At 71.2% G+C, this 57,536-nt stretch carries 46 protein-coding genes and 6 tRNA genes (1 of these 52 running past the window's edge); 15 read left to right on the top strand and 37 right to left on the bottom strand.

Going from position 1 to position 57,536, the window contains the following annotated elements; all coding sequences use genetic code 11:
* Nucleotides 1-1,604: the 3' portion of a DEAD/DEAH box helicase gene (locus ACFQS2_RS11385; protein WP_377793849.1), read on the top strand. It extends 370 nt beyond the left edge of the window; the window shows 1,604 of its 1,974 coding nt (coding positions 371-1,974); its start codon lies beyond the left edge, outside the window; it ends in the stop codon at nucleotides 1,602-1,604.
* Nucleotides 1,605-1,808: 204 nt separating this feature from the next.
* Here the strand turns inward: ACFQS2_RS11385 and trxA are convergent, their stop codons facing one another.
* Together trxA and hisS are read right to left on the bottom strand one after the other, a co-directional pair.
* A complete protein-coding gene (trxA, locus tag ACFQS2_RS11380; RefSeq protein WP_377020082.1) occupies nucleotides 1,809-2,177 on the bottom strand; it encodes a thioredoxin in 369 nt (122 codons plus the stop codon).
* A 90-nt stretch (nucleotides 2,178-2,267) separates the two neighbouring features.
* A complete protein-coding gene (gene hisS, locus ACFQS2_RS11375; RefSeq protein WP_377793848.1) occupies nucleotides 2,268-3,689 on the bottom strand; it encodes a histidine--tRNA ligase in 1,422 nt (473 codons plus the stop codon).
* Nucleotides 3,690-3,915: 226 nt separating this feature from the next.
* Between hisS and ACFQS2_RS11370 the strand changes: the two genes are divergently transcribed.
* Nucleotides 3,916-5,799 (top strand): DUF349 domain-containing protein, encoded by a 1,884-nt coding sequence (locus ACFQS2_RS11370; RefSeq protein ID WP_377793847.1) that lies wholly within the window; start codon nucleotides 3,916-3,918, stop codon nucleotides 5,797-5,799.
* A gap of 92 nt (nucleotides 5,800-5,891) precedes the next feature.
* Entirely contained in the window at nucleotides 5,892-6,572 is a 681-nt protein-coding gene (locus ACFQS2_RS11365; RefSeq protein ID WP_377793846.1) for a hypothetical protein, read from the top strand.
* 2 nt (nucleotides 6,573-6,574) lie between these two features.
* Here ACFQS2_RS11365 and ACFQS2_RS11360 read toward each other — a convergent pair whose 3' ends face one another.
* From ACFQS2_RS11360 to ACFQS2_RS11285, 16 genes are all read right to left on the bottom strand, one after another.
* A complete protein-coding gene (locus ACFQS2_RS11360) occupies nucleotides 6,575-9,013 on the bottom strand; it encodes a RelA/SpoT family protein (RefSeq protein ID WP_377020086.1) in 2,439 nt (812 codons plus the stop codon).
* A 110-nt stretch (nucleotides 9,014-9,123) separates the two neighbouring features.
* A complete protein-coding gene (locus ACFQS2_RS11355; RefSeq protein WP_377793845.1) occupies nucleotides 9,124-9,675 on the bottom strand; it encodes an adenine phosphoribosyltransferase in 552 nt (183 codons plus the stop codon).
* Complete coding sequence (gene secF, locus ACFQS2_RS11350; protein WP_377020088.1) at nucleotides 9,672-10,976, bottom strand: protein translocase subunit SecF; 1,305 nt, start codon at nucleotides 10,974-10,976, stop codon at nucleotides 9,672-9,674. The genes ACFQS2_RS11355 and secF overlap by 4 nt, the downstream gene beginning before the upstream one ends.
* A complete protein-coding gene (gene secD / locus ACFQS2_RS11345; RefSeq protein ID WP_377793844.1) occupies nucleotides 10,973-12,907 on the bottom strand; it encodes a protein translocase subunit SecD in 1,935 nt (644 codons plus the stop codon). The genes secF and secD overlap by 4 nt, the downstream gene beginning before the upstream one ends.
* A gap of 53 nt (nucleotides 12,908-12,960) precedes the next feature.
* On the bottom strand, nucleotides 12,961-13,359 hold the full coding sequence (gene yajC / locus ACFQS2_RS11340) for a preprotein translocase subunit YajC (RefSeq protein WP_377793843.1): 399 nt from the start codon (nucleotides 13,357-13,359) through the stop codon (nucleotides 12,961-12,963).
* A gap of 164 nt (nucleotides 13,360-13,523) precedes the next feature.
* Complete coding sequence (ruvB, locus tag ACFQS2_RS11335; RefSeq protein ID WP_377020091.1) at nucleotides 13,524-14,621, bottom strand: Holliday junction branch migration DNA helicase RuvB; 1,098 nt, start codon at nucleotides 14,619-14,621, stop codon at nucleotides 13,524-13,526.
* Entirely contained in the window at nucleotides 14,618-15,244 is a 627-nt protein-coding gene (gene ruvA, locus ACFQS2_RS11330; RefSeq protein ID WP_377793842.1) for a Holliday junction branch migration protein RuvA, read from the bottom strand. The genes ruvB and ruvA overlap by 4 nt, the downstream gene beginning before the upstream one ends.
* A gap of 26 nt (nucleotides 15,245-15,270) precedes the next feature.
* Nucleotides 15,271-15,861 carry a crossover junction endodeoxyribonuclease RuvC gene (gene ruvC / locus ACFQS2_RS11325; RefSeq protein ID WP_377793841.1) on the bottom strand — a complete coding sequence of 197 codons (591 nt, stop codon included), beginning with the start codon at nucleotides 15,859-15,861 and terminating at the stop codon, nucleotides 15,271-15,273.
* A gap of 82 nt (nucleotides 15,862-15,943) precedes the next feature.
* Complete coding sequence (locus ACFQS2_RS11320; protein WP_377020094.1) at nucleotides 15,944-16,702, bottom strand: YebC/PmpR family DNA-binding transcriptional regulator; 759 nt, start codon at nucleotides 16,700-16,702, stop codon at nucleotides 15,944-15,946.
* 154 nt (nucleotides 16,703-16,856) lie between these two features.
* A complete protein-coding gene (locus tag ACFQS2_RS11315; RefSeq protein WP_377793840.1) occupies nucleotides 16,857-18,149 on the bottom strand; it encodes a PrsW family intramembrane metalloprotease in 1,293 nt (430 codons plus the stop codon).
* Nucleotides 18,150-18,244: 95 nt separating this feature from the next.
* Complete coding sequence (locus ACFQS2_RS11310; protein WP_377793839.1) at nucleotides 18,245-18,784, bottom strand: HIT family protein; 540 nt, start codon at nucleotides 18,782-18,784, stop codon at nucleotides 18,245-18,247.
* A complete protein-coding gene (gene thrS / locus ACFQS2_RS11305) occupies nucleotides 18,781-20,781 on the bottom strand; it encodes a threonine--tRNA ligase (RefSeq protein ID WP_377793838.1) in 2,001 nt (666 codons plus the stop codon). The genes ACFQS2_RS11310 and thrS overlap by 4 nt, the downstream gene beginning before the upstream one ends.
* 487 nt (nucleotides 20,782-21,268) lie before the next feature.
* Nucleotides 21,269-21,343: transfer RNA gene (locus ACFQS2_RS11300), tRNA-Val, on the bottom strand.
* A 23-nt stretch (nucleotides 21,344-21,366) separates the two neighbouring features.
* A tRNA-Cys gene (locus ACFQS2_RS11295) sits at nucleotides 21,367-21,440 on the bottom strand.
* 63 nt (nucleotides 21,441-21,503) lie between these two features.
* Nucleotides 21,504-21,576: transfer RNA gene (locus ACFQS2_RS11290), tRNA-Gly, on the bottom strand.
* A gap of 26 nt (nucleotides 21,577-21,602) precedes the next feature.
* Nucleotides 21,603-21,674 (bottom strand) — tRNA-Val (locus ACFQS2_RS11285).
* 383 nt (nucleotides 21,675-22,057) lie between these two features.
* On the opposite strand from ACFQS2_RS11285, the gene ACFQS2_RS11280 reads away from it, so the two are divergent.
* The 6 genes from ACFQS2_RS11280 to ACFQS2_RS11255 all read left to right on the top strand — a co-directional run bounded on the left by ACFQS2_RS11280 (nucleotide 22,058) and on the right by ACFQS2_RS11255 (nucleotide 30,066).
* Nucleotides 22,058-22,133 (top strand) — tRNA-Gly (locus ACFQS2_RS11280).
* Between the two features lie 25 nt (nucleotides 22,134-22,158).
* Nucleotides 22,159-22,233: transfer RNA gene (locus ACFQS2_RS11275), tRNA-Val, on the top strand.
* Between the two features lie 195 nt (nucleotides 22,234-22,428).
* Nucleotides 22,429-24,594 (top strand): glycogen debranching protein GlgX, encoded by a 2,166-nt coding sequence (gene glgX / locus ACFQS2_RS11270; protein WP_377793837.1) that lies wholly within the window; start codon nucleotides 22,429-22,431, stop codon nucleotides 24,592-24,594.
* A gap of 52 nt (nucleotides 24,595-24,646) precedes the next feature.
* On the top strand, nucleotides 24,647-27,229 hold the full coding sequence (gene treY / locus ACFQS2_RS11265; protein WP_377793836.1) for a malto-oligosyltrehalose synthase: 2,583 nt from the start codon (nucleotides 24,647-24,649) through the stop codon (nucleotides 27,227-27,229).
* A complete protein-coding gene (treZ, locus tag ACFQS2_RS11260) occupies nucleotides 27,226-29,016 on the top strand; it encodes a malto-oligosyltrehalose trehalohydrolase (protein ID WP_377793835.1) in 1,791 nt (596 codons plus the stop codon). The genes treY and treZ overlap by 4 nt, the downstream gene beginning before the upstream one ends.
* Before the next feature lie 69 nt (nucleotides 29,017-29,085).
* Nucleotides 29,086-30,066, top strand: a complete 981-nt coding sequence (locus ACFQS2_RS11255; RefSeq protein WP_377020101.1) for a C-terminal binding protein — start codon at nucleotides 29,086-29,088, stop codon at nucleotides 30,064-30,066.
* A gap of 24 nt (nucleotides 30,067-30,090) precedes the next feature.
* Here the strand turns inward: ACFQS2_RS11255 and ACFQS2_RS11250 are convergent, their stop codons facing one another.
* The 3 genes from ACFQS2_RS11250 to ACFQS2_RS11240 form a co-directional block, all read right to left on the bottom strand.
* Nucleotides 30,091-31,500, bottom strand: coding sequence for a GntP family permease (locus tag ACFQS2_RS11250; RefSeq protein WP_377793834.1), 1,410 nt, complete (start codon nucleotides 31,498-31,500; stop codon nucleotides 30,091-30,093).
* 254 nt (nucleotides 31,501-31,754) lie between these two features.
* Nucleotides 31,755-32,495: an SDR family oxidoreductase gene (locus ACFQS2_RS11245; protein WP_377793833.1), complete on the bottom strand. Its 741-nt coding sequence runs from the start codon at nucleotides 32,493-32,495 to the stop codon at nucleotides 31,755-31,757.
* Between the two features lie 79 nt (nucleotides 32,496-32,574).
* Nucleotides 32,575-33,363, bottom strand: a complete 789-nt coding sequence (locus tag ACFQS2_RS11240; protein ID WP_377793832.1) for an SDR family NAD(P)-dependent oxidoreductase — start codon at nucleotides 33,361-33,363, stop codon at nucleotides 32,575-32,577.
* Nucleotides 33,364-33,455: 92 nt separating this feature from the next.
* Here ACFQS2_RS11240 and ACFQS2_RS11235 point away from each other — a divergent pair, with 92 nt between their 5' ends.
* A complete protein-coding gene (locus ACFQS2_RS11235) occupies nucleotides 33,456-34,328 on the top strand; it encodes an NAD(P)-dependent oxidoreductase (RefSeq protein ID WP_377793831.1) in 873 nt (290 codons plus the stop codon).
* Between the two features lie 6 nt (nucleotides 34,329-34,334).
* Here ACFQS2_RS11235 and ACFQS2_RS11230 read toward each other — a convergent pair whose 3' ends face one another.
* The 3 genes from ACFQS2_RS11230 to ACFQS2_RS11220 are packed head-to-tail and all read right to left on the bottom strand — an operon-like array spanning nucleotide 34,335 to nucleotide 37,456.
* Nucleotides 34,335-35,030, bottom strand: coding sequence for a GntR family transcriptional regulator (locus tag ACFQS2_RS11230; protein WP_377793830.1), 696 nt, complete (start codon nucleotides 35,028-35,030; stop codon nucleotides 34,335-34,337).
* Entirely contained in the window at nucleotides 35,027-36,175 is a 1,149-nt protein-coding gene (gene zapE, locus ACFQS2_RS11225; protein WP_377793829.1) for a cell division protein ZapE, read from the bottom strand. The genes ACFQS2_RS11230 and zapE overlap by 4 nt, the downstream gene beginning before the upstream one ends.
* A 54-nt stretch (nucleotides 36,176-36,229) precedes the next feature.
* A complete protein-coding gene (locus ACFQS2_RS11220; protein WP_377793828.1) occupies nucleotides 36,230-37,456 on the bottom strand; it encodes an alpha/beta hydrolase family protein in 1,227 nt (408 codons plus the stop codon).
* A gap of 254 nt (nucleotides 37,457-37,710) precedes the next feature.
* Here ACFQS2_RS11220 and msrB point away from each other — a divergent pair, with 254 nt between their 5' ends.
* The 3 genes from msrB to ACFQS2_RS11205 all read left to right on the top strand — a co-directional run bounded on the left by msrB (nucleotide 37,711) and on the right by ACFQS2_RS11205 (nucleotide 40,239).
* Complete coding sequence (msrB, locus tag ACFQS2_RS11215) at nucleotides 37,711-38,163, top strand: peptide-methionine (R)-S-oxide reductase MsrB (RefSeq protein ID WP_377793827.1); 453 nt, start codon at nucleotides 37,711-37,713, stop codon at nucleotides 38,161-38,163.
* 154 nt (nucleotides 38,164-38,317) lie between these two features.
* Nucleotides 38,318-39,010: a DUF3000 domain-containing protein gene (locus ACFQS2_RS11210; RefSeq protein WP_377793826.1), complete on the top strand. Its 693-nt coding sequence runs from the start codon at nucleotides 38,318-38,320 to the stop codon at nucleotides 39,008-39,010.
* The gene (locus tag ACFQS2_RS11205; RefSeq protein ID WP_377793825.1) at nucleotides 39,007-40,239 is read left to right on the top strand and encodes a ribonuclease D; all 1,233 of its coding nucleotides are present in this window, start codon (nucleotides 39,007-39,009) and stop codon (nucleotides 40,237-40,239) included. Before ACFQS2_RS11210 ends, ACFQS2_RS11205 begins: the two co-directional genes overlap by 4 nt.
* A gap of 37 nt (nucleotides 40,240-40,276) precedes the next feature.
* On the opposite strand, the gene ACFQS2_RS11200 is transcribed toward ACFQS2_RS11205, so the two are convergent.
* Nucleotides 40,277-40,663, bottom strand: a complete 387-nt coding sequence (locus ACFQS2_RS11200; RefSeq protein ID WP_377020112.1) for a winged helix-turn-helix transcriptional regulator — start codon at nucleotides 40,661-40,663, stop codon at nucleotides 40,277-40,279.
* Between the two features lie 71 nt (nucleotides 40,664-40,734).
* Between ACFQS2_RS11200 and ACFQS2_RS11195 the strand changes: the two genes are divergently transcribed.
* Together ACFQS2_RS11195 and ACFQS2_RS11190 are read left to right on the top strand one after the other, a co-directional pair.
* The gene (locus ACFQS2_RS11195) at nucleotides 40,735-41,676 is read left to right on the top strand and encodes an NAD(P)H-dependent oxidoreductase (RefSeq protein WP_377020113.1); all 942 of its coding nucleotides are present in this window, start codon (nucleotides 40,735-40,737) and stop codon (nucleotides 41,674-41,676) included.
* Between the two features lie 75 nt (nucleotides 41,677-41,751).
* Nucleotides 41,752-42,156: a VOC family protein gene (locus ACFQS2_RS11190; RefSeq protein WP_377793824.1), complete on the top strand. Its 405-nt coding sequence runs from the start codon at nucleotides 41,752-41,754 to the stop codon at nucleotides 42,154-42,156.
* A gap of 21 nt (nucleotides 42,157-42,177) precedes the next feature.
* Here the strand turns inward: ACFQS2_RS11190 and ACFQS2_RS11185 are convergent, their stop codons facing one another.
* The 12 genes from ACFQS2_RS11185 to ACFQS2_RS11130 are packed head-to-tail and all read right to left on the bottom strand — an operon-like array spanning nucleotide 42,178 to nucleotide 56,297.
* Nucleotides 42,178-42,819, bottom strand: a complete 642-nt coding sequence (locus ACFQS2_RS11185) for an NUDIX domain-containing protein (RefSeq protein WP_377793823.1) — start codon at nucleotides 42,817-42,819, stop codon at nucleotides 42,178-42,180.
* Between the two features lie 4 nt (nucleotides 42,820-42,823).
* Complete coding sequence (locus ACFQS2_RS11180) at nucleotides 42,824-44,650, bottom strand: CTP synthase (RefSeq protein ID WP_377020116.1); 1,827 nt, start codon at nucleotides 44,648-44,650, stop codon at nucleotides 42,824-42,826.
* Nucleotides 44,644-45,780 (bottom strand): glycosyltransferase, encoded by a 1,137-nt coding sequence (locus ACFQS2_RS11175; RefSeq protein ID WP_377793822.1) that lies wholly within the window; start codon nucleotides 45,778-45,780, stop codon nucleotides 44,644-44,646. The genes ACFQS2_RS11180 and ACFQS2_RS11175 overlap by 7 nt, the downstream gene beginning before the upstream one ends.
* The gene (gene murJ / locus ACFQS2_RS11170; protein ID WP_377793821.1) at nucleotides 45,777-47,651 is read right to left on the bottom strand and encodes a murein biosynthesis integral membrane protein MurJ; all 1,875 of its coding nucleotides are present in this window, start codon (nucleotides 47,649-47,651) and stop codon (nucleotides 45,777-45,779) included. The genes ACFQS2_RS11175 and murJ overlap by 4 nt, the downstream gene beginning before the upstream one ends.
* Entirely contained in the window at nucleotides 47,648-48,484 is an 837-nt protein-coding gene (locus ACFQS2_RS11165) for a hypothetical protein (RefSeq protein WP_377793820.1), read from the bottom strand. The genes murJ and ACFQS2_RS11165 overlap by 4 nt, the downstream gene beginning before the upstream one ends.
* A gap of 47 nt (nucleotides 48,485-48,531) precedes the next feature.
* Nucleotides 48,532-49,569 (bottom strand): copper transporter, encoded by a 1,038-nt coding sequence (locus ACFQS2_RS11160; RefSeq protein WP_377793819.1) that lies wholly within the window; start codon nucleotides 49,567-49,569, stop codon nucleotides 48,532-48,534.
* A gap of 15 nt (nucleotides 49,570-49,584) precedes the next feature.
* Nucleotides 49,585-50,757, bottom strand: a complete 1,173-nt coding sequence (gene steA, locus ACFQS2_RS11155) for a putative cytokinetic ring protein SteA (RefSeq protein WP_377020121.1) — start codon at nucleotides 50,755-50,757, stop codon at nucleotides 49,585-49,587.
* Nucleotides 50,754-52,499 carry a DNA repair protein RecN gene (recN, locus tag ACFQS2_RS11150; RefSeq protein ID WP_377793818.1) on the bottom strand — a complete coding sequence of 582 codons (1,746 nt, stop codon included), beginning with the start codon at nucleotides 52,497-52,499 and terminating at the stop codon, nucleotides 50,754-50,756. The genes steA and recN overlap by 4 nt, the downstream gene beginning before the upstream one ends.
* A gap of 17 nt (nucleotides 52,500-52,516) precedes the next feature.
* Complete coding sequence (locus ACFQS2_RS11145) at nucleotides 52,517-53,461, bottom strand: NAD kinase (RefSeq protein ID WP_377020123.1); 945 nt, start codon at nucleotides 53,459-53,461, stop codon at nucleotides 52,517-52,519.
* Between the two features lie 6 nt (nucleotides 53,462-53,467).
* Entirely contained in the window at nucleotides 53,468-54,313 is an 846-nt protein-coding gene (locus ACFQS2_RS11140; protein WP_377020124.1) for a TlyA family RNA methyltransferase, read from the bottom strand.
* Nucleotides 54,310-55,320, bottom strand: coding sequence for an HAD-IIA family hydrolase (locus tag ACFQS2_RS11135; RefSeq protein WP_377794171.1), 1,011 nt, complete (start codon nucleotides 55,318-55,320; stop codon nucleotides 54,310-54,312). The genes ACFQS2_RS11140 and ACFQS2_RS11135 overlap by 4 nt, the downstream gene beginning before the upstream one ends.
* A gap of 5 nt (nucleotides 55,321-55,325) precedes the next feature.
* Nucleotides 55,326-56,297 (bottom strand): hypothetical protein, encoded by a 972-nt coding sequence (locus ACFQS2_RS11130; protein WP_377020125.1) that lies wholly within the window; start codon nucleotides 56,295-56,297, stop codon nucleotides 55,326-55,328.
* Nucleotides 56,298-57,536 lie beyond the last annotated feature (1,239 nt).

Below are 57,536 nucleotides of genomic sequence, written 5' to 3'. Positions count from 1 at the left end.
CCGAGCTGCGCGAGGTCCAGGGCCTCGTGCTCGCTCCCACCCGTGAGCTGGCCATGCAGGTCGCCGACGCGATCTCCTCCTTCGCCACCGCCATCGGCGGTCTGGACGTGGTCGCCGTCTACGGTGGCTCGCCCTACAGCCCTCAGGAGCGCGCTCTGCGCCGCGGTGCGCAGGTCGTCGTCGGTACCCCCGGCCGAGTCATGGACCACATGCGGCGCAACACGCTGCGGCTGGAGACCATCCGTTTCGCCGTGCTGGACGAGGCCGACGAGATGCTGCGCATGGGCTTCGCGGAGGACGTCGAGGAGATCCTCTCCCACTCCCCCGCCAGCCGGCAGCTCGCCCTGTTCTCGGCGACCATGCCGTCGGCCATCCAGCGCGTCGCCCAGAACCACATGAAGGACCCGGTCCGCGTCAGCGTGAGCCCGCAGTCCTCCACGGTCAAGAGCGTTCGTCAGACCTACGCCGTGGTCCCGTTCAAGCACCGCACCGGCGCCCTGGCCAGGGTGCTCGCGACCTCCGACGCCGAAGCGGCCATCGTCTTCGTGCGCACCCGCGCCGCCGCGGAGGAGGTGGGCACGGCCCTCGTCTCGCGAGGGGTGATCGCCGCCTCCATCAGCGGTGACGTGCCCCAGAAGGAGCGCGAGAAGATCGTCGAGCGGCTGCGCGAGGGCTCCCTGCAGGTCCTGGTCGCGACCGACGTCGCCGCCCGCGGCCTGGATGTCGAGCGCATCGGCCTGGTCGTCAACTTCGACGTCCCGCGCGAGCCGGAGGCCTACGTCCACCGCATCGGCCGCACCGGCCGTGCGGGTCGTTCCGGCGAGGCTCTGACCCTGATCGGTCCCCATGAGCGTCGCGCGCTGAAGAACATCGAGCGCGCCACCAAGCAGACCCTCGAGGAAGCCGTGATCCCGTCGCCGCGCGACGTGTCCCGTCACCGCCTGGCCTCGCTGCTGACCAAGGTGCCCGAGCGCATCGAGCGCGGACGGCTCGCGCTGTACCGCGAGCTGATCGGCGACTACGTCGCCGAGAACGACATCGACCCGCTGGAGCTCGCTGCCGTGCTGGGCGCCATGACCGTCGGCGACGACGGGCCCGGAGCCACCACGGAGGACGAGGAGTTCACCTCCGCGACGCTCTCCGGCGGTGACGACCGTTCCCGCGGTGACCGCGGCGACCGCGGACCCCGTGGTGAGGGCGGTGCCCACACCGAGAAGGGATACACCTCCTACCGGATCGGCGTGGGCCACACCCACGGCGCCCGGCCGCCGGCCATCGTCGGCGCCATCACCGGCGAGGGCGGCCTCAACGGCAAGGACGTCGGCAAGATCCAGATCTTCGGCACGTTCGCCCTGGTGCAGATCCGCGGTTCGCTGGACGATGCGCAGATGGCCCGCATCAGCAAGGCCCGCGTCGGCGGACGATCCCTGCGGATCGCCCCGGACAACGGCCCCCGCTCCTCCAAGGGCGGCCACGGCGGCGATAGGGGCGGACGTCACGACAACGCCGGCCCGCGGCGCCGCCACGACGACCGCCCGCGGCGCGAGGACGCCGGTCGGCACGACGCGAAGCGCACGAGCTACCGCCGCCCCACGGACGGCTGATCGACCGGCCTCGCCCCTGCGAGAAGGCCCCGCCTCCGAGTGATCGGAGACGGGGCCTTCTGCGGTTGCGGGGTCTGCGGTGAGCGATGCCTGGGAACGTCCCAGCTGTGTCGGCCGGTCAGCTGTGCCGACCAGCCGGCTCACGGCCGGTGGGTGCCGACGGCGATACGTGTGCCGTCGGCCCGCAGCCGCACCTCATGGCGATCAGCTCTGCTGTTCCTGGGCCTCCGCATAGGCCTTGCGGACCTCGTCCATGTCCAGGTTCTTGACCTGGCCGATGAGGTCCTCCAGAGCGGACTGCGGCAGGGCGCCGGCCTGCGAGAACACCGGGATGCCCTCGCGGTAGGCGACCAGGGTCGGGATCGAGGTGACGCCGTAGCGCATGGCCAGCTGCTGCTGGTCCTCGGTATCGACCTTCGTGAACGTGACGTCCTCATGCTTCTCCGAGGACTCCTCGAAGATGGGGGCGAAACGCTGGCACGGCACGCACCAGCCCGCCCAGAAGTCGATCAGGACGATGCCGTCCTCGACGGTCTTGTCGTGGTTCTCTTCGGTCAGCGTGACGGTAGCCATGCTCGGGCAACGCCTCGGGAGCGCCGATCATTCCCGAGACGGCGAGCCGTGAGTCAGCTCACGCCGAGCGACCCGACGCTGCCCCAGCACTCATCCGGCATCGGCATCGGCATCGGCATCGGCATCGGCATCGGCATCGGCATCGGCATCGGCGGCGAGGATGCGCACCGTGCGGTCCTGGGCCGGTGGCTCCCACGTGCTCGAGGCGGCCGGCGACTGCTCACCGGAGCGGATGTCCTTGACCTCATCGGCCTCGCCCTCGGTCCCGGGGAACCAGACGAACGGGATGCCGCGCCGGTCGGCGTAGCGGATCTGCTTGCCGAACTTGGCGGCCGTCGGGGCGACCTCGCACGAGATACCGCGGGCGCGGAGGTCACGGGCGACAGCTTCGCTGACCTGTCGGGAGTCCTCGTCCGTGACGGAGACCAGCACGCAGGTCGGCACAGCGCGCGATGGCCGGGCGAGACCCGCCGAGAGCATCCGGGAGACCAGGCGGGAGAGCCCGATCGACAACCCGACGCCGGGGTAGGTGTGGCGGTTGTCGGAGGCCAGCGAGTCGTAGCGTCCCCCGGAGCAGACGGAGCCGAGGCCCTCGTGACCGGCGACGAAGGTCTCGAACACGGTGCCGGTGTAGTAGTCCAGACCGCGTGCGATGGAGAGGTCGGCGAGGATCACGCCGGGCACGGACGCCTCGACCCGCTCCATGACGGCGGTGAGCTCGGCGATGCCTTCCTCGACCATCTCGCCGCTGCCCCCGAGATCTCGCACACGCTGCGCGAACGACGAGTCGCGGGTGCGGATGGCGGCGAAGTCCAGGCACGCCTGGGCCTGCTCCGCGCTCGCCCCGGCCTCGGAGATCAGCTGCTCCCGCACCGTGTCCGCCCCGAGCTTGGGCAGCTTGTCGAGGATGCGCAGCACGGCGGGGTGGTCCTCGAGGCCGAGGGAACGGAAGAAGCCCTCGGACAGCCGCCGTGTGTTGGCGTGGATCGTGACACTGGGCAGCGGCAGCCGGTCGAGGATCTCGGCCATCACCACGGCGACCTCGGCCTCGATGTGCCCGGGCAGTGTGTCCTGGCCGACGACATCGAGATCGGCCTGGTAGAACTCACGGAACCTGCCGTCCTGGGGCCGCTCCCCGCGCCACACCTTCTGGATCTGGAAACGGCGCAGCGGGAAGGTCAGATCGTTCTGGTGCTCCAGGACGTATCGGGCCAGCGGCACCGTGAGATCGAAGTGCAGCCCGAGAGTGCGGGAGGGATCGGCTCCGGAATCATCTCCCCCGCCGTCGGAGTCCTCGGCGTGCAGCCGCCGCAGCACGTAGACCTCCTTGTCGATCTCCCCCTTGCGCAGAAGCTGCTCGAGCGGCTCGACCGCGCGCGTCTCGATGCCGGAGAATCCGTGCAGCTCGGCGACCTCGCGGAACTCGTCGATCACATGCTGTTCGACGAGACGCTCGGCGGGGAGCCATTCCGGAAATCCGGACAGACGAGAGGTCTTCGGGGTCTTCGCCATGCGGGGCACATCCTTATCGGGTCGTCGGCAGGGGCGGCGAGCGTCCATTATCTCCCGCGTGCGGCGGCCCGTGCTGACGCCGGACGGTGACAAAGAGCTGGGGTGCTCGCTGTAGAGTTCCGTGAAGTGGTTCGTCCCTTCCCGGGGCGTTCCGCGAGCCAGCCCGGCCGCCGCACGAGGCGGCAGTGTCCCGCCCTGCAGCGGATCCCTTCGAAGGAGCTCAATCGTGAGCGAGTCCGAGACCCCCGTCCCCGCGTCGAACCCTGCCGGTCAGGAACCCGGACCGACCGCCGATCAGGTCAGCGACCAGTCCCCCGCGTCCGACTCCCCCGAATCGGCGCAGCCCGCGGAGGCCAGCAGCGCCCCCGGCGACGTCCCCGACGAGGGCGCTCCGGCCCCTGCCGCGGACGCGCCCGAGGCGGTTGCGGACCCCGAGGCGGTGCCGGAGCCCGGCGCCGAGTCTGATGCCGACGCCCCGGCAGAGCCCGGCGCGGAGACCGGTGCCGACGCACCGGCGCAGGCCGGCGCCGAGTCTGATGCCGACGCGCAAGCAGACGTCCAGCCGGACGCCGACACGGAGGTCCATGCCGAGTCCGAATCCGCGACCGACGCCGCCCCGGAAGCGGACGCCCAGACCGAGACCGGTTCGGAAGCCCCCGCCGAGCCGGAGCACGACACCGAGGCCCCATCCGCTGAGCAGACCGAGCCGGCACCCGACCCCGCGCCGCGACCGACACCGCGTCCGGCTCCCGGTCCCAAGCCCGGCGTTCCCTCGCCGGCGGCCCTGGCGGGGAAGAAGCCCACCGCTCCCCTGGTGCCGGTCGCCCCGCCCGTCACCGAGTACGACGCGGAGCAGCTGGCCGCGGCGAAGGCCTTCGGGTCCGTCGATGAAGAGGGCACGGTGACCGTCCAGGACGGCACGCAGGTGCGCACCATCGGCACGACCACCGAGACGGACCACGACAAGGCCCTCGATCCCTATGCTCGCGGCTATCTCGACCTGGTCGCCTTCCTGGACCTGACCCAGAAGACCCTCAACGCTCCGGAGCACACGCAGAACGAGCTGAACCGCCTGCTCGAGAACCTGCGCAAGAAGATGAAGGAGCCGCAGGTCGTCGGCGACATCCCGGCTCTGAGGACGCGAGCGAACGAGCTGCGCGAGAACGCCAAGTCGAAGATCCAGGCCCTCGAGGCGAAGCGCGCCGACGAGCGGGCCGAGGCCACCCGGCGCCGCACCGAGTTCGTCGAGTCGATCGAGGCGCTGGTCGCGACCGATCCTGAGCAGATCTCCTGGAAGAAGGCCGGGGACACCATGCGGCAGATGGTCCCGCGCTGGAAGCAGATGCAGACGGAGGACGTCTCGCTGGACCGTCCCACCGAGGAGAGCCTGTGGAAGCGGCTCTCCGCCGCCCGGGCCACCTTCGACCGGATGCGCAAGCAGTTCTTCTCCCAGCTCGATGAGAAGCACACCGAGGCGGCGGCGATCAAGGAGGACCTCATCGCCCGCGCCGAGGCGATGCAGGACTCCACCGACTGGGGACCGACCGTCCGCGCCTTCAAGGACCTGATGGAGCAGTGGCGCAGTGCCCCGCGCGGCAGTCGCAAGAAGGATGACGCGCAGTGGAAGCGGTTCAAGGCGGCCCAGGACCGCTTCTTCGACGCTCGGAACGCGGATCTCCAGCAGATCGAGGCCGAGCAGCGCAAGAACCTCGAGGTCAAGGAGGCGCTGCTCGTCGAGGCCGAGGAGATCGACCCGACGGCGGACGTCGATGCGGCGAAGGCGAAGCTGCGCTCGATCCAGGATCGCTGGGAGGAAGCGGGCAAGGTGCCCCGCTCCGACATGCGACGGATCGACGAGCGTCTGCGCAAGGTCGAACGGAGCGTCAAGAACGCCGAGCAGGAGGAGTGGCGTCGCACCGATCCCCGCACCCGCGCCCGGGTCGAGGGCGTCTCCTCCCAGCTGCACTCGGCGATCGCCTCGTACGAGGAGGCGCTGGAGAAGGCCCGTGCCACCGGTGACCCTCAGAAGATCGCCGAGGCGGAGTCCGCGCTCGAGGCCCGCAAGGAGTGGCTGGCAGTGATCGAGCGCTCCGCCCAGGATCTCGGCTGACCGGTCCGCCACGGTTCCTCCCCGCGCCCCGCCCGTCCACATCGACGGGCGGGGCGTTTGCCGTCGGGGGCCCCGCGGGTCAGAGTCGGTGCATGAGATCGACGGAGCCGGCGAACAACGCGCGCCAGCGTATGGTCCCCGGCCCGAGAGCGGTCGGGCCCCCTCCGCTGCCGACGGGGCTCTGCGCCGCCTGGTCGCATCATGCTGCCGAGCTGGCGGTCCCCCTGGGCGCCGGCCTGGAGCGCTGGGCGGAATCGCCCTCGGTCCAGACCATGGTGGAGGACGGGCTGCTGGCGCGGCTGCTGCCGGGCATCTTCCTGCCTCCCGACGCGATGCGCTCTGCCATCGACCGTGCTCTCGCGCTGGGGTGCGCTCTGGGCGGTCGCCTCCAGTCGTACCACGTGATCGCGGGGCCGTCGGCAGCCTGGGTCCTGCTCGGCGGGGAGCCTCCCGCGCCGGCCGAGCTGATCTCACCGGCCCATCGCGGTCCCGTCGCCGGCACGACGGTGCGCCATTGCCGGTTGCGTCCGCTCGAGGTGGAGACGATCGGCGGGGCCCCGGTCACCGAGCCGGTCCGCACCGCCGTCGACCTGCTGCGGTTCAGCCCCGACCACGTGGCGCAGCCGGCGCTGACCCGGCTGATCGCCAGCGGGCACGTCCCGGAGCGGGCGGTCGAACAGCGATTACGGGAGATGGAGCGCTATCCCGGAGCGCGCGAGGCACGGCACCGGCTGCGCCGGATGATGCTGGAGCCAGCAGAGACGGCGGCCTGAGATCAGCTCACGGTCAGAGGGGCTTCCGAGCCGACCGGTTTGCCGTCCCCGGTGACCCGGTAGACGTCATAAACGCCCTCGACACGACGCACCTGTGCCAGGACCGACTGCAGATGGGAGGGATCGGCCAGTTCGAAGGAGAAGTACGTCGAGGCCAGTCGGTCCGAGTTGGACTGTGCGGAGGCCGACTGCAGATTCACCTGCTGCTCGGAGATCACCAGGGCGAGGTCCGTCAGGAGCCGCGGACGGTCCAAGGCCTCGACCTTGATGTGGACCAGGTAGGCCGTGCTGTGCCTGCCGGACCACGCCACATCCACGATCCGGTCCGCCTGCCTCTCCTGCAGCTGGATCGCGTTCGAACACCGCGAATGGTGCACCGAGATGCCGGAGCCGCGCGTGACGAAGCCGATGATGGGGTCACCGGGGACTGGGGCGCAGCACTTGGCGAGCTTGACCCAGAGATCGGTCTGGCCGTCGACGATCACGCCCTGGTCGGTCTCCGCGGTGTGCCGTTCGGAGCGGCTGGGCCGTGAGCGCGCCCGGGAGGGCAGCGTCATCTCCGCCAGGTCCTCCTCGGCGCCGTCCGACCCGCCGAAGACGGCCCGAAGCTTCTCCACCACGTGCTGCGCGCCGGTGTGGCCCTCGCCGATAGAGGTGTAGAGCGAGTCGACCGAGGGAAGGTTGAGATCGGTGGCGACCGTGGCGAGCGTGTCGTGGGTCAGCAGCCGCCGCATCGGCATGTCCTGGCGCCGCAGCGCCTTGGCCAGTTCGTCCTTCCCCCGCTCGAGCGCTTCGCCGCGGCGTTCCTTGGAGAACCAGTGGCGGATCTTGCTGCGGGCACGGGGAGACTTGACGAAGCCGAGCCAGTCCCGGCTGGGCCCCGCGTCCGGCGACTTGGAGGTGAACACCTCGACCACGTCGCCCGTGGACAGCGCGGATTCGAGCGAGACCAGGCGCCCGTTGACCCGGGCACCGATGGTGCGGTGCCCGACCTCCGTGTGCACCGTGTAGGCGAAGTCGACCGGTGTCGATCCCTGCGGGAGCGCGAGCACGTCCCCCTTCGGGGTGAAGACGTACACCTCCTGCGTGTTGATCTCGAAACGCAGCGAATCCAGGAACTCGCCGGAGTCGGTGGTCTCCTTCTGCCAGTCCATGAGCTGACGCAGCCAGGCGGCCTCGTTGGCGATGGGCTTCGACGCCGCGTCGCCGCCGTGGCCGGCCATCGCCTTGTACTTCCAGTGCGCCGCGACGCCGTACTCGGCGCGCCGGTGCATCTCGCGCGTACGGATCTGGACCTCCACGGGCTTTCCGGTGGGGCCGATGACCGTCGTATGCAGAGACTGGTACAGGTTGAACTTGGGCAGAGCGATGTAGTCCTTGAACCGGCCCTGGACCGGTGACCAGCGCGCGTGCAGCGTGCCGAGAACCCCATAGCAGTCGCGCACGGTGTCCACCAGCACCCGGACCCCGACCAGGTCGTAGATGTCGGTGAAGTCCCGGCCGCGCACGATCATCTTCTGGTAGATCGAGTAGTAGTGCTTGGGTCGACCGGTGACCTCGGCCTTGATCTTCGCCTTCTTCAGGTCCTCGAGGATCTGGGAGGAGACCGTCCTGAGATACTGGTCCCGGGCCGGTGCGTGCTGGGCGACCAGGCTGACGATCTCCTCGTACACCTTGGGGTAGAGCACCTGGAACGAGCGGTCCTCGAGTTCCCACTTCATGGTGTTCAGACCGAGGCGGTGCGCGAGCGGCGCGTAGATCTCGAGCGTCTCCTTGGCCTTGCGCTCGGCCGAGGCAGGGGGGACGTACTTCCAGGTCCGCGCGTTGTGCAGGCGGTCGGCGAGCTTGATCAGCAGGACCCGCACGTCGCGGCTCATCGCCACGATCATCTTGCGGACCGTCTCGGCCTGCGCGGCTTCGCCGTAGGTGACCTTGTCCAGCTTGGTCACGCCGTCGACCATCACGGCGATCACCTCACCGAACTCCTCCCGGAGCTTGTCCAGCGAGTAGTCGGTGTCCTCGATGGTGTCGTGGAGCAGGGCCGCGGCCACCACTTCTGCCGGCGAGCCCAGTTCCGCCAGGATCGTCGCGACCGAGACCGGGTGGGTGATGTACGGATCGCCGCTCTTGCGCGTCTGCCCGCGGTGGGCGCGCTCGGCGACCGCGTACGCCCGCTGGACCAGGGCGAGGCTCTCCTTCGGGCTGACCGCTGACATGGTCTCCAGCAGCGGCGCCAGCAGCGGGTCCGCTGTCCCGGAGCGGGGCGAGAAGAACGACAGCCGCGAACGCGGCTTGCGCGGTCCCTGGCTCTGACCCGCCGGGGCGGACGCCGCAGGGGGCGCCGGCGGAGTGGGCGGTGAGGGCGAGGCGGGCGCGCTGCGATCGGGACCCGGCGCCACGGCGTCGGCTCCCGTGGACTCGGATACGGACCGCTCCTGCACTGCGCACCTCCTGGCTCGGTCCTCCAGTCTACGCGCGCGCTCCCGGTTGCTCGGAGACGTCTTCGCAGGGCGAACAGGCGCCGGTGCGCCGGGCCGGATGCGTCCCCTGCTCAGTTCGGGATGGACCAGACCGTCGTGAGAGGCACCCCGGGGAGCCGGTCGCGCCCGCGCAGGCCCTCCAGCTCGATGAGGAAGGAGGCACCCACCAGGTCCACGTCGAACCGTCGGGTGAGTTCGACGGTGGCTGCGGCGGTGCCCCCGGTCGCCAGGAGATCGTCGACGACCAGCGTGCGGGCGCCGGCCGGGAGTGAATCCTGCGGGATCTGCACGACGGCACTGCCGTACTCGAGGTCATAACTGAGCGACGCCGGGGTGCCGGGGAGCTTGCCGGCCTTGCGCACCGGGATGAACCCGGCTCCCATCTTGTACGCGAGCGGGGCACCCAGGACGAAGCCGCGGGCCTCGGTTCCCACGACGTACTCGATGCCGTCGGGAAGGATCGAGCTCCAGTACCGGATGACCGAGCGCAGGGCGGCGCCATCGCGCAGCAGCGGGGTGATGTCGCGGAACAGGACGCCGGGTTCGGGGAAGTCCGGGTGCTCGGTGATGTGGGAGCCGCGCAGCTCCTCGATCTCCTCCGCGGACGGCACCGGCTCGCTCATCGCGAGCCCCGTCCGGGGACGTTGCGGCCACGGCGCGTGGTGCGGCGCGGCTGGCGGCGCTCGCGACGTGCCGTGCCGTCGGCCGGTTCGCCGGTCCCCGAGAGGTCTCCCTCGGCGTCGGGCTCGCTCCGATCCCCGTCTTCCGTGTGCTCGGGATCGCCGTGGTCACCGTTCTCGTCCCCGCGGTCCTGGTCCGAGCCGTCCACGTCCGAGCCGTCCTCGTCCGATCTGTCGGCGTCAGAGTCATCCGCGTCCGAGTCGTCCGGGCCCGCGTCGTCCGCGCCGGCGGCGTCATCGGCCGTGCCGGACTCATCGCCGACGGTGCCGCTGCGGCGCCCCTGCTCGACCCGCCGGGTGTGCGCGGCGATGCCGGACTCCCGGGAACGCAGGTCCACGAGAAGACCCGGGGCCAGGAAGATCGAGGAGTAGGTGCCGGCGAAGATGCCGATGAACAGGGCGAGCGCGATGTCCTTGAGCGTCCCGGCTCCCAGCAGGAAGGCGCCGATGAAGAGAATCGATCCCACCGGGAGCAGCGCGACGACCGAGGTGTTGATCGATCGCACCAGGGTCTGGTTCGCGGCCAGCTCGACCCGATCCGAGTACGTCGCCGTCGACTGTGCCGTCAAGCCCGCCGTGTTCTCGCGCACCTTGTCGAAGACGACGATGGTGTCGTAGAGGGAGTAGCCCATCACCGTGAGGAACCCGATCACGGTGCCGGGCGTGATCTCGAAGCCCACCACTCCGTACACCCCTGCGGTGAACAGCATGTCGTGCACGAGCGCGGTCATCGCCGCGGCGGAGGACTTGAGGTTGCGGAAGTACAGCGCCATCGTGGCCGCGACCAGCACCAGGAAGACGAGAACCCCGCGGAGCATCTTCTGGGTGATGTCCGTGCTCCACACCGGCCCGATGTACGAGGTCGAGACCGTATCGGTGGACACCCCGTAGGCGGAGGCGAGGTCCTCGGCCAGTGCGGCCGTCTGGCCGGAGTCGAGCTGTTCGGTCTGGACCCGCATCGTGTCCTGACCGATCACGGTCACCTTGGGCTCGTTGTCCGGCAGCTGCTCGCGCACCACGTCCCGGGCGATGGCCTGGTCGGTATCGCTGACACCGGCGACCTGGAACTCCGATCCGCCGGTGAACTCGATGCCGAGGTTGGGTCCGCGCAGCACGGCCAGCCCCGCCAGGATCACCACGACCACGACACTGATCAGGTACCAGGTGCGTCGGCGCCGCACGATCGGGACGGTACGACGCCCCGCGTGGAGGTCATTGCCCATCCGGGAGAAGGTCGCACTCATCGGCTCTCCTCCTCGGAGTCGTCGTCTCTCGTGTCGGTCGGGCCGGAGCCGTCCGCCCGCCCCGGGTCGTTCTCAGGGCCACCGCCGTCGGCCCGGTGTCCGTCGCCGGCCCCGGATGGTTCCCCGGCGGAGCCGTCGCGTTCGGCGGCCTCCCGGGCCAGGCGGGCCTTGCGCGCGGCCAGCGGCTCGCGGGGCTCCTCCTCGTCCTCGTCTCCGCCGCTGGACCGCAGACGGCCGCGACCGGCGTAGGCGGGGACGCTGCGACCCAGGACCGCCGGGTCCAGGCCGCTCCAGGGGTGGCCCTTCCCGAAGAACCGGGTGCGCACCAGGACCTGCAGGATCGGGTGGGTGAACAGGAAGACGACCAGGAGGTCGAGCACCGTGGTCACACCGAGGACGAAGGCGAAGCCGCGGACGCTGCCGGTCGAGAGGATGTAGAGCACGATCGCGGCGATCAGGTTGACCGAGTCGGAGGCGAGGATCGTGCGTTTGGCGCGGTTCCACCCATGGTCGACGGCCGCGACGATGCCCCTGCCCTCGCGGATCTCGTCACGGACGCGTTCGAAGTAGACGATGAACGAGTCCGCGGTGAAAGCGATGGCCACCACCAGGCCGACGACGCCGGCCAGTGACAGGCGGTACCCGATCTCGGGGAGGTTCGAGAGCACCGTCAGCACGCCGTAGGTGAGCGTGCCCATCGCCAGGAGGCTGGCCGCGGTCACCAGCGCCAGCGCCCGATACTGGAAGAAGGCGTAGGCGACGACCAGGGCGAGGCCGATGAGACCCGCGATCAGTCCCATCTGGAGCTGGTCGGCACCCAGGGTCGCGGAGATCTGCTGTTCCGAGGCGACCTCGAACTCCAGCGGCAGCGCGCCGAAGCGCAGCTGATCGGACAGCTGGCTCGCCTCCTCCTGGGAGAAGTTCCCCGAGATCGAGGCTTCACCGCCCGTCGAGGGCTCCTGGACCTGCGGCGCGGAGATCACCAGCCCGTCCAGCACGATGCCGAAGGCCTGGGTCGCCCCCTCGCCGTTGTACAGCGCGGAGGTCATGTCCGCGAAGGCCTGGGACCCTTCCTCGTGGAAGCTCATGTTCACGACGTAGTAGCCGGTGGGCTGCCCGGTGGGAGTCATGTCGGAGGCGACGCCGGCATCCTCGATCGCGGAACCGGCCACCACCTCCGGCCCGAGCAGCAGCTTCTGCGTGCCCGCCGTGTCGCAGGCGACGACCGGCTCATCGGCGGCGGCGTCGGAGACCTTCTCCTGCTGAGCGGCCGGATCGGTGCAGTCGACGTTCATCAGCTCGGTCTGCAGCTCCGGGGTGAGCCAGTCCATCGACCACGCCGGGTACTGCAGCTCACCCTCGGCCGGGGCTTCCTGCGGAGCGAGCGAGGAGTCGCCGCTGACCGGCCCGTCGAACTTCTGCTGCGAGGGATCCGCCGGAGCGGAGGACGTCTGGTCGGTCGTCTCGGAGCCGGAGCCCGTGTCCGATCCGCCGCCGGAGTCCGAGAGCCCACCGGCGTCGGAGCCGCCGCCGTCGGAGGCGCCGGCGCTCTCGGGGGCGACCACGCCCAGCACCGGGCGGAAGGACATCGCGGCGGTCTGCCGGAGGGCTTCTGAGGTCTCCTGGTCCAGCTGTCCGGGGACGTCGATGACGATGTTCGTCCCGCCCTGGATGCTGATCTGCGTCTCCGCGACGCCCAGGGCGTTGACGCGCTGGGAGATGATCTGACGAGCCTGCTCCATGGCGGCCGGATCGATCTGCGCGCCGTCGCGGGACTCGGCCTGGAGGATGACCTGGGTGCCGCCCTCGAGGTCGAGTGCGAGCTCAGGGGCTGGTTCCCAGCCACCTTTGGCGACCCCGGCACCGATCCCGCCGCCCAGCAGCAGGATCAGCACCGCGAGGGCCGCTAGGGCGATGCGACGTGCGGGCATGGGGCAGAGTTCCTCAGGACGACGGAGAGATCACGGGTGGTTCGGGGCACCGCTCAGCGGTCGCGACGGTCCTCGTCGCGGACGGCGTCGTCGGACGTGGTCACGCCCGGAACATCACCGCGGTTCGCAGAGCTCTCGCCCTCGAGCGCTTCGTCATCGGCATCCTCGTCGAGGTTCTCGTCGTCCAGACCCTCCGGGTCGACCTTCATGGCGATGGCCTGACGGGCCCACTTGGTCTGGGCGCCGTTCTCGGACTCCAGGATCACGATGTCGTCGAAGGAATCGACGATCAGGCCGTAGAAACCGGAGTGCGTGCGGACCTCGTCGCCGACGCCCAGGGCGTTGACCAGCTCCTGTTGCTTGCGCTGCATCTTCTTCTGGCGGCTCGACATGAACAGCAGGGGCAGCATCATGACTGCGAAGATGAGCAGGAGAGGAAGGAGGGATTCCACGGATTTCCTTTCGGCGGACAGCGGCGGTCCCGACATGTTCTGCGCGAGCAACGGCCCTGCCGCGGACGGCTGACCATCCCACTGTACCCGCCGAGTCGGGACGTTCCTCCCAGCCGTTGCGCGACGACGACCCCGATCCGGTCCGTCCCGGTGCCGCCTGGGTCTCAGAACCGGCCGAGCATCGGCGCGGTGCCCTCCGGACCCTCCGGTGGCTCCTGACCCAGATGCGTCCAGGCCGCCGGAGCCGCGGCTCTCCCGCGCGGAGTGCGCAGGAGGAAACCCTCCCGCACCAGGTACGGCTCCACCATCGTCTCGACCGTCTCGGTCTCCTCCCCGACCGCCACGGCGAGCGTCGACAGGCCCACCGGGCCGCCGGCGAAGCGGCCGCACAGGGCGGAGAGCACGGCGCGATCCAGGCGGTCCAGCCCTCGCTCGTCGACCTCGTACACGCGCAGAGCCTCCTTCGCGGCGGCGAGATCCAGACGGCCGCTGCCGCGCACCTGTGCCCAATCGCGCACCCGGCGCAGCAGACGGTTCGCGATGCGGGGCGTGCCCCGGGAGCGGGAGGCGATCTCCACCCCGGCCTCCTCGACGAGATCGACCTCGAGACGGAGCGCGGAGCGGCGGACGACCTCACGCAGCTCGTGCGGGGCGTAGAAGTCCAGGTGGCCGATGAAGCCGAAGCGGTCGCGCAGGGGCGCGGGCAGCAGGCCTGCCCGGGTGGTGGCCCCGACCGTCGTGAAGGGCGGCAGGTCCAGGGGGATGGAGGTGGCGCCGACGCCCTTGCCGACCACCACGTCCACGCGGAAGTCCTCCATGGCGATGTAGAGCATCTCCTCGGCGGGGCGCGCGAGGCGGTGGATCTCGTCGATGAAGAGCACCTCACCCTCGTCGAGCGAGGAGAGGATGGCGGCGAGGTCCCCGGCGTGCTGGATGGCAGGGCCCGAGGTGATGCGCAGCGGGGCGGACAGCTCGGCGGCGATGATCATCGCCAGCGTGGTCTTGCCCAGCCCCGGCGGACCCGACAGCAGCATGTGCTCGGGGGAACGGCCCCGTGCGGTCGCGGCGTCCAGCACCAGCGAGAGCTGGTCGCGCACGATCTGCTGGCCGACGAACTCGTCCAGCCGGCGCGGCCGCAGCGCCGCCTCGGCCGTGCGCTCCGGGGGCGCGGACTCCGGGTTCGTCACGGAGCTCCCGTCGCGGTCGTGCGCAGGAGCGCCGGCGGAGGGTTCCAGTGCGACCTCGTCGTCCTCGGGTGTCATCGGCTGCCTCCCAGGCGTCGCAGGGCGTGGCGAAGGAGCTCGGCGGCGTCCAGCCCCTCCCCCTCGTCGGCGCGCACGCCCTCGACGGCGGAGGCAGCAGCCTTCTCGGCCCAGCCCAGCCCGGCGAGAGCTTCGACCACGTCCGCATCGACGCCCGCCGCCGGGGCCGCCTCCGCATCTCCCCCAGAGGCCCCAGGGGCTCCGGAGGCTCCGGCGCCGACGGGGGCGGGCAGCTTGCCGCCCAGTTCGAGCAGCATGCGACTGGCGACCTTGGGGCCGATGCCGGGGGTGCGGGCGATCGTCTTGACGTCCTGGTCGGCGACGGCGCGGCGCAGCTCCTCGGGGTCGAGGACGGTGAGGACCGCGAGCGCCGTCCGCGGCCCGATCCCGGAGACGGACTGCACGATGCGGAAGGTCTCGGCCTCCTCGGGATGCGGGAAGCCGAACAGCGTCATGGAGTCCTCGCGGACGACGAGCTCGGTGTGCAGGGTGAGTTCGACGCCGTGGCGGGTCGCGCTCAGCGCCTGGGGGGTGGTGCGGACGAGGTAGCCCACGCCGCCGACGTCCAGGACGAGGGCGTCGAGGTCGATACGGGCCACTCGCCCGGTCAGGGATGCGATCACGAGGCCACTCTAGAACGGGTGTTCGATCAGTGCCGGGAGGTGGACCGCTCCCGGGCGCGTCGAGCCTTCCGCTCCGCCTCGGCCCACACTGCCTGTGCGCTGGTGCGGGCTCCGCCGGTCGAGTCGAGGCTGACGGGTCCGGGGCCGCGCCACAGCTGCGTCAGAGCGATCGCGACCGCGTCGGAGGCGTCGGCCGGCTGCGGAGGCGCGTCGAGTCCGAGCAGCTTGACGAGCATCGTCTGGATCTGCTTCTTGTCGGCCCGGCCGCTGCCGGTGACCGCGGCCTTCACCTCGGAGGGTGTGTGCATCGCGATCGGTATCCCGCGTTCGGCGGCCTCCACGATCGCCAGACCGGAGACCTGCGCCGTGCCCATCACGGTGGAGATGTTGTTCTGGCTGAAGACGCGTTCGACGGCGACGACGTCGGGGGCGTACTCCTCGATCGCGCTGCGCAGTCCGCGGGTGATCGCGAGCAGGCGGCGGTCGATCCCGTCGGCGGCATCGGAGCGGACCACACCGGCGTGGACGAGTCGCGCTCGGCGAGCACCGGTGGAGTCGATCACGCCGATCCCGCACCGGGTCAGGCCGGGGTCGATCCCGAGCACTCGCATGGTCATCGGTGCCCGCCCGGCCGGTCACGGACGCGGACAGGTGTCGCGGGGGCCGCCGGCTCCCTGCGGGCTCCCGCGTCCACCGGGATCACTCGGCGTCGTCGAGCTGCGCGGCGACGTCGTCGGGGATGTCGAGATTCGAGAAGACGTTCTGGACGTCGTCGCTGTCCTCGAGGGCATCGATCAGGCGCAGCGCCTTCCGGGCGCCGTCGAGGTCGACGGGAGTGCGCATGGTCGGCACGAACTGCGCCTCGGCGCTGTCGTAGTCGATGCCCGCCTCCTGCAGCGCTGTGCGCACGGCGACCACGTCGGTGGCTTCGGAGACGATCTCGAACGTCTCGCCCTCGTCGCGGATCTCCTCGGCGCCGGCATCGAGGACGACCTCGAGCAGGGTGTCCTCGGTCTGGTCGCCCCGCGGGAGGGTCACGATGCCCTTGCGCTCGAACAGGTAGGAGACGGAGCCGGAATCGGCCATGTTCCCGCCGTTGCGGTTGAAGGCGAGGCGCACCTCGGAGACGGCGCGGTTCTTGTTGTCGGTCAGGCACTCCACCAGCACTGCGACGCCGCCCGGCGCGTACCCCTCGTACCACAGCGTCTCATAGTCGACGGCGCCGCCGTCCAGGCCTCCGCCGCGCTTGACGGCGCGGTCGATGTTGTCATTGGGGACGGAGGTCTTCTTGGCCTTCTGGATGGCGTCGAAGAGCGTCGGGTTCGCAGTGGGGTCGGGTCCACCCATGCGCGCGGCGACCTCGATGTTCTTGATCAGCTTGGCGAACAGCTTGCCGCGCTTGGCATCGATGACAGCCTTCTTGTGCTTGGTGGTCGCCCACTTCGAGTGCCCTGACATCTCTCTCCTCCCGACTCGCCCGCCGGCCTCCGGCGGAATGCCGCCCCATTCTAGTGTCACTTCCCCGGGGCCCTCGTCGTGCCCGTGCCCTGGCGAGCTGGTCGGCTCCCCCGCACTCGCAGGGCTGCGCGCTGCACGTCCTCCGTGCGCGCTGCTACGAGGCCGTATCGGCGGTGCGCACGACGGGCTGGGTCAGAGACCCGATCAGACGGCGATCGGCGGTGATCCGCTCGAGCAGCTCGCGTTCGCGGCGCCGTGTCTTGGCCGATGGCTTGCCGTGCAGCACGCTGTTGCGCTCCATGCCCAGCTCGATGGAGGCGCGGATGAGATCGCGCATCGCCATCCTGGCCACCGCGCCATGACGGGCGGCCCACTTCTCCGCCTTGCGGCGCTTTCCCATGGCGACCAGCATGTCCACCTCGGGCGGGGCGAACCAGCCCGAGCGGCCGTAGTCCGAGAGCTGGCGGCGCAGGATGCGGCGCTCGCGCAATCGCAGGAACAGCACGATCGCGACCAGCAGCACGAAGATCGGCACCTGCACGCTCACGTAGTAGCGCAGGAATCCGCCCAGCGGGTTCTGGGGATCGACCTCGAGGAAGAAGCTCGAGCCGTTCCACAGCGCGTGCAGGACCATGCCCAGCGAGAGCCCCCCGATACCGAGCCCGAAGTAGAGCATCAGGGAACGGCGCTCGGCCGCGATCCCGAGGCCCAGCCCGCACAGCGCGGTGAAGCAGACGTGGGCGAACGGAGAGAGCACGCCGCGCAGGAAGAAGGTCTCCCAGAACACGGCGACCTCCCCGGCGGCCTGCGCCTGGTGGAAGGACCGGCCGAAGTAGAGGATGTTCTCGGTGAACGCGAAGCCGCCGCCGATCAGCGCGGCATAGACCACGCCGTCGATCGGTCCGGCGATGTACTTGCGACCCCAGATCAGCAGCGCGACCAGCCCGAAGGATTTCATCGACTCCTCGATCACCGGCGCCTGGATCACCGCTCCCAGGAAGGACGCGGTGACCTCGCTGGGTTCGCTGGGGCTGATCCAGGAGGTGAACATCCCACCGAAGAGGAAGGTCAGGGCCACCGACCCGGCCGCGCCCCAGACGAAGGCGTAGATGACCGACGAGCGCGGCTGCGGCGTGTACCGGTCGATCCACCACACGGCGGTGAACACGATCGCCACGGGCACGAGCGCCGAGGTGAAGGCCACCAGGGAGGTCCCGAAGCCCAGCGGGAGGATCACGAAGAAGTACAGCAGGACGGCCACACCCGCGAGGCCGAGGAAGGTCAGGGTGAAGAAGACCCAGCGCACCCAGGGGCGACGACGCCGTATCCGCAGCGGCCCGGCCTCCCCCATCCGACCCGGCGCTCGGGGATCGACGCGCTCGACGTCGTAGGCGTATCCGGGATCGGGCTGTCCCGGTCGGCGCGGCGGGGCTCCGGTGGTGCTCATCGCTGCGGTCTCCTCTCGCTCCCCCGGTGCCGACTGCGGCGTCCGGGTGCTCCGTGCCCGCTCGTCCCGGCCGCCCGGACCTCGGTCATGCTAGCTCAGGGCCAGGCGTCGGCGTAGAGCCGACGCGTGTCCGCCAGCAGGATCGGGACGGCCTTGGTGCGGCCGACGATGGGCAGGAAGTTCGCATCGCCCATCCAGCGCGGGACCACGTGCTGGTGCAGGTGCGCGGCGATACCGGCACCGGCGACCGGCCCCTGGTTCATCCCCAGGTTGAAGCCGGCCGGGCCGGAGACCTCCCGGATGACCCGCATCGCGGTGCGGGTGAGCTCGGCGACCTCCCGCACCTCCGCGTCGTCGAGGTCGGTGTAATCGGCGACGTGACGGTACGGACAGATCAGCAGGTGCCCGGCGTTGTACGGGTAGAGGTTCAGGACCGCGTAGGCCACCTCGCCGCGGTGGACGATCAGCGCCTCCTCATCCGTGCGCTGCGGCGCGGAGCAGAAGGGACACTGATCACCGTCGTCGGGGTCGGCAGGCTTGTTCTCCCCGCCGATGTACGCCATGCGGTGCGGGGTCCACAGCCGCTGGGTGTCGTCGGGCTCGCCCGCGAAATCGCGTGGATCCTCGGCCCTCACACCTGTGCCTTCTCCCGGATCGAGGTCACGATCCGCTCGACGGCCTCGTCGACGTCGATGCCGTTGTCCTGGCTGCCGTCGCGCAGACGGAAGGAGACCGCCCCCTTGTCCTGGTCCTCGCCGCCGGCGATGAGGAGGTAGGGGACCTTCTCCTTGGTGTGGGTGCGGATCTTCTTCTGCATGCGGTCGTCGGAGGAGTCCACCTCGACGCGCACCCCGTGGGCCCGCAGCTTGGCCGCGACCTCCTCGAGGTAGGGCGCGTACTCGGCGGCGACGGGGACGCCGACCACCTGGACCGGGGCGAGCCACACCGGGAAAGCCCCGGCGTAGTGCTCCAGCAGCACACCGAAGAACCGTTCGATCGACCCGAACAGGGCCCGGTGGATCATCACCGGACGCTGACGCGACCCGTCGGGCGCGGTGTACTCCAGCTCGAACAGCTCCGGCTCGAAGAAGTCCAGCTGGATGGTCGAGAGCTGCCAGGTGCGGCCGATGGCGTCCTTGGCCTGCACGGAGATCTTGGGCCCGTAGAAGGCAGCGCCGCCGGGATCCGGGACGAGCTCGAGGCCGGAGCCGGTGGCGACCTCCTCCAGGGTGCGGGTCGCCTCCTCCCAGGTCGCGTCGTCGCCGACGGACTTCTCCGGGTCGCGAGTGGACATCTCGAGGTAGAAGTCGTCGAGGCCGTAGTCGCGCAGCAGGTCCAGCACGAAGCCCAGCAGGCTCGCCAGCTCGTCGCGCATCTGCTCGCGGGTGGTGTAGATGTGGGCGTCGTCCTGGGTGAAGCCGCGGGCGCGGGTGAGCCCGTGCACCACGCCGGACTTCTCGTAGCGGTAGACGCTGCCGAACTCGAACAGCCGCAGCGGCAGCTCACGGTAGGAGCGACCCCGGGAGCGGTAGACGAGGTTGTGCATGGGACAGTTCATGGGCTTGAGGTAGTAGTCCTGGCCCTGCTTGGTGACGTTGCCCTCGGCGTCGTGCTCCTCGTCCACGTGCATCGGGGGGTACATCCCCTCGGCGTACCACTCCAGGTGCTTGGAGGTCTCGAAGAGGTTCTTCTTGGTGATGTGCGGGGTGGAGACGAAGGAGTACCCGGCCTCGACGTGGCGGCGACGGGAGTAGTCCTCCATCTCCATCTTGATCATCGCGCCCTTGGGATGGAACACCGGCAGCCCGGAGCCGATCTCATCGGGGAAGGAGAACAGATCCAGCTCACTGCCCAGACGGCGATGGTCACGGCGCTCGGCCTCGGCGACCCGCTCTTGGTAGGCCTTCAGCTCGTCCTTGGTGGGCCAGGCGGTGCCGTAGACGCGCTGCAGCATCGGGTTCTTCTCGCTGCCGCGCCAGTAGGCGGCCGCGGAGCGGGTCAGCGCGAAGCCGTTGCCGATGTGCTTGGTGCTCGGCAGGTGCGGACCCCGGCACAGGTCGGTCCAGACCACCTCGCCGCGGCGGTCGACGTTGTCGTACATGGTCAGCCCGCCGGCACCCACCTCGACGTCGGCGCCCTCGGCGGCGTCCTCGGCACTGGACTTCAGCCCGATCAGCTCGAGCTTGTACGGCTCGGAGGCCTCTTCAGCACGGGCGTCCTCGTCGCTGATCTCGCGGCGCACGAAACGCTGCCCCTGCTTGACGATGCGCCCCATCTCCTTCTCGAGAGCCTTGAGCGACTCGGGAGTGAAGGGTTCGGCGACCTCGAAGTCGTAGTAGAAGCCGTCGGCCACGGGCGGACCGATACCGAGCTTGGCCTCGGGGTTCGCCTTCTGCACTGCCTGGGCGAGCACGTGCGCGGCCGAGTGACGGAGGATGGAGAGCCCGTCCTCGCTGGAGATGTCGACGCCCTCGACCACCTGACCGTCTGCGAGGGTCGTCTCGAGATCACGCAGCTCGCCGTCGATACGCAGGGCGATAATCTCGGTGCGCCCCTCGAAGAGCGCGGTGCCCGTGGTCCCTTCCTCGAGTCGATGCGGGGATCCGTCGAGGGTGATGGCGATCTGGGCCACGGGAATGCTCCTTGGGTTCGGGTCGAGCCGGCCGACGATGCCGGCTCCGCAGACCATCGTACGGTCACGCAACCGCCCTCGCCGACCGCCCCACGGTGGGCACCCGGTCCTGTCGGGCGCGTGTGGAACGCCCGTGATGAAGGACGGGTTCCCTGACCCCCGGGCCCGAGTTCTTCGAGCCCCCGGCCGCTCGTCCCTGGCCTCACCCTGTCGACACCGCGCGAACTGACCTCAGGCGGGCCGGAAAAGGTCAGTTCACGCGGTATCGAGCGCTCTATCGAAGCGGGCCGGCGGGACGGGCCCGGGTAGGCGAGCCAGCGGGGGGCCCATCGAGGCGGGCCGGCGGGAAGGGCTCGGGTAGGCGGGCCGGCGCGACGCGCGGGCGGCATGTTGTGTGGCGGGGACGCTGGGCGGCACGAGGTCGCCCATCACGCTCCGCACAGCGAACAGCCCCGCCGCCCGATGAGGACGACGGGGCCGTTCGTGGTGGTGGGCGATACTGGGTTCGAACCAGTGACCTCTTCCGTGTCAGGGAAGCGCGCTACCGCTGCGCCAATCGCCCCTACCGGCGCCCGGGAGCGCCGATGGAGGTGGGTACGGGATTCGAACCCGTGTACACGGCTTTGCAGGCCGTTGCCTCGCCTCTCGGCCAACCCACCGGGAAATGCTCCTGCATCATACGAAACGGCGCTCCCGACTCGCGTCGGGCGCGCCGCTCCCGGAGCGGACAACCGGACTCGAACCGGCGACCCTCACCTTGGCAAGGTGATGCTCTACCAACTGAGCTATGTCCGCAATGCAACGATCCGGAGATCGCGCCGTGGGCGATACTGGGTTCGAACCAGTGACCTCTTCCGTGTGAAGGAAGCGCGCTACCACTGCGCCAATCGCCCGAAGGTGCTGGCCACCCTCTCGAGTGGACTCGCAGAAGCTTACACGAACCTCGCGGGCCGAATCGCCCTGCGGCGATGTGAGCTATGTCGTCCTGAGGGCGGCCCGGCGGCACTCTCGCCGAACTGCGCCGCCCCGGCCACCTCGACCACTCCGCCGTTCAGCGGCTCCAACACTCCCTTCCGCACAGTCCCGCATACTCCCGCACGGGCCCGCACGCTCCGGCGCCGGCCGGCAGCCGGTACAGCCGATTCGCGACCACCCCTGCAGCCGATTCGCGACCACACTCCGCCTCGCACCGTGACGTCCGGCACTGCAGGCCATCAGCATTTGCGCCAGGAGGCGGGACCCGCATATCGTGTTCCCTCGTCGGCTCAGCCGATGTGCGGACATAGCTCAGTTGGTAGAGCATCACCTTGCCAAGGTGAGGGTCGCCGGTTCGAGTCCGGTTGTCCGCTCCACTCCTCCTCGCGCCTTCGGGCGTATGGGCGATTGGCGCAGCGGTAGCGCGCTTCCCTGACACGGAAGAGGTCACTGGTTCGAACCCAGTATCGCCCACCACCGAAGTACCTGTGCAGCCTCGGCCCGTCGGCCGGGGCTGTCGTCGTTCCAGTGGTCGATCGCCACCTCTGCGACCTGCCCCGTCGCACCCGGAGGCCGGCCCGGCCGGTTGCCGCCCCGGCCACTCGGTAGGCGGAGCGCCTGACAGGCGGAGAACCCGAACTGGATATCGCGCGGCACGGTTACCCTGAAGCCATGCAGATCTGGACCGGTCAGTCATACCCGCTGGGCGCCACCTTCGACGGCTCCGGCACCAACTTCGCCCTCTTCTCGGAGGTCGCCGAGCGCGTCGAGCTGTGCCTGATCGACGAGGACGGCGGGGAGACCGCGGTCGAGATCACCGAGGTCGATGCCTTCGTGTGGCATGTCTACCTGCCGTCGGTCCAGCCGGGACAGCGCTACGGATACCGCGTCCACGGCCCGTTCGATCCCGAGGCCGGTCACCGCTGCGACCCGTCGAAGCTCCTGCTGGACCCGTACGCGAAGGCCATCACGGGCATGGCGAGCAACCACCCCTCGCTGTACAGCTACCAGTTCGACGATCCGGATCAGCGCAACACCGAGGACTCGGCCGAGCACACGATGCACTCCGTGGTCGTCTCCCCCTTCTTCGACTGGGGCAACGATCATCCCCCGGCGCACGACTACCACGAGACCGTGATCTACGAGGCCCACGTCAGGGGCCTGACCATGCAGCATCCGGATCTCGATGACAGCATCCGCGGGACCTACGTGGCCATGGGCCACCCGGCGATCATCGAGCACCTCACCGAGCTCGGCGTGACCGCCGTCGAGCTGATGCCGGTCCACCAGTACGTCCAGGACGGCCATCTCCTGGAGAAGGATCTGCGCAACTACTGGGGCTACAACACGATCGGCTTCTTCGCGCCGCACAACGAGTTCGCCTACGCGGACGCTCCCGGGCAGCAGGTCCAGGAGTTCAAGCAGATGGTCAAGAACCTGCACGAGGCGGACATCGAGGTGATCCTCGACGTGGTCTACAACCACACCGCCGAGGGCAACCACATGGGCCCCACCCTGTGCTTCCGGGGCATCGACAACGCCGCGTACTACCGCCTCGTCGAGGACGACAAGGCTCACTACTACGACACCACCGGCACCGGGAACTCGCTGCTGATGCGTACCCCGCACGTACTGCAGCTGATCATGGACTCGCTGCGGTACTGGGTCACCGACATGCACGTGGACGGCTTCCGCTTCGACCTGGCCTCGACCCTTGCGCGTGAGCTGCACGAGGTGGACCGGCTCTCGGCGTTCTTCGACATCATCCAGCAGGATCCGATCATCTCCCAGGTCAAGCTCATCGCCGAGCCGTGGGACCTCGGCGAGGGCGGCTACCAGGTGGGCGGCTTCCCGCCGCTGTGGTCGGAGTGGAACGGCCGCTACCGCGACACGGTGCGCGACTTCCACCGCTCCGAGCCCGGCGTGATCGGGGACTTCACCTCCCGTCTGGCCGGCAGCTCGGATCTCTACCAGCACTCGGGCCGCACGCCCATCGCCTCGATCAACTTCGTCACCGCGCACGACGGGTTCACCCTCCGCGATCTGGTGTCCTACAACGAACGCCACAACGAGGCCAACGGCGAGGACAACAACGACGGCGAGAGCCACAACCGCTCCTGGAACTCGGGCGCCGAGGGCGAGACCGAGGACGAGGACGTCCTGGCGCTGCGGCTTCGACGCGCCAAGAATCTGATGGCCACGCTGCTGGTCAGCCAGGGCGTGCCGATGATCCTCCACGGCGACGAGATGGGCCGCAGCCAGGGCGGCAACAACAACACCTACTGCCAGGACAACGAGATCTCGTGGATGGAGTGGGATCTGGACTCCGATCAGCGCGAGATGCTCTGGTTCACCCAGCAGATGATCGCTCTGCGCCGTGAGCATCCGATCTTCCGCCGGCGCCGCTTCCTGCAGGGCGACGTGCGCGACGACGCCGAATCGTCCCTGCCGGACGTCGAATGGATCGGTACCGACGGCGCCCAGATGTCCGCCGAGGACTGGGATGCCGCCGAGAACAAGTGCCTGACCATGTTCCTCAACGGCTCTGCCATTCCCGAGCCGAACTCGCGCGGTGAGCGCATCGTCGGGGACTCGGCACTGGTCATGTTCAACGCCTCCGGCAACGCCGTCGACTTCACGCTGCCACCCGAGGATCACGGGGAGCGCTGGACGGTCGTCCTGGGGACCGGGGGCGCCCTGGACCTCGGCGCTCAGGTCTCGGCCGGGGAGACCCTGTCGCGGGCGGGGCATTCGCTGCTGATCCTCATGCGCCCGCCGATGGATCTCGACGGGGAGAGCTCACCGGCCGAGGATTTCGACCAGCCCGTCCGCGCCTGATCCGGGAGCCTCCGCGCCGGAGGCTCCGCCCCCATAAGGAGAGCAGCCCGCCGTGACCAGCGACCTCGCCACTCCGCCCCCGGACAGCGCCCGCGCGGCGGCTGTCCCGACCTCGACCTATCGGCTCCAGCTGCACGAGGGGTTCACGGCCGACGACGCCGCTGCCCTGGTGCCCTATCTGGCCCGGCTCGGCGTCGGGCACGTCTTCTGCTCCCCCGTCCTCCAGGCCGCGCCGGGCTCCACCCACGGGTACGACGTCGTCGACCACTCGCGGATCAGCGCGGAGATCGGCGGCGAGGACGCGCTGCGTCGCCTCGCCGACGCCGCCCATGCGCACGGGATGGGCATGATCGTCGACGTGGTGCCCAACCACATGGCGATCCCCACCCCGATCTGGCACAACCGTGCGCTGTGGTCAGTGCTCCGCGACGGCCCGCGCTCGCCGTTCGCCGACTGGTTCGACCTCGATCCGTCGGCCGAGCGATCCATCCTGGTACCCGTGCTGGGCCGCCCGATCGGCGCCGTCCTGGCCGACGACGAGATCACCGTGGGCGAGGAGGAGATCCCACAGGCCGACGGCACGACCAGCACCGAGACCGTGGTGCGCTACTACGATCACGTCCTGCCCGTCGCCGAGGGCACCGAGCACCTGGGGCTGGCCGATCTGCTGGAACGCCAGTGGTACCGCCTGGCCTACTGGAAGGTCGCGGACGACGAGCTGAACTACCGTCGCTTCTTCGATGTCGACACCCTCGCGGCGGTCCGCGTGGAGCTGCCGCACGTGTTCGAGGCGACGCACGCCACGCTGCTGCGGCTGCAGGCCGAGGGGATCATCGACGGGTACCGGATCGACCATCCCGACGGCCTCACCGACCCTCGCGGCTATCTGCGCGACCTCGAGGACGCCACCGGCGGGGCGTGGACCGTGGTGGAGAAGATCCTCGAGGGCGAGGAGCGCCTGCCCGGCGATTTCCCCTGTGCCGGCACCACCGGCTATGACGCCCTGTGGAGGGTCGGGGGCCTCTTCCACGATCCGCACGGCGCTCTGGGACTGACCCACCTCTGGCAGCGCCGCACCGGTGACCTGCGGCCGTTCTCCGAGATCGCCCGGGAGTCCACCGAGCACATCATCTCCACCAGTCTCTGGGCCGAGATCGAACGTCTGACCTCCCTGATCTACGCCATCTGCCAGGAGGACATCCGGCTGCGGGACACCACCCGGCGCAACATCCAGAAGACGGTCATGGCCCTGCTGTCGGCCATGGACCGGTACCGGGCCTACATCGTCCCCGGCGAACCCGCCCCCGGTTCCGAGCGCGCCGTGATCGAGCAGGCGGCGGAGAGAGCTCAGCGCGAGCTCGGCGACGACGAGGACCTGGTGACGACCCTGGAGACCGTCGTGGCCCTGGTGTGCGGGGACGAGGTCGGCAGTGCGGGCCGCACCGAGAGCCCGGCGCGCGCCGAGGTGATCGTCCGCTTCGCCCAGACCTGCGGCCCCGTGCACGCCAAGGCGTTCGAGGACACGGCCTTCTACCGCTACACCCGCTTCCTGGCGGTCAATGAGGTGGGCTCGGATCCGGAGCACATCGGCGTCGAGCCCGACGATCTCCACGATCACGCCCAGACGATGGTCCTCACCTGGCCCGACACCATGACCACCCTGTCCACGCACGACACCAAGCGCAGCGAGGACGTGCGCGCCCGCCTGGCCGTGCTCACCGAGCAGCCGCTGGAGTGGGCGCTGGTGGTCCAGGACCTCGACCGGGTCACCGCCGAGGTGCGCGGGGATCGGGTCGACGGCGCCATCGAGCTGCTGCTGTGGCAGACCCTCGCCGCCTGCTGGGACCTGCCCGGCTCGGACGCCCCCCGGATCACCGCCGAGCGGCTCGAGGAGTACCTGGTCAAGGCGATGCGCGAGGCCAAGACCCACACCACCTGGACCGACCAGGACACGGAGTACGAGCAGCAGGTGCTGGACCTGGGCCGGGCGGCGCTGGCGCACGACGAGGTCGACCGCATCCTGACGGACTGGACCCGGCGCACGCTGGCGGTCCAGCGCACCGCGATCCTGGGCCAGAAGCTGATCCAGCTGACGATGCCCGGGGTGCCCGACGTGTACCAGGGCAACGAGACCGTCGACCTCTCACTCGTGGACCCCGACAACCGCCGACCCGCCGACCATGCCGGACACGCCGAAAGGCTGGCGCGGATGATTGACGGCGCGGGACCCGACGGGATCGGGGACGAGAAGCTGTGGCTCACCCACCGCGCGCTCGTCCTGCGCCGGGAGCGGCCGGAGCTGTTCCAGGGGCGTGAGGCCACCTACCGGCCGCTGCCCACCACCACCGCCCACGCCGTCGCCTTCGGCCGGGCCCGCGGAGAGGGACCCGTCGAGGTCGTCACCGTCGTCACCCGTCTCGCCCACGGCCTCGCCCAGCGGGGCGGATGGGGCGATGCCTGGATAGCCCTGCCCGACGGCCGCTGGCGCGACACCCTCGGCGGCGCGGAGTTCGACGGCGGGCGGCTCGCCCTGGACGAGCTCCTGGCCGACGCGCCGATCGCCCTGCTGGTCCGGTGCGGCGCCGCGGAATCCGCCCCGTCCCACCCGTCCCCTCCTGCCCAGGAGTCGCGATGAACGACCCCGTCCCTGCTCCGGTGGCCCCGCGCGCCTACGACCGCTACCAGCTGTGGGCGCCCTCGGCCGATGCCGTCACCGTCCGGATCGACGGGAACGAGCACGCGATGCGTCCGGCCGGGGACGGCTGGTTCACCCTCGACGACGTCCCCGCCGTCCCCGGAGCCCGCTACGCCTTCCGTCTCGATGATGACGAGCGCTGGCTGCCCGATCCCCGGTCGCTCTCCCAGCCCGACGGCGTCCACAGCGACAGTGAGGTGGTCGACCCCCGGCTGCTGGGTGGATCCGTCGGCTGGGCGGGCCGCAGTCTGCGCGGCCGCGTGCTCTACGAGCTGCACGTGGGGACCTTCACGGCGGGGCCCGAGGGGCACGGAGGCACATTCGACTCCGCGATCCAGCGGCTCGACGATCTCGTCGACCTCGGCGTGGACGCCGTCGAGCTGATGCCGGTGGCCACCTTCCCCGGGGATCGTGGTTGGGGGTACGACGGCGTCGGGCTGTACGCGGTCCACGCCGCCTACGGCGGCCCCGCCGGCCTGGCGCGGTTCCTCGACGCCGCCCATGAGCGCGGTCTCGCGGTGATCCTGGACGTGGTGCACAACCATCTCGGACCCGCCGGCAACTATCTGGGGCAGTTCGGCCCCTACTTCACCGACCAGCACGAGACCCCGTGGGGCCAGGCGATCAACCTCGACCAGCCCGGCTCCCGCCACGTCCGCGATTTCCTGCTGGGCAGCGCACGACAGTGGCTCGTCGACCTGGGCCTGGACGGCCTGCGACTCGATGCCGTGCATGAGCTCCGCGACGACTCCGAACGCCACTTCCTGGCCGAGCTGGCCGACGCCGTCGCCGTCTGGGAGAGCGAGACCGGTCGCGAGCTGACCCTGATCGCGGAGTCGGACCGCAATGATCCGACCACCGTCACGCCCACCGCGGCCGGTGGCCTCGGCATGGACATGCAGTGGGCCGACGACGTCCACCACGGCGTGCACGCGTGGATCTCCGGCGAGCGCCAGGGCTACTACGGCGACTTCGGATCCGCCGACGTGCTGGCGAAGGTCCTCGCCCGCGTGTTCCGGCACACCGGCACGTACTCGAGCTTCCGCGGGACGGTGTGGGGTCATCCCGTCGATCCCGGCTCGCCGTCCTACGACGCCCATTCCTTCGTGACCTTCCTGCAGGACCACGATCAGATCGGCAACCGCGCCGCCGGCGACCGGATCCATCACTCGCTGACCGCCGGTGAGCACGCCGCCGCGATCGCCCTGATCCTGCTGGGTCCGGGCACCCCGATGCTGTTCCAGGGCGAGGAGTGGGCGGCCTCGACCCCGTTCACCTACTTCACCGACCATGACGACGAGCTCGGCCCGCTGGTCAGTCAGGGGCGCGCGGAGGAGTTCGCCGCCATGGGCTGGGACGCCGAGGTGCCCGATCCCCAGGATCGCTCCACCTTCGAGGCCGCGATGCTGCGCTGGGACGAGCGCGCCGGAGGCGTGCACGCCCGGATGCTCCAGTGGTACCGGACCCTGATCGCGCTGCGTCGCCGGCACCCCGACCTCACCGATCCCGACCTGCGCCGCACCGACGTCGACGTCCTCGGCGAGGAGACGGTGCTGCTGCGCCGCGGAGACCTGGGCGTGCTCGCCCATCGCGGGACCGGCCCGCTGACCGCCGGACCGCGCGCTAAGGAGGTCCTCGCCGCGTTCGGCGAGGTCACGCGCGACGGCGACGGCAGGATCTCCCTGGCCGGCCCCGGCGCCGTGGTGCTCCGCAGCGGCGCGGCCTGATCGACATCCCCGAGCACCCGAGCACCCGAGGACCCGAGCACCCGAGCACCCGAGACGAGGAGGACCTGCATGAAGATCGTCATCACCGATCTGGACCAGGAGCGCACGACCGAGGAGCAGACGGTCGCCGACGCCGCCGGCGCCGAGCTGGTGCGGGCTCAGGCCGGCACCGAGGACGAGGTGATCGCCGCGGCCCAGGGCGCCGACGCCCTGCTGGTGCAGTACGCCCCCATCACCCGACGGGTGCTCGAGGCCCTGCCGACGGTCCGGGCCGTCGGCAGGTACGGCGTCGGCGTGGACACCGTCGACCTCGCGGCGGCGACCGCGCTCGGAGTCGCCGTGTCCAACGTGCCGGACTACGGCACCGAAGACGTCTCCGATCATGCCGTCGCGCTGGCGGTGTCCCTGGCCCGAGGCGTCGTGCAGCTGGACCGGAACCTCCGCGAGGGCACGTACTCGCTGGCCCCCGTCAAACCGCTGCACCGCATCGCCGGCCGCAGCTTCGGCGTCATCGGCCTCGGGCGCATCGGCGCGGCCACCGCCCGCAAGGCGCGCGCCCTGGGCTTCTCCGTCCACGGCTGCGACCCGATGCGCGAGCCGGGCACGACCACCGAGGACGGCATCGCGGTGATGGAGCAGGAGACGGTGCTGTCCGGTTCGGACGTGATCAGTGTGCACGTGCCGCTGACCGAGCACACCCATCATCTGGTCGACGCCGCCGCCATCGCCCGGATGCAGGCCGGCACGCTGCTGGTCAACACCAGCCGTGGCGGCGTGGTCGACACCATGGCCGTGGTCGATGCGCTGCGCTCCGGCCATCTGCGCGGGGCGGGGCTGGACGTGTTCGAGACCGAGCCGCTGCCGGCGGACAGTCCGCTGCGCGAGTGCCCGACCGCGGTGCTCACCCCGCACGCCTCCTGGTACAGCGAGGAGTCCGAGACCGAGCTGAAGCGCCGTGTGATCGAGAACGTCGTCGACGTCCTGGGCGGCCGCCGGCCCCGGAACATCCTCAATCCCGAGGTGCTCGAGGCCACCGGCCGCCGAGGCTGACCGCCGGAGCGATCCCGCGGGCCCTCAGAACAGCTGCACGACCCCGTAGACCGCCAGCACGATCGTGAACGCCACGACGGACTCGATGGCCTGCTGGATCGTCCAGGTCTTCAGCGTGGTCTTCACGTCCATGCCGAGCAGGCGGCCCACCAGCCAGAAGCCCGAGTCGTTGACATGGCCGGCGAAGACGGAGCCGGCGGCCGTCGCCATGACGATGCAGGCGAGCTCCACGGTGCCGGCCCCGGAGGCGAGGACGGCCGGTGCGATCAGCGCCGCAGCGGTGGTCAGGGCGACCGTCGCAGACCCCTGTGCCAGTCGCATCGCGACCGCGATCAGGTAGGCGGCGAAGATGACCGGGATGCCTGCCGCCGCGAGGGTGTTCTCGATCGCGCTGCCGATGCCGGTGGCCGCCAGCACGCCGCCGAACATCCCGCCGGCTCCGGTGATCAGGACGACCGAGCAGATCGGGCCGAGCGCCCTGTCCACCGTGGTCTCGATGGCGGTGCCCGAGCGGCCGCGGCGGAAGCCGAACAGCACGATCGTGGTCAGGGCGGTGATGAGCAGCGCGATCGGGGTCTCCCCGACCATGCGCAGGGCATGCACCCATCCTGCCTCGCCCTCGATGAGGCCGGCGCCGGCCAGCGTGTTCAGGCCGGTGTTGAACAGGATGAGGACCAGGGGCAGGACCAGGACGAGGACGACCTGCCACGGCGCCGGCGGGTTCTCGACCTGCTCGGCCTCGTCGGCCGTGCCGAAGAGGTCCCGCACCGGCAGGTTGTACTTGCGGGCGACGTGCTTGCCCCAGAGGTGACCGGAGACGTACCAGGTCGGGAAGGCCAGCAGCAGCCCGAGGATCATGACGACGCCGATCTCCGCATCGACGTACCCGGAGGCGGCCACCGGACCGGGGTGCGGGGGCACGTAGACGTGCATGACCGACAGGGCCGCGGCCACGGGGAAACCGAAGGCCAGGACGTTGCCCGTCAAGCGTCGGGCGACGGCGTACACGATCGGGATCATGAGCACGAACGCGGCGTCCATGAAGATCGGGAAGCCGATGAACAGCGAGGTCACCCCGAGCGCGAACGGGGCGTGCCTCTCGCCGAACAGCCGGATCATGGCCTCGGCGAGGGCGCGCGCACCTCCTGAGGTCTCCACCAGGGCGCCGAGCATCGCGCCGATCGCGACCAGCAGCGCGACCTCGCCGAGCGTCTCGCTGAAGCTGCTCACCAGCGTGGGCACCACGTTCTGGGCAGGTACGCCCGCCACCAGCGCGGTCAGCAGGGAGACCACGATGAGGGCGAGGAAGGCGTGCAGCTTGAACCGGATGACGAGGAACAGCAGCAGTCCCACCGCGACCACGGCCAGCGCCATCAGCCCGCCGTCGCCGAGCCAGCTGGTCCAGTCGGTCTCCTGGACCGGTGTCGGATCCATCGTCGGATCCCTCCTTGTCGAATGTCGGGCGTTCTCGGATGTCGGGGCCGCGGCACGGCCCGGCGACGGATGTGCGGCGATCACCGTAATGGATCATCGGACCCTCGGCGTACACAGACTCCGCGTCGAGCCCCGGGCCCTCGGCGCACCGAGCCGCGGACGCTCGGCGAGCACGGGCACCGCGCCGCGCGTCGGGTCGGTGGGTCGGTCACGCTGCGGCGCCGCAGACCGATCCCGCCGCGGGGCCGGAAGGATCAGCGGCCGAGATACCCGCCGTCGACCGGGATCACCGTGCCGTGCACGTACTCTGCGCCCTCGCTGGTGAGGAAGAGGACGGTGCCGGCGATGTCGTCGGCGCGGCCCCACCGGCCGGCGGGGATCCGGCCGACGATCTCGCTGTTGCGACCCTCGTCCTCGCGCAGGGAGGCGTTCAGCTCGGTGGCGATGAAACCGGGGGCGACGGCATTGACCGCCACGCCGCGCCCGGCCCACTCGTTGGCCACCGACTTCGTGAACTGCGCCACGGCGCCCTTGGAGGCCGCGTACGCCGAGGCGTTGAGCCCTCCGAAGAAGGAGAGCATCGAGGCGATGTTGATGATGCGACCGCGGCCGCGCTCGAGCATCGGGCGGCCCAGCTCCTGCGTCAGCTGCACCACGGCGTCGAGATTGACGTTCATCACCTCGGAGAACTCCGGCAGCGGGAACTCCTCGAAACGGTGACGCAGGTTGATTCCGGCGTTGTTGACCAGGATGTCGACGTCATGCTCGGCGAGCACCTGGCGCACCGCCTCGGCGCGGGCGTCGGGATCGGTGAGATCGACGCCGACGCAGTGGTGGCCGGGCCCGACCGGCTCGGTGCCGCGCTGGAGACCGATCACCTCGGCGCCGGCGGCGAGCAGCCGCTCGGTGATCGCGCGGCCGATGCCGCGGGTGGATCCGGTGACGACGGCGGTCGCCCCGTTCAGGTCGACGCTGAGGGTGCCAGGTGCGCTCATGTCCGTCCTTCTCTGTCTTCTCTGTCTTCGCTGTCTTCTCTGTCGTCGCTGCCCGGTCTCCGCCTCCGTGGCTCCGACCTCAATGGATGTGCGAGCCGCCGTTGACGTCGAGGGTGACGCCGGTCAGGTAGCCGCCGTCGCGGCCCAGCAGATAGTGGACGGCCCCGGCGACATCGTCGACCGTCCCGACGCGGCCGACGGGCAGCTCCTGGAGCAGCACCTGCTTGCGCTCGTCGGTGAGCCGGCCACCCATGATGTCGGTGTCGATGGAGCCGGGAGCGACCGAGTTCGCGGTGATGCCGTACTCCCCGAGCTCGCGAGCCCACGTCTTGGCCATCCCCAGCAGCGCGGCCTTGGAACCGGAGTATGCGGCGCGGCCGTAGACGCCGCCGCCGCGCTCGGCCGAGGCGCTGGAGATGTTCACGATGCGCCCGAGGCTGTGCCGCCGGAAGATCGCCACGGCCTCGCGGGTCACGAAGAAGGTGCCGTGGACGTTGACGTCGAAGACTCGCCGCCATTCCTCGGTGCTCACCTCGGTGAACGGGGTGGGCGAGGAGATGCCGGCATTGTTGACCACGCCGACCAGCTGCGGCAGCTCGGCATCGATCCGGGCGACGGCGTCGGCGACCGCCTGCTCGTCGGAGATGTCGACACCGAGACCCAGCGCCGGGACCCCATACCGCTCCGTGAGCTCCCCGGCGAGCTCCGCGCACGCCCCGCCGTCGAGGTCGACGACGGCGACGGCCCACCCCTCTCGCGCAAGACGGTGCGCGGTGGCCCGGCCGATGCCGCGCGGTGAGGCGGCGCCCGTGACCAGTGCGGCGGGCAGATCGGGGAACGGTGAGGCGGGATAGGCCGGAAGCGCCATGGGATGCTCCTGAAGGACCGGGGACGGCGGACTGCCGAATAAAATATGATCTGGAGTCTATGCCCCGGCCCAGCACCTGTGAAGGAGTCACCATGGACCATCCCCGGACCGCAGTCCTCGGCCTGGGGCCGATGGGCCATCCCATCGCCGCCAACCTGGTCGCCGCCGCCCCGGACTCCGTGGTGGTGTGGAACCGCACGCCCGCCCGGGCTGACGACCTCGTCGCCGCCGGCGCACGACGCGCCGAGACCCTCGCGCACGCCGCGGCCCCCGTGATCCTCTCGGTGCTGCCCGACGTGGCCCAGCTGCGGGAGCGCCTGGACGCGGAGACCCGGGCAGCATGGGGCGCGGCCGGTGCGCGCTTGGTGATCATGTCGACCACCGGCCCCGACACCGTGAGGTCTCTCGCCGACGAGCTGGCAGCCGACGGGATCTCCGTGGTCGATGCCCCGATGTCCGGCGGGATCGCCGGGGCGGACGCCGGCACCCTGTCGATCATGATCGGCGGGGCGGAGGCGGACGTCACCGCAGTGCGGCCCGTCCTGGAGATCATCGGCGGCGCCGTGGAGCACCTGGGCCCGCTCGGCAGCGGGGCGGTGGCGAAGCTGTGCAATCAGATCGTCGTCGGCGGGACCCTCGCCGCCCTCGGAGAGGCGCTCGCCCTGGCCCGGCGCTCCGGCCTCGATGCCGAGCAGGTGGTGGAGCTGCTCGGCAGCGGCCTGGCCCGCAGTGAGGTGCTCAGTCAGAAGAAGCAGAAGCTGCTGTCCCGCGAGTACTCGTCAGGTGGCTCGACCATCAACCAGGTCAAGGATCTGCGGTATGCGACCGCGGCGGCGGACCGTGCGGCGCTGCCGGCGCGACTCCTGCCCGTACTGCTCGAGCAGTTCACCGAGGCGGTCGAGCAGGGGCACGGCGACGAGGACCACGCGGCGATACAGGAGCTCTATCTGGATCCCGAGAGCTGAGCCGCCTCATGGCGAGCCGGCACTGCCCAGTGACCGGGCGGTGACTCCGCGGACGTGGGCGCTCATCGCCGCCCGCGCGGCGTCCTCGTCGCCGCGCTGCACCGCCTCGAGCACCTCGCGATGCTCGGCGAGCGAGACCTCGGCGTCGTCGACACCGGCGTCGCCGAAACGGCGGAACCGCAGCGTGTGCACGGGGATCGCCTCGAGCGCGGCCGCGAGATACGGGTTGCGCGCGGCGCCCGCGATCTCCGCGTGGAAGGCGCTGGAATGCTGCAGGTACCCCTCGTACTCGCTGAAGCGGGCCCCGACACCGGCGGACCGGGTGCGCTCGAGGGTCGCGGCCAGGTCCTCGCGCTGGCTCGCCGTGGCGCGCGCGGCGGCGAGCGCTGCGAGCTCCGGCTCCAGCAGCAGCCGCGCCTCCCCCATCCAGCGCACCTGATCGTCATCGGGCGGCATGGTGACCACGAAGCCACGCATGGGCAGATAGTCGACGAGCTTCTCACCGGTCAGCAGGTTCAGCGCCTCCCGCACCGGTGTCGCGCTCATGCCCAGTTCGTGGGAGAGCACGCCGATTCGCAGCGGGGTGCCCGGAGCGAGCGTGCCGTCCATGATCCGCGCGGCGAGGGCCCGACGGGCCTGCTCCGAGCGGGATCCGCGAGCTGCGGAGGCCGTGGCGGAAGCTCGCTCGGCCGGGCCGTTCACGCAGTGCGCTCCGCGGTCCGGGGACCCGATGTCCCGGCGGCGAGGGCATTGCCGTCGTGCGTGAGCGAGGCGAGCCGCGACAGCGCCCGGAGGTACTTCTTGCGGTATCCGCTGCGCAGCAGGTCGGGCGCGAACAGCTCGGTGATCACGGTGGGCTCCGCGGGGCGGTCCCCGGTGGTCGCCGGCGAGGACGGCCCGTTCCCTGCCGCGTCCGTCTCCCGGGCCGTGTCCGTGCGTGGCGGCAAGGCGGCGGCCGAGACCAGGGTGGGCACCTCACGGTCGTAGAGCCGGTCGACGAGGACGACGAAGCGCAGCGCGTCGTGGTGGTGGGAGAGCTCATGCATCCCGGTCAGATGGACGGCCGCGACGCCGTCGAGCATGGCCCCGTACCGGGAGGGATGCAGCCGCGTGAGGTGGCGCAGCAGGTCGTCGAAGGAATCCAAGGTGGCGTCGGCCAGGCCCGCGGCATGGTCGCGCACCTGGTCCTCGGGCAGTGCGACGACCTCGGTCACACCGTCGCGGTGGCGGTAGTCCTCGCCGTCGATGCGGATCACTTCGAAGCGCTCGGCCATCGCCTGGATCTCGCGCAGGAAGTCCTGCGCCGCGAACCGACCCTCACCGAGTGCGTCGGGCAGCGTGTTGGAGGTCGCCGCCACCGCGACTCCCCGGTCGGACAGCTCACGGATGAGCCGGGTCATCAACAGCGTGTCACCCGGGTCGTCGAGCTCGAACTCGTCGATGCACACCAGCACCGACTGCCCCAGCAGGTCCACGGCCTTCTGGAAGCCGAGCGCGCCCACCAGGTCGGTGTACTCGACGAACGTCCCGTAGACGCGCTCGCCCTGGACGGCGTGGAAGAGGGAGGTCAGCAGGTGGGTCTTGCCCACGCCGAAACCACCGTCGAGATACAGCCCGCGCGCGGGCTCCGGGCGGCGCCGCAGCCGCGCCAGGAAACCGCCCCGCGGCCTGCCCAGCTGGGCGGCGAACTCGGAGATGCTGTGCTTGGCCTGCTCCTGCGAGGGAAACGCGGGATCAGGCACATAGTTCTCCAGCCGCGCCCCGGAGAACCTCGGCGGCGGGACCAGATCCGCGAGCAGACGCTCGAGGGTAGGTTCCGGCCGGCGGTCGCAGAGCGCATCAGTCACGTCGGCCAGTGTATGTTCCGCCACCGGACCGGACCGGACCACGAGCGCGTGAGCTCACAGACGCAGTCCGATGGATTCGGCGAGCGGGGCGGCGGCGGGGTCGCGCACCGGCAGCTGCCACGAGCTGACGTCCTCATCGAGGTCGAGGACGCGCACCAGATGATCAGCCAGCAGCCACTCGAACCGGGCAGGATCCCGGTTCCATTCGCGCGTGTGCGAGGCGCCCTCGAAGGGCACGAACTCCACCAGGTCGCCACGCAGCGCCGCCAGTCTCCGACTGGGACCGGGAGGGACGGTCGAGTCATCCAGCGCGTGGAACAGGAGAGTGGGATGGGTGAGGTGGGCGGCGTAGAACTCCGGGGTCATCTCGTGCAGGGCGAGCGGCTCGTGCAGCCGCACCATCCGAGCTCCGACGCGGGAGGTCATCATCCACATCGCCAGGCGCCGCATCTGCCGCGGCGCCTTCAGCGCCGTGGCGTGATAGATGAGGATGTCCCGCCAGTCCACCGCCGGCGAGTCGAGCACCACCGCAGTGATGAGATCACGATGGGCCGACCGTACCGAGGTGCGCAGGGCGATGCTCCCGCCCATCGACCAACCGACCAGGACGACGCGGCGGGCTCCCCGGGCCAGCGCGAACTCGATCGCGGCCTCGGTGTCCTCCCACTCGGCGACCCCGAGGTGGTGCATGCTGTCCGCGGACGCCGGGGCGCCGGTGTCGTTGCGGTAGGTGATCGCCAGGCTGGTCAGTCCCAGCCGGTGCAGCAGAGGGATCACCCGCAGCGCCTCGCCCCGGGTGGAGCCGTGGCCGTGGATGAGGATGGCCCACGTGTCCTCGCGGCCGGGGGCCGCTCCCTGCGCCGCATCGGGCCGCACCAGCCACGCGGGCATGTGGCCGACGGGCGAGTCGACCTCGACCTCCTCGGTCTCCAGCCCGTGCGCGGTCTGCGGGGACCCCGCCCAGAAGAAACCGTTGACGCCGGCCTTCTCGACCGTCAGCTGCTCGGCCGTGTCGGAGGCCAGCAGCGGACGGGACACCGTGGTCGGGGTGGGACGGCCGTCCACCGGGCCCAGCCGCACGTGGACCGCGCCACCGGACTGCCTCAGCGCGAGGTACCCGGCTCTCGCGGCTTCCTTGGTCGCGTCGAGATGGACACGGTCGGGATGGACCGCTCGCACAGGAAGGTCGGAGCGTTGGCGCAGGCCCTGCTGCGGCACCAGCGGCAGGCGCGCCATCACGCGGGCCCCGAGGGTCAGCAGTCCTGCGCTGAGCGTGAACATCGACGCCGCTCCCACCGCCCCCACGACGGCAGCTTCCGCCCATCTTCCCTGGTCGGAACGGGGTCGCAGGGCGCGGGTCCACGCGAGGGGACCTGTCTCGGGCCGGCACCGGAAGAACTCTCGCGTCATGCCGATCATCCTATCGGCGAGCTAGAATTGCAGCTGTGAGCGCCGTGTCCGTCCCTGGGCGAGGCGCGCGCTCGATCCATCGGCGAGAGCGACGCCCGCAGCGCCGCAGATCGGAGGGCTCCCCCATGACCACCGACCCCATCGGCACGCGTCCCTACCCGATCGCGATCAGCGAGGAGGAATGGCGCCGGCGCCTCTCCCCCGAGGAGTACCAGGTCCTGCGCCAGGGCGGCACGGAGCGTCCCGGCACCGGCGAGTACGAGGAGGTCCGGCCCGCCGGGACCTACGCCTGCAAGGCCTGCGGCGCGGAGCTGTTCACGGCGGAGACCCAGTTCGATGCCCACTGCGGGTGGCCGGCCTTCTACGCGCCGACGGACTCCGACTCGGTCGAGCTGCTCGAGGACACCTCGATGGGTATGCGCCGCATCGAGGTGCGCTGTGCGAACTGCGGTTCACACCTCGGGCACGTCTTCGAGGGCGAGGGCTTCGACACCCCCACGGACCAGCGCTACTGCATCAACTCGATCAGCCTGGTCCACAGCGACGACGCCCCCGCCGCGGACGCCTCCGCACGCTGACCGCACCGCCCCGCGGCGCTCCCACCGCCGACGGCGGCCGGCCCGGCCACGGGCTGCTCACGGGTCGGGGAACCGGCGAGGAGAGCGGGCCCTGCCGCAGGAGGTCGCGGCGCGCCTGTTCCGGGGCGGGCGCCCGCGCGGATAGTCTCACGGTGTGTCCGTCCATCGATTCCGCTCCGGCGACGACACCTTCCGTGCCGCCATCGACGCCATGACCAGCGCTCCGGTCCGCCCCGAGTTCACATGGCGCGACATCCCGGCGCCCTCGAAGATGGCGCCGTCGACCTGGGCCTGCACGGGCGAGGTGCTCGTGCACGACGAGGAGCTCGCCTCCGGCCGTCTGGTCATCCTCCACGACCCTGCCGGGCAGGAGGCGTGGGACGGCACCTACCGCGTGGTGGCACTGGTCCAGGCGCAGCTGGAGCCGGAGTTCGCCGTCGAGTCGATGCTCGGGGACGTCGCATGGTCATGGGTCACCGAATCCCTCGAGCTGCACGGTGCCGACGCGCGCGAACTGGGCTGCACCGCCACGCGGGTGGTCTCCCAGTCCTACGGGGCGCTCGCCTCACGGCCATCCACCGTGGACGTCGAGATGCGCGTGTCATGGACCCCGGAGGCATCGGAGACGACGAGCGCCTCCGCGGCCGGGCCGGAGACGCCGCCGCTCGCCCTCGGCGGCTCGTCGGCCGAGGCCACGACCCCCGACCTCGCACCGCACTTCGCGGCCTGGACGGCGATGCTGGCCGCCGCAGGCGGGCTGCCCCCGGCGCCGCCGCGGGTCGCCCCCATCGCTCCCACCCACCACGCGAGGGCACCGCGCCCCGAGGAAGCCGGTGACGCTCGGTGACCGATGCACCCACCACCACTGATCTGACGGCGCCCCGCGACGGTTTCGTGCCGGTGATCGATCGGATCCAGCCGGTGCTGGCATGGTGCGAGGCCGCGTCCACGGAGCCCTACGAGCCCGTCGCCGTCGATGCCGAGAGGGCCTCCAGCTACCGCTACAGCCCGCGCGCCTATCTGGTGCAGCTGCGCACCGAGGCTGCCGGCACCCTGCTGATCGATCCGCTCGCCTTCACCATGCCCTCGACGCTGCTGGACCTGCTGGCCTCCCGTGAATGGGTGCTTCACGCCGCTGACCAGGACCTGCCGAGCCTGGCCGAGTTGGGCATGAAGCCCGGCAGCCTGTTCGACACCGAACTGGCCGCCCGTCTGCTCGGCATGGAGCGGGTGGGCCTGGGCGCCGTCGTGGAGGACACTCTGGGGCTGCGCCTGGCGAAGGAGCACTCCGCCGCCGACTGGTCGAAGCGACCGCTCCCTCCGGGCTGGCTGACCTATGCCGCGCTCGACGTCGAGGTGCTGGTCGAGGTGCGCGACGTGCTGGAGCAGCGGCTCCGGGATGCGGGCAAGGAGGACTGGGCGCGTCAGGAGTTCGAGTACGAGCGCACTCGAGAGCTGGGACCGCCCCGTTCGGCGAGCTGGCGCGGCATGCATGGACTGGGGTCGCTGCGTTCGGCACGACAGCTGGCTGCGGCCCGCGAGATGTGGCTGCGGCGCGACGAGATCGCGCGCAGCGAGGATCTCTCACCGCATCGCGTGATCAAGGACCGTGACATCGTCGCCGCCGCCAAGGAGGCGACCCGCGGCCGCGAGGCCTTCGAGCGTGCTCTGCCTGCGAAGCTGCGCGGGAAGGACATCTGGTGGAAGGCGGCTCGCTCCGGGATCGAGCTGCCCGCCTCGCACCTTCCCGAGCGCTCGGAGCGCTCCTACCCGCCGCCGCACAAGCTCTGGGCCAAGAAGTACCCGGAGGTCTGGGAGCGCTATCAGGTCGTCCGCACCGCCATCGGTGAGCGCGCCGAGGATCTCGAGCTGCCGGCGGAGAACCTCGTCCAGCCCTCGCTGCTGCGCCACTGGGTGTGGGAGCACGAGTCGGTGCCCGAGGAGACGGTGCTGGAGGAGGAGCTGGTCGCGCTGGGAGCCCGCCCGTGGCAGGCGCACCAGGCAGCGCCCGTGATCCACCGGGCGCTGACCGAGCAGAGCGAGCAGAGCCCGGCCCCGGAGCCGGCGGAGGACTGACTCATCGCCGGGCTCGTCAGGGCCTGACAGTCGCGGGTCACCGCGCCTCGTCGCGGGCGGGCGCGTGCGCCGGCTCGTCGCGAGCGGTCATCTGTGCGCGGTCTTCGGCGAAGTGCTCGCCCCATCGGTCCATGCGCTCGACGATGCCCCCGAGGCTCCGTCCGAGATCGGTCAGGCTGTACTCCACCTTCGGCGGAACCTCGCGGTAGACCGTGCGCCGCACGATGCCGTCCTCCTCGAGCTCGCGGAGCTGCCGCGTGAGCGTCCGGGTGTTCGCGAGCGGGACCAGCCGCCCGAGCTCGTTGAACCGTCTGGTGCCCTCCAGGAGGTGCTTCACCAGGGTGAGCTTCCAGGTGCCACCGAGGACGGACACCGCCACCTCGACGGGGCACACCTCCATGGCTCGCTGCACCGGCAATCGCATGCGCACCTCCTGACCAGTGGACAGAAATGTCCGTACTTCCCCTATCGTAGGCGTCGCGTGACCATGGGGTCATGTCGAATCACACCGAGAATGACACCGCGGCTTCGGCCGCACCTCGAGGGCCGGGGCGCGCCGGCCGGCCGACCCGGCCCGCACGCTCCGAACCCGGCGACGCGGCCGACGGCACCGACGGGACGCGGACGGTCCTGTGGGTGAGTGCGCACCCGGAGCCGCGTTCGCTGAACGGCGCGCTGCGTCGCGACGGGATCGCCCATCTGCGCCGGCTCGGACACAGCGTCATCGAATCCGACCTCTACGCCATGGAGTGGGATCCCGTGCTGCGTCCGCGCGACGGCGGCCGTGTCGAGCGGCCCGGCGCCGACACCGCGGGCTGCGACGAGCCGCCGGAGCGGTTCCGGGTCAGCGCGGATACCCGCCAGGCGCTCCTGACCGGGAGGCAGCCGGCAGATGTCGTGCGGGAGCAGGCGAAGCTGGAGCGGGCCGCTGCGATCGTGCTCCAGTTCCCTCTGTGGTGGTACGGGATGCCTGCTCTGATGAAGGGCTGGTTCGACCGGGTGTTCGTCAGCGGGTTCGCCTTCGGCACCGATCCCGAGACCGGGCGGCGGCTGAGATTCGAGCAGGGCCCGTTCAGGCAGAAGCGGGCCCTGGTGGTCACCACGCTCGGAGACCGGCCACACGCGATCGGGCCGCGGGGCAAGTCCGGGGAGCTGCACGAGCTGCTGTTCGGGCTCCTCCACGGCACCTTCGCGTACACCGGGATGGATGTGCTGAGTCCGTGGGCGCTGCCCAGTGCGGACCGGATCGAGGACACCGCGCCTGTCCGTCGGAGCCTGCGGACGCGGCTGGACGGCCTGTTCACGGAGGCCCCGCTCCCCTACCGGCCGCAGTTCACCGGTCAGTACACGCCGGAGTGGGAGCTGGCACCCCATGTGCTGCCCGGACAGTCGGGGCTGAGTGTGCACCTGGACGAGCCGGCCTGCGGCTGCGGGTGAGCACCGGCCGGCCAGGGCCGCGGCGCCGGGAGCGGAACCCTTGCCGTCCGGCCGCGGCGGGTGTTCGCTACGGGGATGGACGACGAATCTTCCCGCGAAACTCCCCGCCCGCACCTGAGCGGCTGGATCGGGGTCGTGCTCAGCGCCCCGAGGGCGCAGCCTCTCGCGCACTTCTACCGTGACCTGCTCGGGTGGCCGCTGCATCAGGACACGCCGGACTGGTGCACGATGCAGATCCCCGGCGCCCCGGCGAACCTCGCGTTCCAGAGCGAGGAGCACTACGCGCCTCCCATGTGGCCCGCAGGTCCCGGGGACCCGCACATGATGCTCCACCTCGACATCGGGGCACGCGACCTCGAGCAGGCCGTCGCCGCAGCTCGGGAGCTGGGAGCCACCGTGGCCGAGTTCCAACCACAGGATGATGTCCGTGTGGTGCTGGACCCGGCCGGGCATCCGTTCTGCCTGTATGTCGACGGCTGAGGCTCGGTCGACCACGGAGGCTCAGTCCCGACCGGGCCGCTCCATCCACGGCGCATCGGCCGCTCGCAGCGGTGGTACGGGAGCGCCAGTGGCGGCGAGGGTCCGCTGAGCGTGCAGTGCGAGGACACCGGCGATGGTCGTCGCGTTGGTGAGGCGTCCCTCCAGCACGGCCGTGACCGCCTCGGCCAGGGGCACCCAGCGCACCTCGATCTCGGCTTCTTCGTCGGTGCGTACGAACTCGCCCTCCTCCGTCAGCGCGGTGACGCCCGTGGCGAGGTAGACCCGGATCACCTCATCGCTGCCGCCGGGGCTCGGCCGCAGGTCCACCAGTGTCTGCAGGTGCGCGGCGGCGTGTCCGGTCTCCTCGGACAGTTCGCGCGCGGCGCCGACGTGAGGCGCCTCGCCGTTCACATCGAGCAGACCCGCCGGGATCTCCCAGAGCGTGTGGCCGACGGGATGGCGGTACTGCCGGATCAGCAGCACTCGGTCCTGGTCGTCGACGGCGAGCACCGCGACCGCCCCGGTGTGCCACATGTACTCACGCTGGAACTGCACCCCCGGGGCGAACTCGACGGTGTCACGGACGATGTCCCACACCATCCCGGAGTGGACCCGCTCCCGCGCCGAGACGGGGCGGGAGCCGGGCTCGTCGGCCAGGGTCATCGGGTCAGTCCCGGTCGCCCGCGGCGGGCGCGGGCTCGTCGGCCGCCTCGCTCGATTCGTCCGTGACCGGCTCCGGCTCGACCTCGAGCAGACGGGTGGCCTTCTGCAGGTCGAGCGCCGCGCCGATGAGCCCCGCGAACAGCGGGTGGGCGCGGGTGGGCCGGGACTTCAGCTCGGGATGTGCCTGAGTGCCGATGTAGTACGGATGCACATCCGTGGGCAGCTCCACGTACTCCACCAGAGAACGGTCCGCCGAGACGCCGGAGACGACCAGGCCGGCCTCCTCGAGCTGTTCACGGTAGGCGTTGTTGACCTCGTAGCGGTGGCGGTGGCGCTCGGCCGCCCGCGTGCTGCCGTAGGTGCGGGCGGCGAGGGACCCCTCGACCAGCGTGTGGTCGTAGGAGCCCAGGCGCATGGTGCCGCCGAGGTTGCCTGCGCCGGAGACGATGTCGGCCTGTTCGGCCATGGTCGCGATCACCGGGTGCTCGCAGGCCGGCTCGAACTCCGTGGAGTGCGCGCCGGCCAGGCCCAGCTCGTGCCGGGCGTATTCGATGACCATCGACTGCAGGCCCAGGCAGAGGCCCAGGGTCGGAATCGAGTGGGTGCGGGCGTAATGCAGCGCACCGACCTTGCCGTCGACCCCGCGGATCCCGAAGCCGCCGGGGACCACGATCGCGTCGACATCGCGCAGCTGCTGGTGGGCGCCGTCCTCGGTCTCGCACAGATCGGCCTCGACCCAGCGGATGGACACCTTCGCCGAGTGATGGAAGCCGCCGGCGCGCAATGCCTCGGTGACCGAGAGGTACGCGTCGGGCAGGTCGATGTACTTGCCGACCAGGGCCACGGTCACCTCGTAGACCGGGTGCTGGACGCGCTGCAGGAGGGACTCCCACTGGGTCCAGTCCACGTCGTGGCTGAGCAGGTCGAGGCGGCGGATCGCGTAGGCGTCCAGTCCCTCCCCGTGGATCACCAGCGGGATCTCGTAGATCGACGGCGCGTCCGCGCAGGTGACGACGGCGTCGATGTCGACGTCGCACATGGAGGAGATCTTGGCCTTGACCGAGGTCGGCAGCTCACGGTCCGCGCGCAGCACGATCGCGTCGGGCTGGATGCCGATCGAGCGCAGGGCGGCCACGGAGTGCTGGGTCGGCTTGGTCTTCAGCTCCTGGGAGGGGCCGATGAAGGGCACCAGCGAGACATGCACGAAGAAGACGCTGTCGCGGCCGATGTCCTGGCGGACCTGGCGGGCGGCCTCCAGGAACGGCTGGGACTCGATATCGCCGACGGTCCCGCCCACCTCGGTGATGATCACGTCGACGTCATCGCCGGCCTGGGAGCGCATCGACTCCTTGATGGCGTTGGTGATGTGCGGGATGACCTGCACGGTGTCACCGAGGTACTCGCCCCGGCGCTCCTTGGCGATGACGCCGGAGTAGACCTGGCCGGTGGTGACGTTCGCGTCGGCGGTGAGGTTCTCGTCCAGGAAGCGCTCGTAGTGGCCGATGTCCAGATCGGTCTCGGCGCCGTCCTCGGTCACGAAGACCTCTCCGTGCTGGAACGGGTTCATCGTGCCGGGGTCCACGTTCAGGTACGGGTCCAGCTTCTGCATCGTGACCCGCAGGCCGCGGCTTCGCAGCAGCATCCCCAAGGAGGAGGCGGTCAATCCCTTGCCGAGGCTGGAGACCACTCCCCCGGTCACGAAGATGTGTTTGGTGGTGCCGGGGTTCCGGAACGGCTTGGCCGAGGCGGCCTGGCCGATCCGTGGAATCGGGCCGGTACCGGAATGGGGGGTGCTCACGTTGCTCTCTGCCACGGACCCCCAACCTACCATCGGCCCTGGTTCAGGGCCAGGACATCGCCCAGCTGGTCGATCATGTCACCTGCGGTGGGCAGCTCCCGGGCACGACGGCGTGAGGCCTGCTCAGCCCGTTCTCGCAGCTGCACGTCGCGGTGCTCGGCGATCGCGGACGCCAGGGCGGGCGCGTCCCCGACGGGGACCAGCCGAGCAGCGGACCCGGTCACCCAGCGGGTGCCGCCGGCGTCGGTCGCGACGATCGCGCGGCCGGCCCGCAGCGCTTCCTGCAGAGCGACCGGCTGGCCCTCCCACCGGGCGGCGGAGACGACGAGGTCCGTCGCGGCCAGCAGACCAGGGATGTCATCGCGCCTGCCCAGCAGCTGAACCGGCAGGCGCTCGGCGCGGATCCGGTCGCGGAGTTCGCTCTCCAGCGGTCCGTCGCCGGCCACACGGATCCGCACCGGGGATCCCTCGCGGAGCAGGGCGGCAGCGCTGAGCAGGTCGTGCAGGCCCTTCTGCTCCGCCAGGCGCGCGATCACCAGCACGTCGAGGGGCTCTGCAGCCGCCGGATCCTGCTCGCCGCCGGACCCAGCAGTCTCGTCGAGCGGAGGAGCGCCGCCAGGAGGGGCGTCGACAGGAGGGGAGTCACCAGGAGGGGCGTCGCCGGGACGAGCGCCGCCAGGAGCGGTGCCGCCAGTGGGGACTCGCGTCGGGGCGGGGATGACGGCGTGGCGGACGTCCCGGGCCCCGGCGCGCCGGGCGTCCTCGGCGAGGTCGGGGGACACAGCCAGAACCGTGTCGGCGCGGCGGGCGAGGACCCGCAGCAGCGCGGCACCGACACCCCGAGCCAGGAGCGAGCCGACGGTGCGGTTGTGCAGAGTGACCACCAGGCGCTGCTCGCGTCCCCGGGGCATGGCCAGAGCGCTCAGCGCTCCGGCTCGCAGCCCGTGGGCGTGGACCGCCGACGGCACCGGGGCGGTGCTGAACGAACGGTGCAGTGCGCGCACCGCGCGGAGGTCCGCCAGCGGCCGGGGCCGTTCTCCGATCCGCGCCCGGGCCTCGCGGACATCGTGGCCCGCCCGGGTCAGCTCCTGGAGCTCCTGGTCGACATGTGCTGCAAGACCTCCGCTGGCCCGAGGCCTGACCAGGACCACGGTCGCGGTCACGGCGTCATCTTCCCGGCTCCGGTTCCGCGCCGCATGCGGGAGATCACGTCCCGCACCAGCGGCGGGTCAGCAGCGGCCATCACGGCGCCGGCGAGCAGCGCGGCCACGACCCCCGCGGCGAGCCCGGACAGCACGGCGCCGACCTCGCCGGTCTCGGTGGTCACCAACCACTTGGCGATCAGCATCCCGGGGATGCCGCCGGCCAGAAGTGCCACCGGCGCCAGGACCGCCATGCGGCGCACTCGGGGAAGGTCGCCGCCCGGCTCGATCACGTCGGCGATGCGGCCCAGTCCCACGAGCGCCGACAGCGCCATGCCCACGGCGATCGTGATGCCGAAGGCGGTGGCGGCCTCGGCGGCCGAGCGGGTGGGACTGGGGATGATCAGGATCAGGATCATCACGGCAGCGATGCCCCAGCCCACCGACCCGACCAGCAGGGCGTCACGGGCGCGCAGCGCGGCCGCCAGGATCCGGGTGCACTGGGTCGCGACGGCGAAGCCGGCCAGCCCCAGTGCGAAGGCGGCGGCGGTGGACCCGACGCCGGCCGCGCCGGAGCGATCCACCAGGCGGAAGAACTGCTCGAGCGCAGGGGCCCCGGCGAACAGGACCGCAGCACCGACCACGGAGACGATCATGACGGTGCGCACCGAGGCGGAGGCGACCCGGGCGAACCCGGTGGTGTCGCCGACCAGCCGCATCTCGGAGAGATGGGGGAAGACAGCAGTGACCAGCGGCACCACGAGGATCGCGTACGGCAGCAGGTACAGCGCCTGAGCGTACTGGAAGACCGGCAGGGTCCCGGTGCCGCCGGCGCGCATCGCCAGCAGCAGGACGATGGCGAGCACGGCCTGCTGAGCACCGACGGCACCGAGACCGGCACCGCCGAGTGCGAGGGCACGGCGCCCGTAGCGCGGCGGCATCGTCAGTGCCGGGCGCACGCGCAGCCCGGCACGCAGCGCCGCGATCGCGACCGGGACAGCCATCGCGGCGACCCCGGCCGTGGTCCCCCATCCCAGCCACGCGATCGCGCCGTCGCCGATCGTGGTGGTGGTGGCGACCGGCGGCACCAGCCATGCATAGACGCGGTAGGAGCCCATCACCACGAGCGAGGAGATCAGCGGCATCATCGCGGGCCACAGGAATCGCTTGCGGGCCTGGAGGTACGCGCCGAGCACCACCGAGATCCCGTACAGCGGGAGCTGGACCGCGAAGATGCGCAGCAGGGTCGCTCCGAGGTGGACGCCTCCGGAGCCGGTGTCCTCGCTGACCAGCAGCAGCTGGGCCAGGGGCTCGGCGAATCCGATGACGATCGCTGCGAGCACGACGGTTCCCAGCAGCGTCCACGTCAGCAGCACCGAGACGATCCGGTCGGCGCGGGCGGCTCCGTCACGGCGGTCCCGCCGGGGCGGGAGGTCGTCGTCGGCGCGGGTGGGCACCGGCACGGGCATCCCGGCTCTGCCGGGGCCCTCGTTCGGGCTCCTGTCAGCGGGGCCGTCACCGGGGGCGTCGTCGACCGCGTCGGTCCCGTCGATGCTGTGCCCGGAGGCGGCGCCGCTGGCAGCACGATCGTCGGAGTCCCGCTCGGGGACGAGGCCGGCGATCAGCGGGACCACCACGGCGGCGAGCGCTCCGCCGGCGATGATCTCGAACAGCACGTTGGGCAGCATGTTGGCGGTGGCGTACGCGGTGCCGACGTCACCGGCGCCCACGCTGGCACCGAATACGAGGTAGCGCACGAACCCGGCGATCCTGGCGAGCACCGTGATCACCAGGATCAGTCCGGCGCCGCGCAGCACGGCTCCGGCGATGCCAGCGGGCGCCGCGGCAGTCGAGTCGGGATGGCCCGTGTGCCCAGGATGCGACGTGCTCATCGTGCCTTCTCCTCGGCGTCGGGCTCGTCGTCCGCTCCGCGGGGCGCAGCGGGCGCGGACGGCATGGCGCTGCGGCGCCCCAGCCTGTCCACGGCACGCAGAGCCGGGGTGGATTCGATGACGGCGCTGAAGCTGACCTTCTCGCTGGTCAGCGTGAGGGCGACGACGGCGACGAGCAGGACGGCCCTGGCCGGCTCCGGGAGGATCCGCGTCGCAGCGGTGCCGACGGCGGCTCCCAGCACGTTCGCCCCGGCGTCGCCGAGCATGCCGTGCTCGCGGACGTCCGCCGGGAGCACCAGCAGGCCGGGGACGAGAGCGGCGAGGGCCAGGGCGCGCCCGGCTTCCCCCTCCGTGCCGGCCCGTGCGGGACGGGCCGCCAGCAGCGCGGCCGCGGGCAGCACGGCCTTCAGGGCGCGGCCAGGTCGCAGGTCCAGCAGGTTGGCGAGGTTCGCGCAGCCGGCGACCAGGGCTCCGTCGATCGCGATCATCACCGCTGACCGTGGTCGCGGAGCTGCGGCGGCACCCGCCATGGCGAGCACGGGGATGCCGAGCGCCTTGGCGGCTCCGGTGGTCAGCTGCCCCTCCCGCAATGCGCCGAGGTGCCCGCGAAGCCCCTTGGAGACGGTGCGGCCGGCACGGCGCAGGCGCGGCTCGAGCAGGTCGTCGGCAAGCCCCAGGGCGCCGATGCCGGCGAGCACGGCGGCATCGGATCGGCGCCGGCTCCGCAGTGCCAGCGCGCTGGTCCCGGCGATCACGAGCACTCCTTCGGCCAGGCTCACGGCGCGACCGGCGAAGTTGGTACGGCGCAGCTCCTCGCGGAGCGCTGTCTGCACGCTGCGCAGCCGCCGCGGGCCCGGGGGCGCCGCAGGATTGCCCGCGCTCACTCCGCTCCCCCGCCGTCCGAGGGTGTCGGGCCCTCGCCGCCGCCGGAGTCCTCCCCGACGCCCTGCGTCTCGGGCAGGGCAGGGAGCCGATCCTCGGCGTCCGCGGTCGTCCCGTAGGCACCCGCCCCGCCGCGGACCTGCTCGATCAGGGCGAGGACCGACAGCACCGGCCCGTCGGCCTCCTGGAGCCGGTCGGTGGTCGAGATACTGTCGTATACGTCGTCGCCGCGGACGGTGCGCAGGATGCCGGTGGTGGCATCGTTGCCGGGGGTCGCGGCGGAGACCACCGCGGGCATGCCCGTCCCGGCGAGCGCTCCCAGCAGCGCGGTCTGCGAGGAGAGCAGACTCTGAGCACGCTCGGTGGCGACCGCGTCGTCCTCGGTCCCGCCGGTCAGCTCCTCGGGCGCGGCACTGGCGTACAGGGCCGCATCCACCTCGGCCGGCGCCTCGCCGTCGACCGCGACCAGCTGATGATCCGTGAGGACCTGCCAGAGCTGATCGCGCAGCTCGGGAGTGAGCTCTCCGGTCGCCGGTGGGCTCAACAGGGCCACGACCACCGCCGAGAGCTGCTCGGAGGAGGTCGACCCGTCACCGAGAACGCTGGGAGCGATGTCGCGGATCTCCTCGATGGCCTCACTGCGCTGCTGCTCCTGATCGGGTTCCCACAGTGCGGGCTGAAGATCGATCTGCACCGTGGAGGCGGCACCGGCATCCTCGAGCAGCGCCGTGATGCGGTCGATGCCGGCGCGGGTGGAGGCGTCGTCGGTGAGCACGGCCACCCGGGTCCCCGTGAGGGTGTCGTCGACCAGGTCGGGACCGAGCTCGGTGATGAAGGAGGCCAGCTGGTCCTTCTCGGTCTCGAGCTCGTCGGCCTGCGTGCGCAGGTCGTCCTGTTCCGTGCGCAGCTGCTCGACCTGCTCGGCCAGCTGATTGCCGAGGTTCTCGCGCAGGGGGCCGGCGCCGAGCACGATCCCGACGGCGAGCGCCAGGAACACGGAGATCAGCGAGACGAGGTGATAGCGAAAATCGATCACGGGGTCGGGACCCTCCTACGACCCGGTGGCCCGGGGTGAGAACAGCATGGTGAACCAGGACAGCATGGCATCGAGCCGGGCGCCGAGGATCTGGACCAGCGCCTGCCCGCCGGGAGTGGCCCAGAGCGCGACCGCGAGGGCGGCGAGCCCGGCCAGCGCCAGCAGCACCAGCTGGAACGTCGAGATCCTCTGACGGTACAGCCGCGAGACGCCCTTGGCGTCGACCAGCTTCGAGCCGATCCGCAGGCGGGTCAGGAAGGTCGAGCTCATGCCGGCACGGCCCTTGTCGAGGAACTCCTCCAGGGTGCCGTGGGTGCCGACGGCGACGATGACGGAGGCGCCCTTCTCGTCGGCCAGGAGCATCGCGATGTCCTCGCTGGTGCCGGACGCGGGGAAGAGGACCGCTCTGGGTCCGAGACCGAGCTCCTCCAGCCGGTCGAAGCCGGGCGCACGGCCGTCGCGGTAGGCGTGGACGACGAGTTCGGCTCCGCTGCGCAGAGCCCGGTCGGAGACGGAGTCCATGTCGCCGATGATCATGTCGGGACGGAAGCCGGCCTCGAGCACCGCGTCGGCGCCGCCGTCGACGCCGATGATGATCGGCCGATTCTCGCGCAGGAAGGGCCGCAGGGTCGCCAGGTCCTCCTTGTAGTGGTAGCCGCGCACCACGATCAGCACGGGTCGTCCCGCCAGCTCGGTGCGCACCTCCGGGGCGCCGATCCCATCCAGCAGCAGATCGCGCTCGCGCAGCATGTACTCCATGGTGTTCTCGGCGAACAGTTCGAGCTGTTCGGACAGCCCGTCGCGTGCGACCTCGAGGGAGGCGGCGACCGTCTGCTCGTCCTGCGCGGTGCCGCGTGCGATCACGGTCTCCCCCAGCAGCACCGCTCCCCCGCTGACGGTGATCGTCCGCCCCTCGCGGAGGTCTTCGAACACGGCGGGGCCGAGGTTGTCGACCAGCACGATGCCGGCCTCGACGAGGATGCGCGGCCCGGCGTTGGGGTAACGGCCCGACGTGGACGCGGCGGCGTTGAGGACGGCTGCGGGGTGGCGTTCCAGGAGTGCCTCGGCGGCGACGCGGTCGATGTCCTCGTGGTCGATGACCGCGATGTCACCGGCCTGGAGCCGCTTGGTGAGGTCCTTGGTCCGTTTTCCGAGCCGGGCGGTGCCGGTCACCTCGGCGGCGTTCATCGGCGGGTCCCGGCGGAGGCCTGTGCGCCGGAGGCGACGGTGCCCGCCTCCTCCAGCAGTTCCTCGGCGTGGGCGAGGGCGAGATCCGAGGTGTCGCCGGCGAGCATCCGGGCCAGCTCGCCGATCCGGCCGGCGCGGTCCAGGGTCTCGACGGTGGAGCTGGTGGAGCCGTCGACGGAGGATTTCACGATCTGCAGGTGGGTGCCGGCGTGCGCGGCGACCTGCGGCAGGTGGGTGACGACGATGACCTGGGCGTGCTGGGCCAGGCGAGCCAGACGCTGACCGACGGCCAGGGCCGCGCGGCCGCCGATGCCGGCATCGATCTCGTCGAAGACGAAGACCGGGGCGGCGGTGCGATCGCTGCGGGAGGCGGACAGCGCCACCTCGAGGGCGAGCATCACGCGGGAGAGCTCGCCGCCGGAGGCTGCCCTGGCGACGGGAAGATGGTCGGCCCCCGGGTGGGGCGCCAGCAGGATCGCCACGGCGTCGCGGCCGTGGATCCGGTGCGACTGCTCGCCGACATCGACGCGGATGGCCGCATCGGGCATCTCGAGGTGGCGCAGCTCCTCCTGGACCGCGTCGGACAGCTCGCGGGCCGCCGCGACGCGGGCTGCGGTGAGGGCGGCGGCCGCCTCGTCGAGCTCCGCCTGGGTGCTCTCCAGCTGCTCCGCGGCCGCGGCCCGCTCCTGATCCGCGCCGTCGTAGCGGTCCAGATCGACCGCCGCGCCGCGGGAGGCCTCCAGCAGTGCGGTCACATCCTCGACCGGAACGTCGGGGTCCGAGAGCACCGGCGCGAGGTCGCGGATCAGGACGGTCAGTTCGTGCAGCCGCTCGTTCGCCTCCTCGAGCCGCCCCGGGGAGGCGTCGATGTCCTCGGCGTAGCGAGTGAGCTCGGCGGCGATGTCGGACAGCTCGATGCGGGAGGCCTCGAGCCGCTCGACCAGGGGCGCGAGCGAGTCGTCGGTGCGGGAGGCCCGTCCCAGTGCCTCGGCGGCGACGTCGAGCAGCGGCCCGGCGGCGGGTGCGTCGTCGTCGGCGACCAGGGCGAGCGCGGCCTGGTTCGCGGCGGCACGCAGTTCGCCGGCGTTGCCGAGACGCTCGAGCTCGGAGCGCAGGGCGGCATCCTCGCCGGGCTGCGGATCGGCCTGTTCAAGGCGCTCCAGGGTCTCGCGCAGCACCGTGGCCCGTCGATCGCGCTCGCTGAGCAGGTCGTCGAGCTCGGCGAGCCGCTCTGTCAGTGCCGAACGCTCCCGCCAGAGCTCGCGGTGGCGCTCGAGCAGCGGCTCGATCTCCTCCCGCGCGAAGCGGTCCAGCGCCTCGCGCTGGGCGTCGGGGTCACGGAGGCGCTGCTGGTCGGACTGGCCATGGACGGTGACGGCGGTGCCGACGAGCCGGGCGAGGGTTCCGATGGGGACCGGGGCCCCGCCGATCTGGGCGCGGGAGCGGCCGTCGCGGGTGACGCGGCGCACCACCAGCACCTCGCCGTCCTCCTCCTCGGCCCCGAGGTCGTCCAGAGCGGCCTCCAGCTCGTCGTGCCCGGCCAGGGCCAGCGTCCCGTCGACCGTGCTGGCTTCGCGCAGGCGGCCGCGTTCCAGTCGTCCGCCCAGGAGCATCGTCAGCCCCGTCACGATCATGGTCTTGCCCGCACCCGTCTCGCCCGTGAGCGCGGTGAAGCCGGGCCCGAATTCGAGGGTGGCGTCGTCGATCACGCCGATGTGGCGGATCCGCAGGGTGGAGAGCATGGTCGGCCTCAGCCCCCTCAGCGCGTGCGAGGGCCGCGCCCGCGCCAGCCGACCACCGGCAGCTGGAACTTCTCGACGAGCCGGTCGGCGAACGGGGTGGCGCTCAGACGCACCAGGCGCACCCACTGGGCCGACAGCCGCGCTTCGACGCGGGCGCCGACGGTGACGTCCACGGTGCGACGGCCATCCAGGGTCAGCACCGCATCCTCGCGGTTGTCCAGCGTCATCTCGATCGCCGCTTCGGAGGAACGGCCCAGCACCAGGGGCCGGGAGAACAGCGCATGCGCGGCCAGCGGGATCAGCAGCATCGCGTCGACCTCGGGCCAGATCACCGGTCCGCCGGCGCTGAAGGCGTACGCGGTCGAACCGGTCGAGGTCGACAGCAGCACGCCGTCGCAGCCGAAGGAGGACACGGGGCGGCCGTCGATCTCGACCGCCACCGAGATCATCTTCTGGCGGTCGGCCTTCTCCAGCGAGGCCTCGTTCAGGGCCCAGTGCTGGGCCAGGGGGTGGTCCTCGGCGTCCAGCACGGTGATATCCAGCGTGGAGCGCTTCTCGATCTCGTAGTCGCCGTCCAGGAGGCGGGAGACGGTGGTCGCGAGGGCCTCCGCCTCGCTCTCGGCGAGGAACCCGACGTGGCCGAGGTTGACCCCGTGGACGGGGACATCGGCGTCGCGGACCACTTCGAGCGCCCGCAAGATGGTCCCGTCCCCGCCGAGGACGATCCCGAGCTCGACGAGGTCGGCGGCCGAGAGGGCATCGAGCACGTCGACCTCGCCTCCGGTGAGGACGTCCAGCAGTCCCTCCGGGGCGACGTCGGCCGGCAGCGCCTTGATCTCCTCGACCTGGTCGTCGATCACGATGCCGCGCACGCCGCGGGCTGTGAGCTCCTGGAGCACGGTGAGCATGGCGCCGAGAGCGGCGCGGCGACCGGTGTGGACGTAGAGGAGGAACCGTCGCATCCTGGGTCAATCCTCCTGGGTGGGGTGCTGGGTGCCGCGATGGCGCGGCTGATTCCCGCGCACGGCGGTCTCGATCATGTCATAGGCATCCGCGTCGAGGGCGCAGGTCACGCCGCTCGGCTGCAGATGCAGGAAGTACTCGCGGTTGCCGTCCTGCCCGGGCAGGCCGCTGGGGCCGACGGCCAGCAGCGCCAGACCGGCCGCCGCGGCCGCCTCCGCGACGCCGCGGACGGCACCGGCCCGGGCGGCCGGGTCGCTGACCACGCCGGTGCGGGGAAGAGCCTCTCGGCCCACCTCGAACTGGGGCTTGACCATGACCAGCAGATCTCCGCCGCGGCGGACGACCCCGCCCAGCGGGCTGATCACGGTGCGCAGGGAGATGAAGGAGAGATCGGCGACCAGCAGGTCGACGGCGGTCCCGATCAGCGCCGGGGTGAGCTCCCGCACGCTGGTGCGATCGCGCACGATGACCCGCGGGTCCTCGCGCACGTGGTCCGCGAGCTGATCGTGGCCGATGTCGACCGCGATCACCTCGGCGGCACCACGGCGCAGGAGGACGTCGGTGAAGCCTCCCGTGGACGCGCCGGCGTCGAGGCAGCGCGCACCCGTGGGATCGAGGCCCAGACCGTCCAGCGCGCCGGCCAGCTTATGGGCGGCTCGGGAGGCGTACTCCGTGCCGTCGGGCACATCGACGACCTCCAGCGCCGCGCCGGTGGCGACGGCGGCGGATGCCTTGGTGGCCGCCCGGCCGTCGACGCGGGCACGGCCCTCCTCGATGATGCGGCGGGCGTGGCTGCGGGACCGGGCGAGACCGGCTGCGAGGAGGGCGACGTCGAGCCGCTGCCCGCTCACCGGTCGCCGGGGCGCTGCTCGATGCCGTGCCGGTCCAGGAGGCGCCCGGTCCAGGCCGCGTCCGCACGATGCGCGCCGAGCAGGGCCAGGACGGCCCGCAGCACTCGCGGGTCCTCGGAGTCGCCGCGCAGGATGATGTCCCCGTCCTCGCCCCAGGCCGCGCTGACGGCGCCGCAGCGGGCCCGATCACCATCCACGACGGGCAGGGGGAAGGGGGCGTGGAGCTCGGAGAGGTCGGGGAGGATGAAGGTGGGTCGCCGTACGGGGTCGGCCCGCAGAGCCGATTCGATGCCGTCGACGCCCGTCAGCACCAGCAGCGAATCCATGCCGGCGCGCACGGCGCCCTCGATGTCGGTGTCCAGGCGGTCCCCCACGATCAGCGGCCGACGTGCCTCGTGGTCCTGGGCGGCGACGGTGAACATGCCCGGTTCGGGCTTGCCCGCCACATCAGGGTCGGCGCCGGTGGCATGGCGCAGGGCCGCGACCATGGCACCGTTACCGGGTGCCAGACCGCGTTCGGTGGGCAGGGTCGCGTCGACGTTGGTCGCCATCCAGGAGGCGCCGCGGCGAATCGCGTAGGCGCCCTCGGCCAGCAGCGGCCAGCTCAGGTCCGGTGACCACCCCTGCACCACTGCGGCGACATCGTCCGTGTCCTTCTCGACCGGGTCCAGGCCGACCTCGCGGATCTGCTCGGCGAGGCTGGCTCCCCCGACGACGAGGACCTTCGCGCCGGGGTCGAGACGGTCCGCGAGCAGGCGGGATGCCACCTGCGGGGAGGTCACGAACTCCTCCGGCCGCGCCGGGATCCCGACCTCGGCCAGGTGCTCGGCGGCCTGCTGCGGCGTCCGTGAGGCATTGTTGGTGGCGAAGACGAGCGTGCGTCCGCCCTCCCGTGCCCGTTCCACAGCTGCGGCGGCGTGCGGAATCTGTTTCGCGCCGTGCATCAACGTGCCATCGAGGTCGAACATCAGCACGTCGTAGAGGTCCAGCAGCGACGGGTCCGGCATGCGGGTCACGCGCGCGCCTCCGGGCCGCTGTTCGGAGTCGCACTCAGCACGCGGCCCGAGCCACTGTCGGACTCCGGGCGGTCGAGCTCATCGGGCTCCGCTCTCTCGCCGTCGAGCCCGTCGGTCTCCGCGCGGTCGCCGTCGAGCTCGTCGGCCTCGTCGGCCTCGACGGCCTCGACGGCCTCGACGGGTCCAGCCTGTGCCCCGTCCGCGTCCGCGTCGGAGTCGTCGGTGACGCTCTGATCCGCATCGAAGTCGTCGGTGCCGCTCCCGCCTGCGCCGGAGTCGTCGATGCCGCTCTCGTCGGCGTCAGAGGCTTCTGCGCGGTCGTCGCCGGCATCAGAGCCGTCGTCGGCGTCGGGATCATAGGCGTCGAGAACCGCCACCTCCTCGTCGTCCTCCCACAGGGGATCGGCGTCCGGGGTGGGTACCGCACGGCCCAGACGCTCGGCGGCGTCGGTGAGGTGCTCGGTGTCGGCGTCTGCTGCCAACGTCAGCCAGCGCTTCGCCTCCTCGTGACGGTTCGCACGGTCGAGCAGATCGGCGTAGGCGACCCAGAGGCGCACCTGCCAGCGGCCGTCGACCTTGTGGCGCAGCGCGGGGATCTCGAGCGTGCGCAGCGCGGTCTCGGTGTCCCCGATGTCCGAGTACGCGCCGGCCACGACGATCATCAGCTCGATGGCTGCGTGAACTCCGAGTTCGGAGGCATCGTCCGACGCCGCGATATCGAAGGCACGCTCGGGCCGGCCCATCCCACGCTCGGCGTCGGCGATCATCGGAAGGATGTCGGTGCGGCCGGTGATCCGCAGCGATGTGCGCAGTTCACGCACGGCCGTACGGTAGTCGCCGTAGCGGTAGGCGAGGATGCCGTACATCTCGCGGACCCCGCCGATGCGGCCTCCGATGCGGGCTGCGAAGCGGGCGTGGGCCTGGGAGGCCTCCGGATCGCTGTCCTCGAGCAGGTAGGCGGCGACCATGTGCTGGGAGACGCGCTCGGCGGTCTCGCGGCTGAGCCCCCGGAGCTCGTCGCGGATCTCCTTGTCCAGCTCCCGGCCGGTGATGCCCGGGGGGATCCGAGGTTCGAACGGGCGATCCGCGCGTGCTTCCTGCCCTGGCCGCGAAGTGCGGCGGTCATCCCGCGGGCGGTCGCCCTGCCGTGACGACGGGCGACGATCGCCCTCGCCGGAGCGCGGGTGCCGGTTCCCTGCGGATGAGCTGCGACCGTCCCGCTGGTCGGCGGATCCGGGGCTGTACCGCGAGCCGGCCGGACGGCCAGGACCATCACGGCCATCGCGGCGCTGCGCACCGTAGGGGCGGACGCCCCCGGAGCCGCGATCGCTTCCACGACGCTGGTCGGAGCCGCGACCGCCATCACGACGATCGGAGCCACGGCGAGCGTCGGAGCTGCGGTTCTGGTCCCGGCGTGCCGGGTCTCGGCGATCCCGACTGCGGTCGCCGGCGGGGCCCCTGCGGCCCGGTTCGTCCGCGCCACGGGGCCGGCCCTCACGCTTCGGGGCGGTGGACCGTGCGCCGTCGCTCTGGGAGCTGCGAGAGGTGCCTCCCCGGCTCGCCCCCTGAGAGCGCGAGTTCCAGTCCCCGGAGCCGCCCTGCGGACGTTTCCGGGCGCCGGGCGAGCGGTCGCTGCGCCGCTGGCTGTCCCGGCTGCTGCCGTACCCGCGGTCGTCCTCGCTCTTGCTGTCCTCAGCCACGTAGATCGTCCGTCTCTTCTAGCTCGCCCTATGCCCTTATCGAACACCCAGCGTATGCGACCCCGTCCAGGAGACCGGGCAGTAAGCCCACCATCCGTGACTGCTCTCACGAGCTCCACCGGCCCTTTGATCGTACGCAGTTCCTCGAGATGCAGACGGTCACAAGGGCGGTTTCGTGCAGCGCCGCACGCGAGCGGACGGCTCCCGGAACGGGCACGACGTCAGGGACATGGGGCCGCCACAGCGACTGCAGAACGTGGGAACGCTGCCCGGGTCGGGGTCGCCCGCCGTGCAGTCGGCGGCGGCGTCAGACGGACGGACGCGTGCCGGCGCGATGAGGATCGGCCGATGCCGTCGCCGCCCGGAACCGCTGCGGGGGCGCCTGACTTGATGCACGGTGATGTCGCTGGCGAGCTATCAACCCGTTGACCTGGAGGTTTGTGGGTCGAGGTGGGTGATTCGGGATACTAACGGGGTGGCGTTCGTGCGGAAGGTGAGGACCGGGTC

It is taken from the genome of Brachybacterium sp. GCM10030267 (assembly GCF_042666875.1).
Classification (GTDB): domain Bacteria; phylum Actinomycetota; class Actinomycetes; order Actinomycetales; family Dermabacteraceae; genus Brachybacterium.
This window is presented reverse-complemented; position numbering and strand designations above follow the sequence as displayed.

Excerpts from the sequence above, each read along its gene's own strand:
- trxA (WP_377020082.1), bottom strand. The coding sequence starts at position 2,177 with ATGGCTACCGTCACGCTGACCGAAGAGAACCACGACAAGACCGTCGAG.
- hisS (WP_377793848.1), bottom strand. The coding sequence starts at position 3,689 with ATGGCGAAGACCCCGAAGACCTCTCGTCTGTCCGGATTTCCGGAATGG.
- ACFQS2_RS11365 (WP_377793846.1), top strand. The coding sequence starts at position 5,892 with ATGAGATCGACGGAGCCGGCGAACAACGCGCGCCAGCGTATGGTCCCC.
- ACFQS2_RS11355 (WP_377793845.1), bottom strand. The coding sequence starts at position 9,675 with ATGAGCGAGCCGGTGCCGTCCGCGGAGGAGATCGAGGAGCTGCGCGGC.
- secF (WP_377020088.1), bottom strand. The coding sequence starts at position 10,976 with ATGAGTGCGACCTTCTCCCGGATGGGCAATGACCTCCACGCGGGGCGT.
- secD (WP_377793844.1), bottom strand. The coding sequence starts at position 12,907 with ATGCCCGCACGTCGCATCGCCCTAGCGGCCCTCGCGGTGCTGATCCTG.
- ruvB (WP_377020091.1), bottom strand. The coding sequence starts at position 14,621 with ATGACACCCGAGGACGACGAGGTCGCACTGGAACCCTCCGCCGGCGCT.
- ruvC (WP_377793841.1), bottom strand. The coding sequence starts at position 15,861 with ATGACCATGCGAGTGCTCGGGATCGACCCCGGCCTGACCCGGTGCGGG.
- ACFQS2_RS11320 (WP_377020094.1), bottom strand. The coding sequence starts at position 16,702 with ATGTCAGGGCACTCGAAGTGGGCGACCACCAAGCACAAGAAGGCTGTC.
- ACFQS2_RS11315 (WP_377793840.1), bottom strand. The coding sequence starts at position 18,149 with ATGAGCACCACCGGAGCCCCGCCGCGCCGACCGGGACAGCCCGATCCC.
- glgX (WP_377793837.1), top strand. The coding sequence starts at position 22,429 with ATGCAGATCTGGACCGGTCAGTCATACCCGCTGGGCGCCACCTTCGAC.
- treZ (WP_377793835.1), top strand. The coding sequence starts at position 27,226 with ATGAACGACCCCGTCCCTGCTCCGGTGGCCCCGCGCGCCTACGACCGC.
- ACFQS2_RS11255 (WP_377020101.1), top strand. The coding sequence starts at position 29,086 with ATGAAGATCGTCATCACCGATCTGGACCAGGAGCGCACGACCGAGGAG.
- ACFQS2_RS11250 (WP_377793834.1), bottom strand. The coding sequence starts at position 31,500 with ATGGATCCGACACCGGTCCAGGAGACCGACTGGACCAGCTGGCTCGGC.
- ACFQS2_RS11245 (WP_377793833.1), bottom strand. The coding sequence starts at position 32,495 with ATGAGCGCACCTGGCACCCTCAGCGTCGACCTGAACGGGGCGACCGCC.
- ACFQS2_RS11240 (WP_377793832.1), bottom strand. The coding sequence starts at position 33,363 with ATGGCGCTTCCGGCCTATCCCGCCTCACCGTTCCCCGATCTGCCCGCC.
- ACFQS2_RS11235 (WP_377793831.1), top strand. The coding sequence starts at position 33,456 with ATGGACCATCCCCGGACCGCAGTCCTCGGCCTGGGGCCGATGGGCCAT.
- ACFQS2_RS11220 (WP_377793828.1), bottom strand. The coding sequence starts at position 37,456 with ATGTTCACGCTCAGCGCAGGACTGCTGACCCTCGGGGCCCGCGTGATG.
- msrB (WP_377793827.1), top strand. The coding sequence starts at position 37,711 with ATGACCACCGACCCCATCGGCACGCGTCCCTACCCGATCGCGATCAGC.
- ACFQS2_RS11200 (WP_377020112.1), bottom strand. The coding sequence starts at position 40,663 with ATGCGATTGCCGGTGCAGCGAGCCATGGAGGTGTGCCCCGTCGAGGTG.
- ACFQS2_RS11195 (WP_377020113.1), top strand. The coding sequence starts at position 40,735 with ATGTCGAATCACACCGAGAATGACACCGCGGCTTCGGCCGCACCTCGA.
- ACFQS2_RS11190 (WP_377793824.1), top strand. The coding sequence starts at position 41,752 with ATGGACGACGAATCTTCCCGCGAAACTCCCCGCCCGCACCTGAGCGGC.
- ACFQS2_RS11185 (WP_377793823.1), bottom strand. The coding sequence starts at position 42,819 with ATGACCCTGGCCGACGAGCCCGGCTCCCGCCCCGTCTCGGCGCGGGAG.
- ACFQS2_RS11180 (WP_377020116.1), bottom strand. The coding sequence starts at position 44,650 with ATGGTAGGTTGGGGGTCCGTGGCAGAGAGCAACGTGAGCACCCCCCAT.
- murJ (WP_377793821.1), bottom strand. The coding sequence starts at position 47,651 with ATGAGCACGTCGCATCCTGGGCACACGGGCCATCCCGACTCGACTGCC.
- steA (WP_377020121.1), bottom strand. The coding sequence starts at position 50,757 with ATGAACGCCGCCGAGGTGACCGGCACCGCCCGGCTCGGAAAACGGACC.
- recN (WP_377793818.1), bottom strand. The coding sequence starts at position 52,499 with ATGCTCTCCACCCTGCGGATCCGCCACATCGGCGTGATCGACGACGCC.
- ACFQS2_RS11145 (WP_377020123.1), bottom strand. The coding sequence starts at position 53,461 with ATGCGACGGTTCCTCCTCTACGTCCACACCGGTCGCCGCGCCGCTCTC.
- ACFQS2_RS11135 (WP_377794171.1), bottom strand. The coding sequence starts at position 55,320 with ATGCCGGACCCGTCGCTGCTGGACCTCTACGACGTGCTGATGTTCGAC.
- ACFQS2_RS11130 (WP_377020125.1), bottom strand. The coding sequence starts at position 56,297 with ATGGTCGCCGCCTACCTGCTCGAGGACAGCGATCCGGAGGCCTCCCAG.